General features: G+C 60.4%; 47 protein-coding genes and 2 tRNA genes (1 of these 49 running past the window's edge). 23 read left to right on the forward strand and 26 right to left on the reverse strand.

The features are described 5' to 3' along the window. The first annotated feature begins 385 nt into the window (after window positions 1–385). Both CI603_RS03635 and CI603_RS03640 read left to right on the forward strand, forming a co-directional pair. Entirely contained in the window at window positions 386–805 is a 420-nt protein-coding gene (locus CI603_RS03635; protein WP_121913082.1) for a helix-turn-helix domain-containing protein, read from the forward strand. A 3-nt stretch (window positions 806–808) separates the two neighbouring features. After that, a complete protein-coding gene (locus CI603_RS03640) occupies window positions 809–1,165 on the forward strand; it encodes a hypothetical protein (RefSeq protein ID WP_121913083.1) in 357 nt (118 codons plus the stop codon). Between the two features lie 527 nt (window positions 1,166–1,692). On the opposite strand, the gene CI603_RS09005 is transcribed toward CI603_RS03640, so the two are convergent. Continuing rightward, the gene (locus tag CI603_RS09005; RefSeq protein WP_183122232.1) at window positions 1,693–1,863 is read right to left on the reverse strand and encodes a hypothetical protein; all 171 of its coding nucleotides are present in this window, start codon (window positions 1,861–1,863) and stop codon (window positions 1,693–1,695) included. 639 nt (window positions 1,864–2,502) lie between these two features. Between CI603_RS09005 and CI603_RS03645 the strand changes: the two genes are divergently transcribed. The 6 genes from CI603_RS03645 (at window position 2,503) to CI603_RS03675 (ending at window position 10,607) form a co-directional block, all read left to right on the forward strand. Continuing rightward, window positions 2,503–2,826: a hypothetical protein gene (locus CI603_RS03645; protein WP_220702254.1), complete on the forward strand. Its 324-nt coding sequence runs from the start codon at window positions 2,503–2,505 to the stop codon at window positions 2,824–2,826. A gap of 96 nt (window positions 2,827–2,922) precedes the next feature. Continuing rightward, complete coding sequence (locus tag CI603_RS03650) at window positions 2,923–3,135, forward strand: hypothetical protein (RefSeq protein WP_259465466.1); 213 nt, start codon at window positions 2,923–2,925, stop codon at window positions 3,133–3,135. A 3-nt stretch (window positions 3,136–3,138) separates the two neighbouring features. Further along, window positions 3,139–3,342 (forward strand): hypothetical protein, encoded by a 204-nt coding sequence (locus CI603_RS03655; RefSeq protein ID WP_121913085.1) that lies wholly within the window; start codon window positions 3,139–3,141, stop codon window positions 3,340–3,342. Between the two features lie 639 nt (window positions 3,343–3,981). Beyond that, window positions 3,982–5,901: a tetracycline resistance ribosomal protection protein Tet(W) gene (gene tet(W), locus CI603_RS03665; protein WP_087193190.1), complete on the forward strand. Its 1,920-nt coding sequence runs from the start codon at window positions 3,982–3,984 to the stop codon at window positions 5,899–5,901. Between the two features lie 224 nt (window positions 5,902–6,125). Continuing rightward, entirely contained in the window at window positions 6,126–7,094 is a 969-nt protein-coding gene (locus CI603_RS03670) for an IS1595 family transposase (protein WP_072415811.1), read from the forward strand. Window positions 7,095–7,223: 129 nt separating this feature from the next. Then, the gene (locus CI603_RS03675) at window positions 7,224–10,607 is read left to right on the forward strand and encodes a DEAD/DEAH box helicase (RefSeq protein WP_121913086.1); all 3,384 of its coding nucleotides are present in this window, start codon (window positions 7,224–7,226) and stop codon (window positions 10,605–10,607) included. Between the two features lie 498 nt (window positions 10,608–11,105). On the opposite strand, the gene guaA is transcribed toward CI603_RS03675, so the two are convergent. Continuing rightward, a complete protein-coding gene (gene guaA / locus CI603_RS03680; RefSeq protein WP_121913087.1) occupies window positions 11,106–12,668 on the reverse strand; it encodes a glutamine-hydrolyzing GMP synthase in 1,563 nt (520 codons plus the stop codon). Window positions 12,669–13,005: 337 nt separating this feature from the next. On the opposite strand from guaA, the gene CI603_RS03685 reads away from it, so the two are divergent. From CI603_RS03685 to CI603_RS03695, 3 genes are all read left to right on the forward strand, one after another. Further along, window positions 13,006–15,480, forward strand: coding sequence for a phosphoketolase (locus tag CI603_RS03685; RefSeq protein WP_121913088.1), 2,475 nt, complete (start codon window positions 13,006–13,008; stop codon window positions 15,478–15,480). A 166-nt stretch (window positions 15,481–15,646) separates the two neighbouring features. Next, complete coding sequence (pta, locus tag CI603_RS03690; RefSeq protein WP_121913089.1) at window positions 15,647–17,335, forward strand: phosphate acetyltransferase; 1,689 nt, start codon at window positions 15,647–15,649, stop codon at window positions 17,333–17,335. 190 nt (window positions 17,336–17,525) lie between these two features. Further along, window positions 17,526–18,752: an acetate/propionate family kinase gene (locus CI603_RS03695; protein WP_121913090.1), complete on the forward strand. Its 1,227-nt coding sequence runs from the start codon at window positions 17,526–17,528 to the stop codon at window positions 18,750–18,752. A gap of 148 nt (window positions 18,753–18,900) precedes the next feature. Here CI603_RS03695 and hisN read toward each other — a convergent pair whose 3' ends face one another. Together hisN and aroA are read right to left on the reverse strand one after the other, a co-directional pair. Further along, window positions 18,901–19,701: a histidinol-phosphatase gene (gene hisN / locus CI603_RS03700; RefSeq protein ID WP_121913091.1), complete on the reverse strand. Its 801-nt coding sequence runs from the start codon at window positions 19,699–19,701 to the stop codon at window positions 18,901–18,903. Between the two features lie 32 nt (window positions 19,702–19,733). Further along, window positions 19,734–21,092, reverse strand: coding sequence for a 3-phosphoshikimate 1-carboxyvinyltransferase (gene aroA / locus CI603_RS03705; RefSeq protein ID WP_121913092.1), 1,359 nt, complete (start codon window positions 21,090–21,092; stop codon window positions 19,734–19,736). A gap of 115 nt (window positions 21,093–21,207) precedes the next feature. Between aroA and CI603_RS03710 the strand changes: the two genes are divergently transcribed. Further along, a tRNA-Pro gene (locus CI603_RS03710) sits at window positions 21,208–21,281 on the forward strand. Here CI603_RS03710 and CI603_RS03715 read toward each other — a convergent pair. The 9 genes from CI603_RS03715 to CI603_RS03755 all read right to left on the reverse strand — a co-directional run bounded on the left by CI603_RS03715 (window position 21,273) and on the right by CI603_RS03755 (window position 30,318). Next, on the reverse strand, window positions 21,273–22,559 hold the full coding sequence (locus CI603_RS03715) for an MFS transporter (RefSeq protein WP_121913093.1): 1,287 nt from the start codon (window positions 22,557–22,559) through the stop codon (window positions 21,273–21,275). The two genes, CI603_RS03710 and CI603_RS03715, sit on opposite strands and share 9 nt — an antisense overlap. 13 nt (window positions 22,560–22,572) lie before the next feature. Beyond that, entirely contained in the window at window positions 22,573–23,268 is a 696-nt protein-coding gene (locus CI603_RS03720; protein WP_183122233.1) for an ABC transporter permease, read from the reverse strand. 1 nt (window position 23,269) lies between these two features. After that, window positions 23,270–24,001 carry an ABC transporter ATP-binding protein gene (locus CI603_RS03725; protein ID WP_121913095.1) on the reverse strand — a complete coding sequence of 244 codons (732 nt, stop codon included), beginning with the start codon at window positions 23,999–24,001 and terminating at the stop codon, window positions 23,270–23,272. A 99-nt stretch (window positions 24,002–24,100) separates the two neighbouring features. After that, window positions 24,101–24,832: a TetR/AcrR family transcriptional regulator gene (locus tag CI603_RS03730; protein ID WP_121913096.1), complete on the reverse strand. Its 732-nt coding sequence runs from the start codon at window positions 24,830–24,832 to the stop codon at window positions 24,101–24,103. Window positions 24,833–24,958: 126 nt separating this feature from the next. Then, window positions 24,959–25,642, reverse strand: a complete 684-nt coding sequence (locus tag CI603_RS03735) for an NUDIX hydrolase (protein ID WP_121913097.1) — start codon at window positions 25,640–25,642, stop codon at window positions 24,959–24,961. A gap of 36 nt (window positions 25,643–25,678) precedes the next feature. Beyond that, window positions 25,679–26,596 carry a Nif3-like dinuclear metal center hexameric protein gene (locus CI603_RS03740; protein WP_121913098.1) on the reverse strand — a complete coding sequence of 306 codons (918 nt, stop codon included), beginning with the start codon at window positions 26,594–26,596 and terminating at the stop codon, window positions 25,679–25,681. Between the two features lie 48 nt (window positions 26,597–26,644). Further along, a complete protein-coding gene (gene polA / locus CI603_RS03745) occupies window positions 26,645–29,539 on the reverse strand; it encodes a DNA polymerase I (RefSeq protein WP_121913099.1) in 2,895 nt (964 codons plus the stop codon). An 8-nt stretch (window positions 29,540–29,547) separates the two neighbouring features. After that, entirely contained in the window at window positions 29,548–30,195 is a 648-nt protein-coding gene (locus CI603_RS03750) for an ANTAR domain-containing response regulator (protein ID WP_015021953.1), read from the reverse strand. A 49-nt stretch (window positions 30,196–30,244) separates the two neighbouring features. After that, window positions 30,245–30,318, reverse strand: a tRNA-Leu gene (locus tag CI603_RS03755). 121 nt (window positions 30,319–30,439) lie between these two features. Here CI603_RS03755 and CI603_RS03760 point away from each other — a divergent pair. Beyond that, window positions 30,440–31,033: an NUDIX hydrolase gene (locus CI603_RS03760; RefSeq protein WP_121913130.1), complete on the forward strand. Its 594-nt coding sequence runs from the start codon at window positions 30,440–30,442 to the stop codon at window positions 31,031–31,033. Window positions 31,034–31,241: 208 nt separating this feature from the next. Here the strand turns inward: CI603_RS03760 and pyk are convergent, their stop codons facing one another. From pyk to CI603_RS03790, 6 genes are all read right to left on the reverse strand, one after another. Next, entirely contained in the window at window positions 31,242–32,684 is a 1,443-nt protein-coding gene (gene pyk / locus CI603_RS03765; RefSeq protein WP_121913100.1) for a pyruvate kinase, read from the reverse strand. 114 nt (window positions 32,685–32,798) lie between these two features. Continuing rightward, window positions 32,799–33,797, reverse strand: coding sequence for a TerC family protein (locus CI603_RS03770; protein WP_121913101.1), 999 nt, complete (start codon window positions 33,795–33,797; stop codon window positions 32,799–32,801). 174 nt (window positions 33,798–33,971) lie between these two features. Further along, window positions 33,972–36,083, reverse strand: coding sequence for an excinuclease ABC subunit UvrB (uvrB, locus tag CI603_RS03775; RefSeq protein ID WP_046323013.1), 2,112 nt, complete (start codon window positions 36,081–36,083; stop codon window positions 33,972–33,974). Between the two features lie 38 nt (window positions 36,084–36,121). Next, window positions 36,122–36,778, reverse strand: a complete 657-nt coding sequence (gene coaE, locus CI603_RS03780) for a dephospho-CoA kinase (RefSeq protein ID WP_259465467.1) — start codon at window positions 36,776–36,778, stop codon at window positions 36,122–36,124. A gap of 62 nt (window positions 36,779–36,840) precedes the next feature. Continuing rightward, complete coding sequence (gene rpsA / locus CI603_RS03785; RefSeq protein WP_046323014.1) at window positions 36,841–38,346, reverse strand: 30S ribosomal protein S1; 1,506 nt, start codon at window positions 38,344–38,346, stop codon at window positions 36,841–36,843. Window positions 38,347–38,450: 104 nt separating this feature from the next. Further along, a complete protein-coding gene (locus CI603_RS03790; RefSeq protein WP_121913102.1) occupies window positions 38,451–39,371 on the reverse strand; it encodes a bifunctional methylenetetrahydrofolate dehydrogenase/methenyltetrahydrofolate cyclohydrolase in 921 nt (306 codons plus the stop codon). 211 nt (window positions 39,372–39,582) lie between these two features. Here CI603_RS03790 and CI603_RS03795 point away from each other — a divergent pair, with 211 nt between their 5' ends. After that, window positions 39,583–40,458, forward strand: a complete 876-nt coding sequence (locus CI603_RS03795; protein ID WP_121913132.1) for an ABC transporter ATP-binding protein — start codon at window positions 39,583–39,585, stop codon at window positions 40,456–40,458. Continuing rightward, window positions 40,455–41,282 carry a metal ABC transporter permease gene (locus CI603_RS03800; RefSeq protein ID WP_110425339.1) on the forward strand — a complete coding sequence of 276 codons (828 nt, stop codon included), beginning with the start codon at window positions 40,455–40,457 and terminating at the stop codon, window positions 41,280–41,282. Before CI603_RS03795 ends, CI603_RS03800 begins: the two co-directional genes overlap by 4 nt. A gap of 6 nt (window positions 41,283–41,288) precedes the next feature. On the opposite strand, the gene CI603_RS03805 is transcribed toward CI603_RS03800, so the two are convergent. Next, window positions 41,289–41,768, reverse strand: a complete 480-nt coding sequence (locus tag CI603_RS03805; RefSeq protein ID WP_121913103.1) for a 2-C-methyl-D-erythritol 2,4-cyclodiphosphate synthase — start codon at window positions 41,766–41,768, stop codon at window positions 41,289–41,291. A gap of 14 nt (window positions 41,769–41,782) precedes the next feature. Further along, window positions 41,783–42,403, reverse strand: a complete 621-nt coding sequence (locus tag CI603_RS03810) for a CarD family transcriptional regulator (protein ID WP_046323018.1) — start codon at window positions 42,401–42,403, stop codon at window positions 41,783–41,785. Window positions 42,404–42,627: 224 nt separating this feature from the next. Here CI603_RS03810 and CI603_RS03815 point away from each other — a divergent pair, with 224 nt between their 5' ends. The 4 genes from CI603_RS03815 (at window position 42,628) to CI603_RS03830 (ending at window position 46,551) form a co-directional block, all read left to right on the forward strand. Further along, on the forward strand, window positions 42,628–43,365 hold the full coding sequence (locus CI603_RS03815; RefSeq protein WP_046323019.1) for a response regulator transcription factor: 738 nt from the start codon (window positions 42,628–42,630) through the stop codon (window positions 43,363–43,365). An 18-nt stretch (window positions 43,366–43,383) separates the two neighbouring features. Then, entirely contained in the window at window positions 43,384–44,496 is a 1,113-nt protein-coding gene (locus CI603_RS03820; RefSeq protein ID WP_110425639.1) for a cell wall metabolism sensor histidine kinase WalK, read from the forward strand. An 88-nt stretch (window positions 44,497–44,584) separates the two neighbouring features. Beyond that, window positions 44,585–45,202 carry a LexA family transcriptional regulator gene (locus CI603_RS03825; RefSeq protein ID WP_121913133.1) on the forward strand — a complete coding sequence of 206 codons (618 nt, stop codon included), beginning with the start codon at window positions 44,585–44,587 and terminating at the stop codon, window positions 45,200–45,202. Then, entirely contained in the window at window positions 45,199–46,551 is a 1,353-nt protein-coding gene (locus CI603_RS03830) for a Y-family DNA polymerase (RefSeq protein WP_121913104.1), read from the forward strand. Before CI603_RS03825 ends, CI603_RS03830 begins: the two co-directional genes overlap by 4 nt. Here CI603_RS03830 and CI603_RS03835 read toward each other — a convergent pair. After that, a complete protein-coding gene (locus CI603_RS03835; RefSeq protein WP_052733326.1) occupies window positions 46,548–47,303 on the reverse strand; it encodes a ComF family protein in 756 nt (251 codons plus the stop codon). The two genes, CI603_RS03830 and CI603_RS03835, sit on opposite strands and share 4 nt — an antisense overlap. A gap of 136 nt (window positions 47,304–47,439) precedes the next feature. Beyond that, complete coding sequence (locus CI603_RS03840) at window positions 47,440–48,279, reverse strand: HAD-IIB family hydrolase (RefSeq protein WP_395947965.1); 840 nt, start codon at window positions 48,277–48,279, stop codon at window positions 47,440–47,442. Window positions 48,280–48,344: 65 nt separating this feature from the next. Here CI603_RS03840 and CI603_RS03845 point away from each other — a divergent pair, with 65 nt between their 5' ends. Continuing rightward, window positions 48,345–48,779: a metallopeptidase family protein gene (locus tag CI603_RS03845; protein WP_183122234.1), complete on the forward strand. Its 435-nt coding sequence runs from the start codon at window positions 48,345–48,347 to the stop codon at window positions 48,777–48,779. A gap of 10 nt (window positions 48,780–48,789) precedes the next feature. Here the strand turns inward: CI603_RS03845 and CI603_RS03850 are convergent, their stop codons facing one another. Genes CI603_RS03850 through CI603_RS03860 form a run of 3 tightly spaced genes read right to left on the reverse strand, consistent with a single transcriptional unit; the run spans window position 48,790 to window position 53,766 of the window. After that, entirely contained in the window at window positions 48,790–50,313 is a 1,524-nt protein-coding gene (locus tag CI603_RS03850; protein WP_121913106.1) for a DUF5719 family protein, read from the reverse strand. Beyond that, a complete protein-coding gene (locus tag CI603_RS03855; protein WP_046323022.1) occupies window positions 50,310–53,450 on the reverse strand; it encodes a glycosyltransferase family 2 protein in 3,141 nt (1,046 codons plus the stop codon). The genes CI603_RS03850 and CI603_RS03855 overlap by 4 nt, the downstream gene beginning before the upstream one ends. 58 nt (window positions 53,451–53,508) lie before the next feature. Then, window positions 53,509–53,766, reverse strand: a complete 258-nt coding sequence (locus CI603_RS03860) for a WhiB family transcriptional regulator (RefSeq protein WP_046323023.1) — start codon at window positions 53,764–53,766, stop codon at window positions 53,509–53,511. 305 nt (window positions 53,767–54,071) lie between these two features. Between CI603_RS03860 and CI603_RS03865 the strand changes: the two genes are divergently transcribed. The 3 genes from CI603_RS03865 to CI603_RS03875 form a co-directional block, all read left to right on the forward strand. After that, window positions 54,072–55,526, forward strand: coding sequence for an LCP family protein (locus CI603_RS03865; RefSeq protein ID WP_052733328.1), 1,455 nt, complete (start codon window positions 54,072–54,074; stop codon window positions 55,524–55,526). Window positions 55,527–55,889: 363 nt separating this feature from the next. Beyond that, window positions 55,890–56,861 (forward strand): LCP family protein, encoded by a 972-nt coding sequence (locus CI603_RS03870; RefSeq protein WP_232346966.1) that lies wholly within the window; start codon window positions 55,890–55,892, stop codon window positions 56,859–56,861. A gap of 90 nt (window positions 56,862–56,951) precedes the next feature. Continuing rightward, on the forward strand, window positions 56,952–57,671 hold the start of the coding sequence (locus CI603_RS03875) for an FtsK/SpoIIIE domain-containing protein (RefSeq protein WP_121913108.1). 1,251 nt of this gene lie beyond the right edge of the window; only the first 720 of its 1,971 coding nucleotides appear in the window; its start codon is at window positions 56,952–56,954; the stop codon falls past the right edge of the window.

Consider the following 57,671-nt stretch of genomic DNA (forward strand, 5'->3'; position numbering starts at 1 on the left):
GTGGTATTTACACCGAGAACTTTCTGGTTGTAACCGTTTTTCAAAAACTGCGTATACAAGTTTAACAATTCACGTGGCTACCCAGCTGATACTTGTATTCCTTATACATTCAATCAAAAAAAAAAGATCGTGGACAGTCCTTAATGGCAAGTGGTGCCAGTTGACATACATAGCTATTACGCTGGTTATTACTCCTCCTATCGCAATTTTATGCTCGGATGGAGGCCATCCTCATGGTCTTAATCCTTGCGTTCATTGCTGGCAGTTTAGCCAGCAAATCACTATTCCTAGCATCTACAGCTTTCAAAAAGAAGGAACGATAGTGATGGACAAAAACCGTTTATCATTCTTGACTGTTTAATCAAATAATGCTATCTTGGCGAGCATGGGTCGCAAGAGAAGCTTCGATGATGATGAGGTGCTTTCCCATGCACGCGAGGTTTTCTTGGAGCATGGCTATGAGGGCACGTCAATCGATGCTCTCGTCAAGGCCACGGGTCTGCTCCGAGGTAGTCTCTACGGTGCGTTCGGCAGCAAGCGTGGCATGTTCGTAGCTGCGCTACATGATGCAACGGATTCGGAGTCGAGGGATTCAAAAGTGCTCAATCTGATATTGGTGGCACTCATGGAGCTGTCAGATCATGATTTGGAGGTTCGTGGGCTGGTCAGGGATTACCTTGTGAGGCTGTCCAGATCGGGATCTGACGATACCAATGCTGTGACCGTTGATGTCGCCTCGCTCCTTGGTGAGACGCTGCTGCAGCGTGCACATATTCGGTTGCAGTCTGATGATGAAAGAAGATAAGTCATGAAAAACAAAGTGGCAATTGTCGGACAAACGCTGGAGATTGAACCGCAAGGCTTGGATAAGATATGGTCGTTCAAGGGGAAAATGGTGGTGCCGCTTGAGCATGTTCTCGGCGCGAGTGAGGATCCGGGCATTCTTGATGATGCCAAGGGGCTGCGTTCGCCCGGCCTTCATGTTCCCGGTAAATGGGCCGGCACCTACATTGAGCATGGAGAGAAGACATTCTGGAATGTCACCAGACCGGAAAGTCCCATCGTCATTCAACTCAAAGGCGAGCGCTATGACCGACTGGTGCTCGGGGTGGAGCAACCCCGCGAGCTGGTCAACCGGATCAACGCGGCCATCACTAAGCAATAAACGAAGATTTGCAGCAACTGAGTTTTTCTATCGACTATCGACGTTCGAATGTTTAGAAGACAGCCCAATGGACCGACATTCTAGTTACACCCAGTTTCCCGCGCTATCTGAAGCGCGTGCTGCCTAGTGACGCGACATCGCATTTCACTGGCTCGGGGACAAAACCTGAATTAGTTTCAAAACTTTTTGAAAATAAGAGCGTTAGTTTTCGTTTTTTGCTAGAAGGCTCGCAGACGGTCTTTCATGGCTCGATAGCGCTGAAAACGCCCGTTTTGAGACTCAACCGCTCTTTTGTGACCATGCCACGGGCTGCGACCGCAAGTGAATCAGCGCGGACAGCTTGCGAGCGGTTCGCAAAAACACAGGTCGCAGGTCATCGTCTTCTATGGGCGAGGTGAGTAGTCTCTAGTGGGTTGCCCTTGAGTTGGCGTTTTGGACGAAAGCCAGCCCACTCATCGGCTCTCGAATCAGAGAAACCAGTTAGAACAGAAGCCAATTTGAAACATCGAATGGACGAGCATCGAGGTTCAGATACAGGCCAACTTCACGAAAAACCCGATTCCGGCCCATTTCATAAAAGAGTCTCCTCTTTGCTTGCCGGAAACCCGCTTCGGCCAGTCGGGCGAATACTTGTCGCTGTACTCGTCAATCTTTGAGGTCTCTTTCGAAAGCAGCTCGAGGGCTTCGTCGAGATCCACGGCAAGTCCGTCCCTTCGAACCCGACTTTGAAAAGATGCATCTCATCATGCTGCTTGAATGCCGATTTGTCCTGCAGCAGGTAGAATCTCTCGCCGTTCACCTCGTTTGCCAGAACGGTCCTATCGAGCAGTTGATGCCCGCTCATCCGCACCAGCTTGCCCAGACGGCCCTCCCGCAATGTCCATGCCCCAGCCAATGGGCACCATTCCCTGGGTGCACCTGGGGTAATGGGCCGACAGGCCCATGGAAGGTCGCGCGCAGAACACAACAGCAAGCACGACAGAAGAAGTGAACGACAGGTGCCGAACCCCGGACGACAGTACCGCGGAAGACGAGTATTCCGACCAAAACCGAACAATTCTGGCAACTAGGCAGGCGCCCGTATGGGCACCTTTTACTTTTCAGGGACTTAGCTGCTAACTAAGGTATGCGGCTCATGACCGTTTCGTGAAGGCCCGACCAGCTCGACCCGACCCCGCTCCCGCCGGGTGCGCCACACGCTATCTGGCGGTTCAATCATCGCACAGACAAAAAGGCACAAGGTGCCGTGCGGTGTGGCTCGCGCGGTGCTGCGCCACACGTCCGTTGAGAGAAGGGGGCGAGCCGATGTTGGACTATGAAGAGAAGATGAAGAGAAGATGGAGCGTCGTGAGCTGCCTGACGCAGTGGCAGATGCTGGAAGGCTGGCGAGGGGCCTAGATCAGCTGCTCGAGTCCATGGCGCAGGCCGATCAACCTGACTCGCTCGAAGCCGAGGGAATCCTGGCCCTGATGTCGATAAGCGAGAGGTGTGTCGAGCGTATCAAGAACACCGTGGGCATCCTGGAGGCCCAGAACGAAATTCTTTACGCCGAGCAGCGGGCAACATCAAACCCCGCGAAAACCGAGGAGCGCGGCTCGGGTGGACACTACTCTGAATCCAATCGGGAGCTCCCTCCGCCGCCCGCCCTGCATAGAGCCTAGACATCGGCTATCCCTCTATTCCTAATGCCGCTCCGCACGGCTGCATTATAATGTTGAAAACACATTTATAGTGCATTCCGAGCGATGGGGGCGCAAATGTCGGACGGCTACAAAGAACTCATCAAGAGCAACCCCGACGAAACTGAGATCAGAATCTTCCTAGTGGACGGCGACCAGATCCCCGCGACCCTACGCATCCCCGACACCTTGCGTGACACAGCCAAGGAGGTGGCGGCCCTCCAGGACATGAGCTTCTCGGCATTCGCGCGCACGTGCATGCTCGAAGAGCTCGCGAAGAAGGGACAGTAGCCCGTGACCGAGCCAGTCCGTGACATGTCTGTCGAAGGCTTCATAGAGTCCTTCAACAACCAATACCCGACTTTCATTCTTGAGACATTACTGTGCGACCGCACTACGGGGCGCAACATCATATGGGCCGACAACGAATACGAGGCTCTGGGCGACGGCTACATGGGCGACGACGAGATAACCGTCGAGAATGCTCATGTACGGTAAGGAAGCAAGCAACCGAAAACAAGAGATAGACCGCCAGCACTACACTATTCCGAACCAAAGACCAAAAGATAAGCATTGTGGGAAAATCTAAACTTTTGGATTTTCCTACAATGCCAACTACGGCGGAATCCCTCCCACTCCTTATATCTTTCTGTATACATTGAATTTGTATTTAGTAAAATGCAGACAACACCACGGATCGGCTTTTGGTTGGACAATTCCAACCAAACACCACAGCAGACAGCAGAAAACATTCTGAACGCTAGGAAGCCGGTATGATTGTTACATATAAGGGGAAGAAAAATTTCTTTTAGGTACTTGCTTTCCTAAAACTGATGTGATACAATGATTTAAACCAGAAAAGGAGTAAAAAATATGCGGCAAGGTATTCTTAAATAAAACTATAATCAAATAGTGGGAACAAAGGATTATGATAGTCCCTTTTGTAGGGGCTTAGTTTTTTGTACCCAATTTAAGAATACTTTTGCCTTATCAATTTTGACATATCCCCAAAAACAGCACTCACAAACAGGTGTATGCTGTATATGTGTATGTCCGCAATTATCATCCCCAGTGGTAAAAGTATTTTACTGCTGGGGATTTTTATGCCCTTCGGGGCAGTAAAGGGAGGACAATCACATGAAAATAATCAATATTGGAATTCTTGCCCATGTAGACGCTGGAAAGACGACCTTGACGGAGAGCCTGCTATATGCCAGCGGAGCCATTTCAGAACCGGGGAGCGTCGAAAAAGGGACAACGAGGACGGACACCATGTTTTTGGAGCGGCAGCGTGGGATTACCATTCAAGCGGCAGTCACTTCCTTCCAGTGGCACAGATGTAAAGTCAACATTGTGGATACGCCCGGCCACATGGATTTTTTGGCGGAGGTGTACCGCTCTTTGGCTGTTTTAGATGGGGCCATCTTGGTGATCTCCGCTAAAGATGGCGTGCAGGCCCAGACCCGTATTCTGTTCCATGCCCTGCGGAAAATGAACATTCCCACCGTTATCTTTATCAACAAGATCGACCAGGCTGGCGTTGATTTGCAGAGCGTGGTTCAGTCTGTTCGGGATAAGCTCTCCGCCGATATTATCATCAAGCAGACGGTGTCGCTGTCCCCGGAAATAGTCCTGGAGGAAAATACCGACATAGAAGCATGGGATGCGGTCATCGAAAATAACGATAAATTATTGGAAAAGTATATCGCAGGAGAACCAATCAGCCGGGAAAAACTTGTGCGGGAGGAACAGCGGCGGGTTCAAGACGCCTCCCTGTTCCCGGTCTATTATGGCAGCGCCAAAAAGGGCCTTGGCATTCAACCGTTGATGGATGCGGTGACAGGGCTGTTCCAACCGATTGGGGAACAGGGGAGCGCCGCCCTATGCGGCAGCGTTTTCAAGGTGGAGTATACAGATTGCGGCCAGCGGCGTGTCTATCTACGGCTATACAGCGGAACGCTGCGCCTGCGGGATACGGTGGCCCTGGCCGGGAGAGAAAAGCTGAAAATCACAGAGATGCGTATTCCATCCAAAGGGGAAATTGTTCGGACAGACACCGCTTATCCGGGTGAAATTGTTATCCTTCCCAGCGACAGCGTGAGGTTAAACGATGTATTAGGGGACCCAACCCGGCTCCCTCGTAAAAGGTGGCGTGAGGACCCCCTCCCCATGCTGCGGACGTCGATTGCGCCGAAAACGGCAGCGCAAAGAGAACGGCTGCTGGACGCTCTTACGCAACTTGCGGATACTGACCCGCTTTTGCGCTGCGAGGTGGATTCCATCACCCATGAGATCATTCTTTCTTTTTTGGGCCGGGTGCAGTTGGAGGTTGTTTCCGCTTTGCTGTCGGAAAAATACAAGCTTGAAACAGTGGTAAAGGAACCCACCGTCATTTATATGGAGCGGCCGCTCAAAGCAGCCAGCCACACCATCCATATCGAGGTGCCGCCCAACCCGTTTTGGGCATCCATCGGACTGTCTGTTACACCACTCCCGCTTGGCTCCGGTGTACAATACGAGAGCCGGGTTTCGCTGGGATACTTGAACCAGAGTTTTCAAAACGCTGTCAGGGATGGTATCCGTTACGGGCTGGAGCAGGGCTTGTTCGGCTGGAACGTAACGGACTGTAAGATTTGCTTTGAATACGGGCTTTATTACAGTCCGGTCAGCACGCCGGCGGACTTCCGCTCATTGGCCCCGATTGTATTGGAACAGGCATTGAAGGAATCAGGGACGCAACTGCTGGAACCTTATCTCTCCTTCACCCTCTATGCGCCCCGGGAATATCTTTCCAGGGCTTATCATGATGCACCGAAATACTGTGCCACCATCGAAACGGTCCAGGTAAAAAAGGATGAAGTTGTCTTTACTGGCGAGATTCCCGCCCGCTGTATACAGGCATACCGTACTGATCTGGCCTTTTACACCAACGGGCGGAGCGTATGCCTTACAGAGCTGAAAGGATATCAGGCCGCTGTCGGTCAGCCGGTCATCCAGCCCCGCCGTCCAAACAGCCGCCTGGACAAGGTGCGCCATATGTTTCAGAAGGTAATGTAAAGATACATAATCGTCAAGACGGCAACAATCAGAAGTTATGGAGGGTAACAATGGAATATCCGAGAGTAGCGAATCGTGCGGGTCGCGGTAACCTCCCCGCACCCGCCTGACACCACTCGGGGTACCATGGGGATGCCAAACATAGATTTGCCCAAGCGGCCACCCGGTCCTATGTTTGGCGACATTCCTGGCTGGGTGGCCGCTTGGGCGGATAGGAATTCGCCATGGTCGCAAACCCCTACGGGGGCCTTGTCTCGTCGCTCGACGCCGACGGGTTCGAGGCCCTCTGCTCCGCAGTCGCCGAGAGAAGGTGCAGGGCCCTGATCGGAGCCGGGACCCTCGCCGAGGCCGCCGAGCTCTGGCGCCCGAGCCCGCCCTGCCCGTCGTGCGGCTTCCCCGACTGCTCGAGGGACGGCAAGACGCCCGCCGGGCGGCAGAGGTGGCGGTGCCCGAGGTGCGGGGAGGCCTTCTCGGCGCTGACGGGGACGGTGCTCGAGTCGAGCAACAAGGAGCTCCCCGTGTGGGAGCGCTTCATCACCTGCATGTGCTACAACGCGCCGGTCGACCTGGCTGCGGAGGTGTGCGGCATCGCCCATACCACGGCCTTCGAGTGGCGCCACCGCGTCTTCGCCACCGTGGACGGCTACCAGGACCGCCTGGTGCTGAGGGGGCGCGTCTGGATCGACGAGCTCTACCTCACCGACTCCGACATCGTCCGCAGCGCGGACTACGTGCCCAAGAGGGGCCTGTCGAAGAACAAGATCTGCATCGCGGTGGCCATCGACGCCTACAAGAACGCCGTCGTGGCCATATGCGGCCACGGCAAGCCCTCCTCAAGGCGCATCAGGGACGCGCTGCTGTCGCACATAGCGCCCGGTTCCGTCATCGTCCACGACATGGAGAAGGCCCACATGAGCCTCGTGAGGGCCGCCAAGTGCACCGACGAGGCGTACAAGGCAGACGTGAAGGACCCTGTGTACCTGGAGGCGATGGAGCTCGTGAACAACCTGTGCTCGTGGCTCAGGCGCTACCTATTCCGCTTCCCCGGGATGAAGAAGGGCAACCTGCAGTCCTACCTGAACTGGTTCGTGTACCTGTTCCGCGTCCGACGCGACGAGGAGAAATGGCCCAAAACGGCAAGGGTCATGCGCCATTTGCTTATGACCGATGCGCATTACCGCAGCTCAAGGTAGGTATAGGACCCGCACGATTCGCTACTCTCGGATTATTTCTGAGTTGGTAAAGGAGCGCTGATTTGACATGCAGATTATTGAAGGCTCTTATGGAAGTCCACATATGCTAACAAGGGAGATGAACTAGCCATGGCGGGCATCGACATCTCCCAAATCATCGAAACCACCGCTCCCGCGGTGCCGCAGATCTACGCCTACACTACGCCCGAGATCGCCCGTCATGATGGATGGACTAAGATCGGCTACACCGAGCAGGACGTGCGCGAGCGCATCAAGCAGCAGGCGCACACCGCTGACGTGCAGTGGCACCTGGAGTGGAGCGGCAACGCCACGTGGGAGCACCGCGCGGGCACGTTCCACGACACCGACTTCCATGCCTACCTCGAGAAGCAGGGCGTCGAGCGCGAACCCAAGAAGGAATGGTTCAAGATCAGCGGCGAGGAGTCTCACCAGCAGTTCTACCGGTTCCGCGACACCGACGGCGTGCTGGACGCACCCGGCGCCGCCTCCTACACCCTGCGCGACGAGCAGCAGCGCTCCGTGGAGCAAACGGGAGCCTTCGCCCGCGCCCATTGGGACGAGGGCGGCGCGCACGGCGGCGAGTTCCTGTGGAACGCAAAGCCGCGCTTCGGCAAGACGCTCACCGCATACGACCTGTGCCGCGACATCGGCGCGCAGAAGGTGCTCATCGTCACCAACCGCCCCGCCATCGCCAACTCCTGGTACGACGACTACGTGAAGTTCGTCGGAGTGGAGGGCGGCTACCGCTTCATCAGCGGCGTGGACGCCCTGGCCGGCAAGCCCTACTGCCTCAGCCGTGAGGAGTACCTGCGTGCCATCCGCAACGACCCGGAAGGCCCCAAGGGGTTCATCGAGTTCGTGAGCCTTCAGGACCTCAAGGGCTCCATCCGCTTCGGCGGCGTGTACCAGAAGCTCGACGAGGTGGCCGACCTCACCTGGGACGTGCTCATCATCGATGAGGCGCACGAGGGCGTGGACACCTTCAAGACCGACGTAGCGTTCGACCATATCAAGCGCCGCTTCACGCTGCACCTCTCCGGCACGCCCTTCAAGGCTATCGCAAACGAGAAGTTCGCCGACGACGCTATCTACAACTGGACCTATGCCGATGAGCAACAGGCCAAGCGCGACTGGCCTGCCGATTCCGAGCAGCCGAACCCCTACGCCAACCTCCCCAAGCTCAACCTGCTCACCTACCAGATGAGCGACATCGTCGAGCAGGAGGCCCGCGGCGGCATGGAGATTGACGGCGAGCAGACCGAGTTCGCCTTCGACCTCAACGAGTTCTTCTCGACCAAGCACAACGGCGGCTTCGTGCATGACGCCGACGTGGATAAGTTCCTCGACGCGCTCACCACGCAGGAGAAGTTCCCGTTCTCGACACCCGGGCTGCGCGACGAGCTGCGTCACACGTTCTGGATGCTCAACCGCGTCGACTCCGCCCGCGCGCTCGCCAAGAAGCTGAAGACGCACCCCATCTTCGGGGACTACGAGGTGGTGCTTGCCGCCGGCGACGGCAAGATCGACGCCGACGACGAGAACGAGAAGTCGCTCGACAAGGTGCGCCGCGCGATCAAGGACCACGACAGGACCATCACCCTTTCGGTCGGCCAGCTGACCACGGGCGTGACCGTGCCGGAGTGGACCGCCGTGCTCATGCTCTCGAACATGGCGAGCCCCGCACTGTACATGCAGGCGGCCTTCCGCAGCCAGAACCCGTGCCTGTTCGACCTGGGCGGCGGCAACTACGCACGCAAGGAGAACGCCTACGTCTTCGACTTCGACCCGGCGCGCACGCTCACCATCTTCGAGCAGTTCGCCAACGACCTGTACGGCGAGACCGCGCGCGGCGGCGGCGACGTGGAGACGCGCGAGCGCCATATCCGTCAGCTGCTGAACTTCTTCCCCGTCTATGGCGAGGACGATGAGGGCCAGATGGTCGAGCTCGATGCCGAGCAGGTGCTCAGCGTGCCGAGGCGCATCCACGCCCGCGAGGTGGTCAGGCGCGGCTTCATGAGCAACTTCCTGTTCCAGAATATCGCGAGCGTCTTCCGCGCGCCGGCAGAGGTCGTGGAGATCATCCAGCGCTTCGACCCCTACGAGCAGGGCAAGGCACAGAACGCCGAGAAGAACAAGGTCGAGATCGATGAGGGCACGGCACGCGATCTCTCCATCAACGACGAGGGCGAGGTGGAGATTCCCGACGAGCAGGTCGTAGGCAAGGCGGCGGACATCTTCGGGCCGAAGGTCTACGGCGATGTCGTCGTTGAGTTCTCGGGCCAGGTCCAAGATATCGCGAAGGCACACGCAGCCGATGACGACGACAGGGCGATGCTCGACAACCTCAAGGAGGCCTTCAAGCAGAGCGTGACCGCGCCTCTGGTTCAGGCCGCCAAGGAGAGCTACGGCAGCGGGCTCAAACCGCGCCAGCAGCAGCAGATCGAGCGCAAGGTCCAGGCGGACGCCGACATCCAACTCAACCGCCAGGTCGGCGACTACCAGATCCAGGCGCGCCGCATCGAGCAGTCGCGCAAGGACGAACTCAAGACTGCAACCAACGCAACCGAGCGCACCGAGGTGAACCAGCAGCATGACGAGCAGAAGGCTGAGGCGTTCCAGGCGCTCGCCCGGAAGCTCGAGGACTCCCGCGAGGAGCTCGTGCAGAGCGCCGGCGAGACCGTGGTGCGCGAGGTGGAGACGGCAAAGAAGGAAGACGAGAAGCAGGGCATCGAAGACAAGGTGCGCGCGCACCTGCGCGGCTTCTCGCGCACTATCCCGTCGTTCCTGATGGCGTACGGCGAGGAAGGCACGACGCTCGCGAACTTCGACACCGTGATTCCCTCCGACGTTTTCCAGGACGTCACGAGCATCACCGTGGACGAGTTCCGTTTCCTGCGCGACGGCGGTGACTACACCGACGCCGAGACCGGCGAGACGAGGCACTTCGTCGGGCACCTCTTCGACGAGGTAGTGTTCAACGACTCCGTGAGCGAGTTCATCAAGCTGCGCGAACGCCTGGCCAACTACTTCGACGAGACCCAGACGGAGGACATCTTCGACTACGTGCCGCCCCAGAAGACCAACCAGATCTTCACGCCGCGCAACGTCGTGGTCGAGATGGTGGACCTTTTCGAGAAGGAGAACCCGGGCTGTTTCGACGACCCGAGCCACACCTTCGCCGACCTATACATGAAGTCTGGCCTGTACATCGCTGAGATCATCAAGCGGCTGTATCGAAGCAACGGCATGAAGGCCGCTTTCCCGGATGACCGCGAGCGACTGGACCATATCCTGGAGCGCCAGGTGTTCGGTATCGCGCCCACCAAGATCATCTACGAGATCGCCACACACTTCATCCTGGGCTTCCACGACGAGGTCGGCCAGGGATGCGACTCGAACTTCGAGCTCGTGGACTCCGCGGAGCTTGCCAAGGAGGGCACGCTGGACGCCTACGTTGCACGCGTCTTTGGGCCCAAGCTGAGCGAGGCGTAAAGCGCGTGACGGACATAGTCGACAGCCTTCAGGACGGGCGTGCGGAGGCAGCGCGTGCAGCGGGGCTTACACATCGGCATGTGGCGGCACTTCGCGGCATTTCCCCTGGCTACCCCCGCTTTTCTTAAGACAGTGAGATTCTTCACTCCCCATTGACCACATTAATCGCCTGGAAAAACACCATATGGAGACCTCTGAAAAGCTCATTGAGTTCGATTTGAGTTTTACAGGCCCAGAAACGACCCTGTTTCGCCTCGGAGACAAAAACCGCGCTTCTACCCACTCGGGATAAATCTTTACCCCAATTCCTCCGAATACCGCCCAGTGCTTTGCTGTCTTGAGGGACGTGGAATATTGAATGAAATCGCAGATGAGGGGGGGGGGGGGTAAAGGCGATGGAAAAGCCTTCGTACCCACACAGGAACGGAGGCTTGATTAATAGAGTTTACTCAACGGCACTGTGCGGCACTCAAAAGTGCAGGTCAAAGCCCTGTCAGTCTACTCCCACTCGATGGTTGCCGGAGGCTTGGAGGTGCAGTCCAGGACCACACGATTGATGCCCGGGCACTCGTTGGTTATGCGTGTGGAAATAGTGGCCAGCACATCATAGGGCAGACGCGTCCAGTCAGCGGTCATGGCGTCCTCGGAAGAGACCGGACGCAGCACGATCGGAGAACCATAGGTACGCTCGTCGCCCTGCACACCTACTGAATGCACATTGGCCAGCAGCACCACCGGGCACTGCCAGATCTGCCGATCCAGCCCAGCCTTGGACAACTCTTCGCGGGCGATGGCATCGGCTTCGCGCAGGGTCTCCAAACGTTCGCAGGTGATCTCGCCGATGATGCGGATGCCCAGACCGGGGCCCGGGAAAGGCTGACGCCAGACGATCTGGTCAGGCAGGCCCAGTTCGGTGCCGATGGCCCGGACCTCGTCTTTGAAGAGGGTGCGCAGGGGCTCGATCAGCTGGAACTTGACGTCCTTGGGCAGACCGCCCACGTTGTGGTGGGATTTGATATTGGCCGCTCCGTCTCCACCGCCCGATTCGACCACGTCGGGGTAGAGCGTGCCCTGCACCAGGAACTTGACCTCCTTGCCGGTCTTGCCGGCCTCCTCGATCACCTGCCGCTGAGCCTTTTCAAAGGTGCGGATGAACTTCTCTCCAATGATCTTGCGCTTGCGCTCAGGCTCGGAAACGCCCTTGAGCGCGCTCAGGAAGTCCTGCGAAGCATCCACGGCAATCAGTTTGATGCCAGTGGCCGCCACGAAATCATGCTTGACCTGTTCGGCCTCCCCCTTGCGCAAGAGCCCATGATCAACAAAGACACAGGTCAGCTGGTCACCGACGGCCCTGTGGACCAGAGCGGCCGCCACGGCTGAATCGACGCCGCCCGACAGGCCGCAGATGACCTGGTCGTCACCCACCGTGCGACGGATCTTCTCAACCTGTTGCTCGATGATGCCTGAGGCGTTCCAGTCCGACGGCAGTCCGGCGCACTGATGCAGGAAGCGGTCGATCAGGTCCTGCCCCAGAGGAGTGTTGGTCACCTCGGGATGCCACTGGACCCCGTACAGCCCCCGGGAAGGATCCTGCATGGCGGCCACCGGAGCACCCTCGGTATGCGCCAGAACCTCAAATCCTTCAGGCGCACGGTTGACGGCGACACCGTGGCTCATCCATACATCCTGCCGTGCGGGTGAATCTTGCAGTATCCCCCTGGCACTGTCAATAAAGGCCTCGGTCTTGCCATACTCCCCCAGGGCCGCCTTGTCCACCTCGCCGCCCAGCTCATGAGCCATGACCTGGAAGCCATAGCAGATGCCCAGCACAGGCACCCCCGACTCGAAAATCCTCTTATCAATGGTAGGCGCCCCATCCACGTAGACGGAGGCCGGGCCGCCGGAGAGGATGACCGCCTTAGGATCCTTAGCCAACATCTGCTCCAGGCTCATCGAATGAGGCACCAGCTCGGAGTAGACCCCTGCCTCCCTGACTCGACGAGCGATCAGCTGAGCGTACTGCGCACCGAAATCGACCACCAGGACGGGACCCTGTGCCATATGACTCCTTATATATAGGTATGTTGTATCTGCCATGGATGTCCGGGAGCGGCGAACCAACGTCTGCGGACAAGTCCAGTATGGTTGCAGTTTTCGACAATGCTACCGTGATTGAGCCCTCATCGGCACCCCCGGTGGAAATTCATGTCTGTAAGCAGACAATTCCCTCGCATTTTCTCACAAGAGCGAACACACACTGCAAGAAAACGTTCAGAAAAGTCTGCTCGTTCACGTACGATGTAGGCATTGGGTACGAACCCGACGGATGCCTGAAATGACACCGTACGAGCCCGTAACCGAAGTAAATAAACAATCGCACTAAAGTGCAGGAGTACACATGACGAATCCTGTTATCGGCACCCCTTGGGCGAAGCTGGAGACCCCAATCGCCGAGGAGACCCTCGAGGCCGTCGACAAGTATTGGCGGGCGGCCAACTATCTTTCCATCGGACAGATTTATCTTCGCAGCAACCCCCTGATGAAGGAGCCCTTCACTCGGGAGGATGTCAAGCATCGTCTGGTCGGCCACTGGGGTACCACCCCCGGCCTGAACTTCCTGCTGGGCCATATCAACCGTCTGATCGCCGACCATCAGCAGAACACCGTTATCATCATGGGTCCCGGCCACGGCGGCCCCGCAGGCACCTCGCAGTCCTACCTGGATGGCACCTACAGCGAGTACTACCCCAAGATCACCAACGATGAAGCTGGCCTGCAGAAGTTCTTCCGTCAATTCTCTTACCCGGGAGGCATCCCCTCCCACTTCGCGCCTGAGACCCCCGGATCCATTCACGAGGGCGGCGAGCTGGGCTATGCCCTCTCCCACGCCTACGGCGCCATTATGAACAACCCCAGCCTCTTCGTGCCCTGCATCGTAGGCGACGGCGAGGCCGAAACCGGCCCGCTGGCCACCGGCTGGCAGTCCAACAAGCTGGTCAACCCTCGCACCGACGGCATCGTCCTGCCCATCCTGCACCTGAACGGCTACAAGATTGCCAACCCGACCATCCTTTCGCGCATCTCCGACGAGGAGCTGCATGAGTACTTCCATGGCATGGGCTATGAGCCCTTCGAGTTCGTTGCAGGGTTTGACGATGAGGACCATCTGTCCATCCACCGTCGCTTCGCCGACATGCTGGAGACCGTCTTCGACAAGATCTGCGATATCAAGGCCCGGGCCGAAACCGACGACATGACCCGTCCCTTCTACCCCATGATCATCTTCCGCACACCCAAGGGCTGGACCTGCCCCAAGTTCATCGACGGCAAGAAGACCGAGGGATCCTGGCGCGCCCACCAGGTGCCGCTGACCTCCGCCCGCGACACCGAGGCCCACTTCCAGATCCTCAAGAACTGGCTGGCCTCCTACAAGCCCCAGGAGCTTTTCGACGAAAAGGGCGCCCTGCGTCCCGAGGTCACCAGCTTCATGCCCAAGGGTGACCTGCGCATCGGTGAGAACCCCAACGCCAACGGCGGTCGGCTGCTCAAGCCGCTGGAGCTGCCTGACATCCACGACTACGAGATCGACATTAAGAAGCACGGCCACGGCTGGGGCGCCACCGAGGCCACCCGCGTCCTGGGCTACTACACCCGCGACGTGCTGGCCAAGAACCCCACCGACTTCCGCATCTTCGGGCCCGATGAGACGGCTTCGAACCGCCTGGCCGCCGCCTACGAAGTGACCAACAAGCAGTGGGATGCCGACTACCTGTCGGAGCTGACCGACGAGCATATGGCTCATACCGGCCAGGTCATTGAGCAGCTCTCCGAGCACCAGATGGAAGGCTTCCTGGAGGGCTATCTGCTGACCGGACGCCACGGCATCTGGAGCTCCTACGAGTCCTTCGTGCACGTCATCGACTCCATGATCAACCAGCACGCCAAGTGGCTGGAGGCCACCGTCCGCGAAATCCCGTGGCGCAAGCCTATCGCCGGACTGAACCTCCTGGTCACCTCGCACGTCTGGCGTCAGGACCACAACGGATTCTCCCACCAGGATCCAGGCTTCGTCGACATCCTGCTGAACAAGAACTTCAACAACGATCACGTGGTCAACATTTACTTCCCCGCCGACGCCAACATGCTGCTGAACGTGGGCGAGCGTTGCTACAAGTCGACCAACTGCATCAATGCCATCTTTGCCGGCAAGCAGCCCGCCGCCACCTACCAGAGCGTGGACGAGGCCGCTGCCGAGCTGGAGAAGGGTGCCGCCCGCTGGGATTGGGCCTCCAATGCCAAGGATGCCGAGGATGCTGATGTGGTCATCGCCACTGCAGGTGACATCCCCACCCAGGAGGCACTGGCCGCAGACGACATGTTGCAGAAGCTGGGCCTCAAGGTCCAGTTCGTCAACGTGGTCGACCTGCTGAAGATTCAGGACACCGAGGAGAACGATCAGGCCCTGTCCGACGAGGAGTTCACCGAGCTCTTCAGCAAGGACAAGCCGGTCCTGTTCGCCTTCCACGCCTACCCCGGCTCCATCTACCGCCTGATTCACGGACGTCCCAACCACGACAACTTCTCCGTGCACGGCTACGAGGAGCAGGGCTCCACCACCACGCCGTTCGACATGGTGCGCGTCAACGACATGGATCGCTGGTGCTTGGCCGCCTCCGCCCTGAAGTTGGTGGACGCCGGCAAGTACGCCGACCAGATCGACAAGTGGACCAAGTTCCGCGACGAGGCCTTCCAGTTCGCCGTGGACAAGGGCTACGACCACCCCGATTACACCGATTGGGTCTGGCCCGATGCCAACCGCGCCGGCCAGGAGACCATCTCCGCCACCGCCGCGACCGCCGGAGATAACGAGTAATACACTGATCCGACCCTGGAACCGCCCGTCATGCGTAACCCGCGTGGCGGGCGGTTCCTCTATTACGGCTTTTTACGGCCTGGAAAATCACTGATGGCCCTATACTGGACAAGGTTGTGAACAAAGCAGTCATCGAGACAGCCACGTCCGGACAGGAGAAGACACCGTGAGTCTTGCAAGCATCACCATCATTAGCCCAGAAGCCGCCAACGGCCGCAATGTTGTGGCCTACGGCCTGACCAAGGCTTTGAGCGCCAAAGCCAAAACGGCCGTATTCAGGCCAATCGCCTGCAGGAAGCACCAGCTGACCCCGGAACTGGTTGCAGCCAGCTCATTCCCTGACACGGACCCTGAAATCTGCCGTGGCAAGTGCCCTGGGCACGCCACTGAGGACCCCATGCAGACCCGGGCCGATGTCCTTAACGCTTATGACGGGCTGGTGGAGGCCACCCATCCCGAGCGCGTTCTAATCGTAGGCAGCGATGCTTCAAAGTTCTTCGATCCTGGCTTGTTTGCTCTGAATGCGCAGATTGCTGCCGACCTGAGGTCTCCGGTCATGTTGGCCGTCTGCACCATCGGCAGGGAACCCCGTCAGGTGATGAAGACCGTGGCTGCCTGCCGCAGAACCATCGAGGCGCAGGGAGCAGTGCTGGCAGGAGTCTTCATCACCGGATGCCAGCCTGAGCAGAAGGCGCCTCTCAACCAGGCCTTCCAGGAGTACGATCTACCGACCTGGACCGTCACCAAGATGGACTTCGACACGGATCCGTCCGCCGACCAGGCCCGCCAGGCCACCAGCCAAACATTCCAGCAGGAGGTGGACATCGACCAGGTGCTGAAGGCCGCCCAAGCCGCCAGCCCCAAGGCCACCACGCCTGTGGCCTTCCAGAACGATCTGCTGGCCAAAGCCAAGGCCGACAAGAAGACCATAGTCCTGCCTGAGGGCGGCGAGGACCGCATCATCAAGGCCGCCGACTACCTGCTGGCGCGCAACATAGTCGATCTGATCATCGTGGGCGACAAGGATTCCATTCTCGCGCGTGGCAAGGAGCTTGGCCTCAACAACCTGGACAAGGCCGCTTTCCAGCCCATGGACGACGAGCAAGTGCTGGCCCCCATGGTCGATCGCCTCTGCCAGCTGCGCGCCAAGAAAGGCATGACTCCGGAGCAGGCGCGCAAGCAACTTGCCGATCCTTCCTACTTCGGCACCATGCTGGTGGTGCTGGGCAAGGCCGACGGCCTGGTGTCCGGCTCCATCAACTCCACAGCCAACACTGTCCGCCCCGCCCTGCAGGTGATCAAGACCAAGCCGGGCGCATCTCTGGTATCCGGAGCCTTCCTCATGTGCTTCCCCGACCATGTGGCGGTCTTTGCCGACTGCGCCATCAACCTCAACCCATCGTCCGAGCAACTGGCCGACATCGCCATCCAGTCGGCCCAAACCGCTCGCTCCTTCGGTGTGGACCCGCGCGTAGGCATGCTTTCCTACTCCACCCTGGGATCAGGCAAGGGCCCGGATGTCGACCTGGTTGAAGAGGCAACCCGCCTAGCCAAGGAGAAGGCGCCGGACCTGCCCATCGTGGGCCCCATCCAGTTCGACGCGGCTTGGTCCCCCACTGTGGCAGCCACCAAGGCCAAGGGTGATCCGGTTGCCGGAAAGGTCAATGTTTTCGTCTTCCCCAGTCTCAGCGCCGGCAACATCGGCTACAAGGCCGTACAGCGCACCTCGGGCGCTCTGGCCATCGGACCGGTCCTACAGGGTCTGAATAAGCCGGTAAACGACCTTTCACGCGGTGCATTGGTTGCCGACATCATCAACACCGTAGCCCTGACCGCCGTCGAGGCCCAGGACTGATCGCCGTCCCTGTAACGTCTCCATAAACCTCTGGGGCTGCCACTGGATCCTACCTCCAAAACGGATCCAGAAGCAGCCCCAAAATCATGTCAGCCCGGCAATATACCGCTCCTTGTAAGGGCCGACGAGTAATCTTGAAGACTGATTGAAGAGCGCAGGCTCTATACAAGCACATCAGGAGGATGCCCCAATGGCGAAAACCGTCCTAGTCATCAATTCGGGTTCAAGCTCGATCAAGTACCAGCTGGTCGATCTGGAGACCAGCCAGAGCCTGGCCTCGGGTCTGGTCGAGAAGATCGGCGAGCCCACCGACGGCCATTACAAGCATGAGGTCAACGGCGAAAAGCACGAGCTTGAGGAGCCCATCCACGACCATGAGGTCGGGCTCAAGCGTGTCCTGGGCTTCTTCAAGGAGTATGGACCTGATCTGGACAAGGCCGGCATCATCGCCGTTGGCCACCGTGTCGTCCAGGGTGGAGCCATCTTCCCCAAGCCTGCACTCCTGACCAAGAAGACCCTGAGTCAGGTTAAGGATCTGGCTGTGCTGGCCCCTCTGCACAACGGACCAGAGGCAGAGGGCGCCGAAGTCATGAGCCGGCTGATGCCCCAGACCCCGCAGGTCTTCGTCTTCGATTCCTCCTTCTTCTTCGAGCTGCCCAAGAAGGCCTCCACCTACGCTCTCAACAAGGACATTGCCAAGCAGTACCACATCCGTCGTTACGGCGCCCACGGAACCAGCCACCAGTATGTGGGCCAGCTGGTTCCCGGTCTGCTGGGCAAGCCTGCAGAAGGCCTGCGGCAGATCGTCCTGCACATCGGCAACGGTGCTTCCGCTTCGGCGCAGGTCTCCGGGCATCCCGTCGAGACCTCCATGGGTCTGACCCCACTGGAGGGCCTGGTCATGGGCGGCCGCACCGGCGACATCGATCCTGCTGTTGTCTTCCACCTGATCCGCAACGCCCACATGAGCGTGGATGAGCTGGACACCCTCTTCAACAAGCGCTCCGGCATGACCGGCCTGACCGGCCATGGCGACATGCGCGAGGTCCACAAGCTGATCGCCGAGGGCGATGAGGATGCCAAGCTGGCCCTTGACATCTATATCCACCGCATCGTCGGCTACATCGGCAACTACACGGCCCAGATGGGCGGCCTGGATGCCATCACCTTCACAGCCGGCGTGGGCGAGAACGATGAGATCGTGCGTCGCCGGGTCGTCGAACAGCTGGAGCCCTTCGGCGTGAAGCTGGACCAGGAGAAGAACGACCAGCGGTCCAAGGAGGCCCGGATCATCTCCACCCCCGACAGCACGGTCGCCGTCTGCGTCATCCCCACCAACGAGGAGCTCTCCATCGCCCGCCAGGCAGAGGTCGTCGCCAGCCAGGGCGATGCCTACGGCAACAAGTTCCGGGCCTGACCTTTGACCGGACTTGTCCTCTCAATCTCACTAATTGGTTGAAGGATAGATGATTGTGATTGAGTCTTGGTTCTAAGAACTTGGTCTTAAGAACGAAGAAGGTCGGTGACCACAGTAATGTATGTGGTCACCGACCTTCTTGTATATGTCAATCCCCCAGGGCCGCCAAGGCCTCCTCGTGCAGAAGACCATTGCTGGCAAGGCCATTGCCACCCCAAGGACCCGGGTTGCCTGCCAAGTCAGTGAAGCTGCCCCCTGCCTCGGTCACGATGGGGACCAACGCACCCATGTCATAGAGGTCAAGCTCCGGCTCTGCCGCCAGATCGATAGCCCCCTGAGCCAAGAGCATGTATTGCCAGAAGTCGCCGAAACCACGCAGGCGCCAGATCCGATCGGTCAAGTCAAGAAGCCGCTCCCGACGTCCTATGGCTTTCCACCCAGTCAGCGACGATATGGACATGGAGGCGTCTTCCATCCGGTTCACATTTGATACGTGGATGGCCCTGGGGGCTTCGCCCTGACGCGCCATGTAGGCTCCCTGACCCCGTGCAGCGTACCAGCAGGTGCCCAGCATGGGGGCCGATACCGTGCCGACCACCATCTGATGGTCTACCTCCAAGCCAATCAGAGTCGCCCAGACGGGGACTCCGCGCACATAGTTCTTGGTCCCGTCAATCGGATCGACGATCCACCGTCTGCCGTTGGACTCCTGCTTTCCCAGCTCCTCGGCATAGATGCTATCGTTCGGCCTTGTTCGGGCCAAAACGCGACGAATCACCGCCTCCGCCTCTTTGTCAGCCTGGGTGACCGGGGTATTGTCCGCCTTGCGTTCCACCTTAAGATCTGGCGACTTGAAGTAGCCCACGGTGACCTGATCGGCCTGATCGGCCATGGCGATGGCCAGATCCAGATCCTCCTGCCAGGTCTGCCTTTCATCCTCGATGCTCATAACACGGCTCCTTTCGCCTGAATCGCTCTGGTTCAGCCTTGACCCTCGTTTGCCAGCATCCGCTTCCACATACCCGGGAAGTCAGGCATGGTCTTGGCCGTGGTGCCGATGTTGCGCACCCGGATGCCATGTATCTTAAGACCAATCATTGCGGCGAAAGTAGCCATACGATGGTCGGCATAGGTCTCCATGACGGCCCCGTGCATACGCTGAGCCGGAACGGGCTCAATGGCCAGGCCATCATCCAGTTCGCGGGCTTGGCCTCCTATTTTGGTGATTTCCGTGGCCAGCGCCTTCAGCCGGTTGGTCTCATGACCACGCAGGTGGCCGATGCCGTGCAGGCGACTGGGCCCGTCTGCGAAAACCAGGATGGCTGCAATAGAGGGCACGATCTCCCCTGCCGGAGACAGATCGAAGTCGCCGAGCCCATGGATGGCTTCCCCTCCGGTCACCCTGCAGGTGGCGCTACCCTGTCCGTCGGGAACCATGTCTACCTTCGCACCCATGGTCTCCAGATATCCGGGCAACAACCCGCCTGGCTGCGTGGTATCGTCTGGCCAGTTGGGCACACTGACTTGTCCGCCACCTATCAGAGCCGCTCCCAGGAAGGGGGCCGCATTCGACAGGTCGGGCTCCACCTGGACCTGATCAGGCAGCTGCGTCCCAGCAAATCCCCTGCCTTCAACGCTCCACCTGCAACGGTCGGGATTGGCCTGAACCTGGACTCCGGCCTGACGAAGGTCCTCAACAGTCATGGCGATGTGTGGAAGGCTGGGAAGATGCTGGCCAGAGTGGACGATGGTCATAGTGCCATCAGCCCTAGAAGCCAGGAGCAGGAGGCCGGAAATGAACTGCGAGGATGCCGATGAGTCTACGGTCACCTCCTTGCCTACCAGGCGATCCGGCGGTGTGAGCACAAAGGGCAAGAAGCCTTCCTGGCCCAGGTACTCGATCCTGGCTCCCAACTGGGTCAGGCCGTCCAACAGGGGCCTCATAGGTCGCCGATAGGCCTGCTGGTCCCCGTCGAAGTGTGTGGGGCCATCAGCCAGCATGGCCAGACCCGGCACGAAACGCATAACAGTTCCAGCCAGTCCGCATTCTACCCGGGCGCCGCCACGGAAACGTCCGCCTGCCGGTGGAACAACTGTCACTTCTGTGGGACTGTTCGGGTCAACCCGACAGCCCACGCCAAGGGCCTCCAGAGCCTGAATCATCAGGTCCGTATCACGTGACCTGAGTAGACCAGTCAACCTGACAGGGCAACTTCCCAGGGCCGCCAAAATCAGATACCTGTTCGAAAGGGACTTGCTCCCCGGTATGGTCACCGTTGCATCCAAGGGGCCACCCGCCTGCGGCGCCGCCCATGTCTCTTCCACTGTCATGGTCACCATGGTAACCGTAGGCGCAGAGCTGTTTCCGCTCCCTGCTCACCCCTAGAGGTCCAGTGGGGACCCGACCCTGTGCTATATTGATACATTGTGCCCATACGGTGATACTGATGGGCGCCGGGCTATAGCGCAGCTTGGTAGCGCGCCTGCTTTGGGTGCAGGATGTCGCCGGTTCAAATCCGGCTAGCCCGACTTTTGCTTTTGTCCCATGTCGGGAGTCGTATCATTGGCATTCATGCCCAGCAATCCTGTAAGGAGAATCGTCAGAGCCAGAAGGCCCGTCAGACTCGCATAAATCGACATGGTGATGGCGATGCCGACCAGATTTCCCAGCGTTAGAAAAATCATTTGCCCCAGAGGCGCCCCTACCATCATGACAGTCTGTACCACTCCCATAGTTGCAGCCAGGTGGTCCTCGCCCACTGTGCTGATGAGCATGGTCATGAACCGAGGGTTGATCTTGCCCAAAAGATAGTTCATGACCAGGAGCGGGAGGAACAGCAGGGCAGGAATGTGCAGCCAGACCAGGTTGACCCCCACCATGGCGGCTGCGGCCATGACTCCGGTCAGCAAATGGGCCATGGGCAGCCGCCTGAGCGGATCTGCGGCAAGGAGTGCGCCAAGGATTAGTCCAAGCGAGGAGATGCCGTTGATTACGGCTATGGTTGTGCCGTAGCTTCCCCACCAGACCTCGGGCATGGAAATCAGCCCCAGATTGAGCAGGGGCTGCAGAGCCGTCCCCAGAAGGTTGACCAGACACCCGAAGCCCACCATCAGGACCAGGAATGTAGAGCTGCGGAACTCCCCCAAGGCCATACGGAGGCTGGAGGACAGGCCCACATGCTTGCCCACAGGTGAACCATTGCCTGTGACCTCCGCCCTGGCGAATGCCTTATAGCCAATGGCCACCAAAATTCCCGCCAGCAGAAAGGTGGCAGCATTGATCAGCGCGAATACAGCGAATCTGTTGCCCAGGATAGCGATCAACACCGCACCTCCGCCTGCACTGATGACAGCCGCGACATTGGATGCAGCGGAGGTGATTGAGGTCGCCTGATGGAGCTGGCCTGGCTGGACCAGGTGTTTGAGGACCGGCATCCACAGACTGCCTGCATATCCCTCCAACATGGAAGATGTCATGTCCATGGCTACCAGCAGCAGAAAGACGGGCAAACTCTTGGACCTGCCGATTGTCATGGCCATAGCCAGGTAAATACACACCTGAATCAGCTTGATCACCACTTGCATCCGTGTCTTGTGCGCGGTCCTGTCGGCCAAGTATCCGGTCAGAATGGCCGTCAGCGTTGGCGCCACCCAGGCCATTGAAGCTATGGAGACGGCTAGTCCGGCAAAGGGCATGGTCTGGGCATAGACGATGAAGACGATGTTGAAAAGCTCGCCTCCGACCGTATTAAACAGACTGGCCAGAACCATGGTCACGAAAGGCTTGTTCTTCAGAAGTTCCTGCATGGTCGGCAGCCGTTCAGGGCAGTTCGATCTTCATGAGAGTCCGGCGAAGCAACCACCAGGCCGGCAGGGAGGCCAGAAAGATGATAGGAAGTACAAGCGCGGACAGCAGTGGGGAAAGGGAGAGCAGGTTGCCCACCAGAGCGTCCAGCAGGAGCAGGACCCCAAACATGATGGGCAGCGAGCGTTTCCAGAAGCCCAAGGAAAGGGCAATGCCGACCAGCCCTGCCAGTCCCGCGAGACTGGTGACCAGCATGAAGAGAACCTGTCCGAACAGGCTGCCTGGCGAACCCTTTCCGAGTGAACCCACAAGACGGTCGACCAGCAGCAAGACGGTCAGGGTAACGGCCGTCCCCGCCAGATAGGACAGGGCCGTGAAGAAGCCGACGAACACCAGTTTGGCCAGCAGAATTCGTTCCCGCGAGATGGGGCACGACAGGGTGAGTGTCAGATTCCTCCCTGTATAGGGTTCGATGAAGACCAGGTTGCAGAGGGCAGCGGCCACCAAAGAGAAACCTACCAGAAGGATGACCATGGCCATCTGCAACACGAAAGCCAGACTGGACAGCCGAGGATCAGACCGCCCGCTCGTGTGGCCAATGGCCAGGAACATGCCTCCCAGGGCCAAGGATGCGGCCACCACTGCCAGTCCTGCGAAAATGCAGGGCCATAGTCTCGTCTTTTTCAGCTCCAATTGCAGCAGCGTCTTCATATCAGCCCTCCATAGCATTGATCAGGGTCTGTTCGGCGGCCTCTTGGCCCTTATTGAGGAGCTCAGAGACGCTGGCCCGCAGACTTACCCTGCCGTCCGCCACCACCATCACACGGTCGGCAGTGTGCAGCACCTCGGAGAGGATGTGGCTGGAAAAGAGGACCGCACTGCCTTGGGCAGCCAGACTTCGCAGGCTGTTTCGCAACTGTCCGATGGCCACAGGATCCAATCCGTTGAGCGGCTCGTCCAGTAGGTAAAGGTCAGGATGATGGCCCATGCATCTTGCCAGGGCCAGCCTCTGCCTCATGCCCATGGAATATCTGCCAACAGGCGTGGTTGAATCGGCAGTCAATCCGACGTTCTCCAAGAGTTGGCTGATTCCGGCAAGATCAACGGCTCTATGCTCCCCGCTTGCCAACGCATGGTAGGACAGGTCGATCTCCAGGTTCTGCCTGGCACTGAAGGACTCATAAAATACGGGCTCGTTGATGGACACCCCCATCCTTGCCAAGCTGCCCGGGTAGCCTTCGCTGAGAGGTTTCTCCAGAAAACGGACCCGTCCGCCGGCAGGTCTTTGCATTCCAGTCAGAATCTTCAACAGCGTGGACTTGCCAGCCCCGTTGGCTCCCAACAGGCCCAGAATTTCGCCCTGCTCCAATGACAGGTCCAGCCCAGCCAGCACCTCCCTGCCTTCAAACACTTGGACGATACCGTCCGCCTCCAGAACTTTCATGAAACTCCTTTCAAAAATACCAATGGTATGTTTAGCGGAAACAAAACCATTCACCCGTTGAGTGCCCGAATCCTGCTAATCGCCAGAGCCCTCTCGGCCCTAAGAGATCTCTCGGCTCAGAGAGGCCTCGTGATCCTGATCCTGGTCACATTGCTCCTGAGTGGACTCCCCACCACGGGCAGTCAGTGGATTGCTCTTCAGATGCGCATGCAAGTGCACGGCTGCGCGAATGACCCGATCATCTATGACCGGTGCCCCGATCCCCTTGAGCATATCGGCCAACAGAGTGAACTTGGAAACCACTTGGTCCCGAGTCATGGTCGAGAACCGGATCCCTATCCACATGTTGAGCAGAATATAGAGCACCTGGGCCAGATCCTCGGGATAGCAGGGGGCAATGGAGCCGTCCTCCACGCCTTCTCGAACGTAGGGGGTGATCACGTCCACAATCCTGTCCATGGATTTCAAGTACATCTCCCCGACCATGCGGGGGCTCTTCAGCAGGGTTCTGGCTGAAAAGGTCACATCGAGACGCGAGTAAGCCGACAGGGAGGCAATCAGCTCGTTGCGCAGTTTGTCAAGGCCAGTTTTTCCGGGCCATTCCCCCAGCCAGTCCCCCTGGGATGAGGACGAAGCCATGCGCTCAGTGACCGCATGGAAAATGGCCGTCTTGGAAGGAAAATGGTAGTAGACAGCTCCCTTGGTCATCCCACCCAGACCATCGACAATGTCCTGAATGCTGGTTCCGTCGTAGCCCTTTTCCAGGAAGAGCCGCTCGGCTACATCAAGGATCTGATTGCGATGCCCTTCGGGATCCTTCGGCGTGCCCATGCGGTGCTCCCCTTCCTGTCAGTGCATCAATGCCTGACCATCCTGGTCTGACCATCTTGTCCGGCAAAATGCTATCATACCACTGGTATGTTCTGCTTGGCCGATCATGAACTTTATGCCTCGACATTAATCCTTCTGCAGACGACGAATGGCCTCGTGCTGAATGGCAACCACCGCCTTGGCATCGGCGACTCCAGCTGCGCACAGCTCCTGCCAGGAGACCCAGGCCGACTGTATGTGCTCGCCCGGGTCGAAGTCGGTTGGCCCCTGATGCCAGCGACGCAAATGCAGGACCACGATGTGTCCGAGCTCGTCGCTCATGCCCAGGGAGGAGTAGACATCGGGAGCTGCATCAATCCAGCCGTTGTCCGGATCCAGATGGCTTTCTGAGCCCGGAGCACCCTCAGGCCCGGGTACCAAACCGGTCTCCTCACGCAGCTCGCGCAGGACGGCCTTGACAGGGCTCTCGCCCGGGTCGATGAAGCCGGCTGGCAGGCCGAATACGTAGGCCTGGGCGCCCACCCGGTACTCGCGGGTCAGCAGATAGGCATCGGCAGTGCAGTCGTGCACCAGCATGACCACGCAGGGGGCATGACGGATGAGCTGTCTGTCGATGATCTCCTTAGAGCCGTCACGCCGGAACATGGCCACCTGCTGTTGGTCGATAACGAATATCGGACCGCGGAAGACCTCCCTATCATCCATCAGCTCGGGTACACGGGTCATATCGATGCCCTTGGCCCCCTGGGCATCCCGGTCGGCCAGTCTGGCGGCCAATCGTGCCTGCAGATCCTGTGCTTCATCGCTCATGCAATCATTCCTCCTCGATCATCAACCCCCCAGCCGTCAGCGCACCACCATGGTCCAAGGGTCGGTGACGATTGATGAGACCTCCACCTGTGGACGAACACCAGTAGCCATCTCCAGGGCCCTGGCAATGTCTCCCTTGGCGTATCGGAACCAGAGACTTTCGATGGCCGAGTGCGGGGTGTTGATCAGCATGGGTCTGGGCTGATTGGGACGACCCGCCATCCGGGCCTCATAAAGGGCCTGCTGGTAGGCATCCGTGGCAGGATGATGGCGCAAATCGCTGGTGATGTAGACATCTGCCCCCGTGGACCGGACCAGGTCGAACTCGGAGTCCCCCGAGCCGGGCAGCAGGGCGACCGTGGAAACCATGGCCTCGGGCACACCGACCGCCTGAACCCCCAGAGCCGTCCTGGGCAGGAGGCCCGCCACGGTATGGACCAAATCCTCAAATGGTGCGGGCTTAGGAAGTCGTCCCCAACGACCCAGGCCTACCTGAATCCCCTGATCAGCGTGCAAATCGCGTTTAGAGACCGACTGAGGCGCCAGTGGTCTCGCCTCCTGCAGGTCAAGAACATCGGCAGCGGCCTGGGCCACGCCACGGTAAGCAGCATCAGCGTTGGTATGCCCGACCCAGAGCCCACAACGGCCCTCAATCAGCCTGGTTATCATATCCCCGCGGAAATCCTGGCCGGAAACCTGGTGGACCGACCTGAAGAAGAGCGGATGGTGGGTGATCAGCAGGTCGGCCTTGTGGTCAAGAGCCTCCTGAACCACATCGGGCCGAGGGTCTACGGCGCACCAAATCCGCCTGACCGGCCAGGACGGATCCCCCGCCACCAGACCAGGATAATCCCAGTCCTCTGCGTATTCCAAGGGGTAAAGCCCCTCCAGCAGATTCACAACCTGGCCCAGGGACACCGAAGGCCTCTGAACCTCATCTTGCCCATCAGACATAACGATCCCTCCTCGGATCCTGCTGGGCCCAGACCACCCCATGTTAGTTCAGTGAGCGGCCAGCTCCCAATCCTGGCCAATGCCGGTGGACACATCCAGGGGCACGGCCAATTCAACGGCATGTTCCATGGAATCCTTGACCAGTTTGGTGGCCTTGTCGGTCTCTCCGGGAGCGATCTCCACCAGCAATTCATCGTGGATCTGCAGGGAGATTCGGCTCTTCAGCCCCTGATCGGACAAGGCACGGCTGGCCTTGATCATGGCGATTTTCATGATGTCGGCAGCTGACCCCTGGATGGGCGCGTTCAGAGCGGCCCTCTCGGCGGCTTCGCGGGTAGGACGACGCTTGGAACGCAACCCCGGGAAGTAGCGCCGCCGACCGAACATGGTCTCGGTGTAACCCTTCTCACGGGCATCGGCCACCAGGGACTCCAAGTACTCATGGACCTTGCCGAAGGTGGCGAAGTACTTGGCGCGCAGCACATCAGCCGCGGCCGGACTGATCTTGAGCTGCTGGGCCAGGCCATAGGTGCTCAGTCCATAGGCCAGCCCATAGCTCATGGCCTTCACATGGGAGCGCTGGTCCCCAGTGACATCCTCCATGGGGATGTCGTAGACCAGACTGGCCACGTACCGGTGGAAGTCAGCGCCAGACTTGAAGGCATCAATTAAGGCCTGGTCCCCGGAAAGATGGGCCATGATCCGCAGCTCCACCTGGGAGTAGTCCGAGGAAAGCAGCGCCTCGTACCCGCTGCCAGGCACGAAGGCCGAACGAATCTCACGCCCACGGGCATCCCGGTTGGGAATGTTCTGCAAGTTGGGATCAACCGAGCTCAACCGGCCAGTAGCGGCCACGGTCTGCTCGTAGGTGGTGTGCAGCCGTCCATCCCGGGGATTGACGGCCTCGCGGAGGGTCTGCACAATCTGCTTGAGCTTGTTGGTCTCCCTGTGCTTGAGGAGCGCGCCCAGGAAGTCGTTGGCCCGTTCGTTGTTGACCGATTTGATGTACAAGTCCTGCAGGACCGAGACGTTGGTGGAATAGGAACCGGTCTTAGTCCTATGGGTGGGCACCAGGCCCATGTCATCAAAGAGCACCTTGCTAAGCTGCTTGGGGCTCTGCAGGTTGACACGGCTGCCGGCTTTATCCCAAGCGATTTCCTGAGCCTGACGGGCCTCTGCGGCGAACCGGTCGTGCATCTCCTTCAGGCGGGCATCGTCCACCTTGGCGCCCTCGGTCTCCATCTGCGCCAGGACTGCGGAGGTGGGCAGCTCTATGGTGCGGAGCAGCCCGTACTGATAACGCTCGTCCATAAGTTCCTGCAGGCGCTCGGAAACCATCATGACGTACTGCGCCTGACGAAGAATCCGAGTCCCCCGTCGACGCTCGTCCTCATCCTCTCGCCCGTCCAGGGCCAGGGCCCCCTGTGTGGCTTCAGGCTCCTCCTCTACGGGGATGGCCAGGAAATGGGCTACGGCCTGTTCCAGATTGTCAGCATGGAAATCAGGCTCAGCCAGATAGCCTGCCAGCTTGGTATCGAACAGGGGCAGGGGCATGTGCAGTCCCTGGCTCTCCAAGAAGTGCAGATGCTCCTTGTAACCATGGACCACGCAGGTGCCAATCCGCTGGTCAATCAGCTCCTGGATGGCCTCACGCATGGCTTCGTCAATGTCTTCCGCCATAAGGACCAGGCCGTGGCCATCCATGGAGAGAACAGCCAGTTCCTCCAGGCCGTAGTCGCCGTGCTTGGCCCAGCCGATGGCGTGAAGAACCCAGTGCTCTTTCATGGCTTCACTGCAGCGCATGGCATTCTGGTCGGAGTCTCCGATGTCTTTAATTTGGTCCAGGGCATCGGCCATGGCCTTGACATGGTCTGCCGAGCGCCGGCAGAGGGCCTTATCCGGCAGATGCTTCTCGCACCAGTCCCGCAGCTGGTCGGCGGACTCCGCCTTATCACGCTCGGGCTGCGTGAACTCCTCTTGTTTGTTGCTGACATCCACCAGCGCTGAAGCTGGAGAGTAATCGTAATCGGCAACCGTGTTGAATCCGCGCAGGATCTTCTTGCGGGTTTGCGGGCCGAACTGAAGCTGCTCAAAGATGGGCAGAACCTGATCCGTATGGATGGTGCCGAAACGCAGATCCTCCACCTTCACACCCAGATCCAGGTCGCGCACCAGGGCATTGACTTTCCGGTTGAGCCGCACCTGGTCGGCATTCTCCGCCAATGCCTGGCCCTTCTTGCCGCCGATTTCGTCAGCGTGTTCCAGAATGGAATCCAACGATCCGTACTTGTTGATCCACTTGGCGGCATAGCCGTCGCCCACGCCCGGCACGCCAGGGATGTTGTCGGCCCCCTCGCCGCGCATGGCGGCCAGATCCGGATACTGCTCCGGGGTCACCTTGTAGCGATCCATGATGGCCTGGGGCGTCATATGCTTAAGGTTCTTGAAGTGGTGGCCTGGGTAGAGCACGGTGATGTCATCGTCCACTAGCTGGAAGGCATCCCTGTCCCCCGACAGGACCAGGGTCTTGAACCCGGCCTGCTCCCCCATGGTGGCCAGCGTGCCGATGATATCGTCGCCCTCGTAACCGGGCTTTTCGATATAAGTGATGCCCAGGCCCTTAAGCAGGTCTTGGATCAGAGGCAGCTGGCTCAGCAGTTCCTTGGGAGCGGCTTCACGGGTGCCTTTGTATTGGGGCAACATTGCGTTGCGGAAGGTGCCGCCCTTGACGTCAAAGGCCACGCCCATGTGAGTGGGCTTCTCCTTGGCCATGACATCCGCCAGCATGGTGGCAAAGCCCCATACCGCGTTGGTGGGTTGCCCCGTCGAGGTAGTGAAGCTCTCGACGGGAAGGGCATAGAAGGCCCGGAAGGCCAGCGAATGTCCATCGACGACCAGCAGGGTGTGGCCGTCCTTGTCCTGCTCCTTCGTCTGGTCTTCCATAAGAATGACTAACGATCGTTCTGATTGGCCACGTTGTTGATGACCACGTCGGCCACCTCCTGCATGGTCAGCCTGCGGTCCATGGAAGTCTTCTGGATCCAGCGGAAGGCCTCAGACTCAGTCATGCCCATGCTCTCCATGAGCAGGCCCTTGGCCCTGTCCACCCGCTTCCGGGCTTCGAAACGGGCCTTCATGTCGGTGACCTCGTCCTTCAGGGCGTTGATCTGATCGAAGCGTGAAATGGCCACCTCGAGGGCGGGCAGCAGCTTTTCCGGAGCAAAGGGCTTGACCACATAGGCCATAGCCCCAGCATCAGCCGCCTTCTCGACCAGACTCTGCTGAGAAAACGCCGTCAGCATAACCACCGGGGCCAGATTTTCCTTGCCGATCTCAGTGGCGGCGGTAATGCCGTCGGTGCCAGGCATCTTCACGTCCATAACGACTACATCGGGTCTCAGCTCACGAGTCAGATCAATGGCCTCCTGGCCGCTGGCCGCCTGGCCGACCACGTCATAGCCGGCATCCTCGAGAGCTTCGACAGTATCGAGCCTGATCAAAGCCTCATCTTCCGCCACAACCACGGTCCGCCCTTCGGGGGAATCGCTGCGGTTCTTACTCTCTGAAGCCACTTTCAACCTCGTTTCCTGAAAGTCCATCCTGGCTCCACCGAAAACCGATGAGTGACGGATGGGGTTCGCTTTATCGTGCCCCCGGTGAGACTCGAACTCACACTGCACGGATTTTGAGGCCGTTTCCTCTACCAATTGGGATACGGGGGCTTTTCGTTACCACAGAGAATTTACCATACTTTGGCGACGACGCAAGGTTATTCGTGTTGAATCTGCCTTAGAATGAAGACAGTTATGTATACAGGCACATCAGCAGTCGAAGGAGAGCATGATGACCACTCAGATCTATCGACGGTTCGATCCTTGGCGCACCTCCCCCGTCCAGGAAAAGGCCCGCAAGCAAATTATGGACAGCCATTACTTCAGCGTCGACAGGGTCACCTTTGAATCCAGTAACAATCAGACCTTCGATCGCAGCATCGTCAGCGAGAAGCATGGAGACACCATCGCCGTCCTAGCCATCACCGACGATGGAAGGATACCCCTTGTCGAGCAGTACCGTCTGCCCACCCATCGTTGGACCCTTGAGCTGCCGGCCGGCCATCCGCTCAACGACAAGGAAGCCCCCATCGATGTGGCTACCAGACGACTGCGCGAAGAGGCCGGATACAAGGCCGCCTCCTTTAATCAGTTCGCGAGGTTCATCAACACTCCAAGCTTCTCCACGCAACACACCACGCTCTTCTATGCCGAGGGCTTGACAGCGGTGCAACCCTCCAGCCTGGCACCAGAAACTCCCCACCAGGATGTGCGGCTCTTCACCGTGGACGAGGCCTATGACATGGTAATTGCAGGGACCATATTGGATGCTAAAACCACCATCGCCATTCTGCGAGCCAAAATCGGACTGTCCGACCTGCACTGAGGCTGTTCCTGCGACAATTGCCTGCTACCTATACGCCTTAGCAGCGAGCCGACTAGCACAGGAGCAATCACATAGCGAACCGGTGACCTCTCCCCCTACCTTGTTAGGCGGGGAAAGACCACCGGTTCTTTGCTGTGTCAGCATCGAATGACCCTAACGGTCCAGCTGTCTGGCTGACTCAGACGGCAGTCAGGCAGCAGTCCGGAGATCAGTCGTTGGCGCCAACTGTGTGGACGTAGATGCAGTCGGTGTTTCCCGGCTCATACTCGCCCTGGGCGCTACTGAGCACCACCAGGCAGTCGCCGTCGGAGACCTTGCCCTGCTTCTTCAAAGTGGCGTCCACGAAGGCCATGAGGCCTGCGCGGTTGAAGTCGTGGTAGTCCTGCTCACACATGAAGGCCTCGGTGCCCCAGCTCAGTGCCAGCCAATGATAAGTGTGCTCATCGGTGGTCAGCGCATAGATGGGGGCGGCCGGACGCTCGCGGGAGACGCGGTGCACGGTGTTGCCGGTCTGAGTGAAGGCCACGATGGCCTTGGCGTTGATCTTGTCAGCCAGGTCCACGGCAGCGGAAGAGACAGCACCCGAGTTCGACATGTCGAGGTTGTGCATATCCGGGATACGATCAAACCCGTGGGTGGTGGCGTATTCGGAGATCCGGGCCATTGTAGAGACCGTGGTGTCAGGGTAGTCGCCCACGGCGGTCTCGTTGGAGGTCATGGTGGCGTCGGCACCGTCAAGGACGGCATTGGCGCAGTCGGAGGCCTCGGCGCGGCTGGGGATGGGCGAATGAACCATGGATCCCAGAACCTCGGTAGCGACGATGACTGGCTTGGCGTACTGACGGGCCAACTCGATGCAGCGCTTGGTCACCAGGGGAACCTGCTCGAACGGCATCTCCACAGCCATGTCGCCGCGGGCTACCATGATGCCGTCGAAGGCTTTGACAATCTCCTCCAGGTTCTCAACCGCCTGGGGCTTTTCAATCTTGGCCACGATGGGGATGCGGCGACCCTCCTCGTCCATGATCTCATGGGCGCGGTCGATGTCGGTGGCGAAGCGGACGAAGGACATGGCAATGATGTCGGCGCCGGTGCGGATGCCCCAGCGCAAGTCCTCCTCGTCCTTGGGGGTCAATGCCGGTAGGCTCACGGCCACGCCGGGTAGGTTGATGCCCTTGTGGGAGGAGACCGGTCCAGCCACGACCACCTTGGTGTGAACCTGGTTGCCCTCGACCTTGGTGACCTCCAGACGGACCTTGCCGTCATCAATCAGAATGGGATCGCCGGGATGGCAGTCACCGGGCAGACCCTTGAAGGTGGTGGAGGTCATGTGTTCGTCACCCTCGACATCGTCGGTGGTGATGGTGAACTCCTGGCCCTCCTTGAGGAAGACCTTGTCTTCGCCCTGCTCGTTCTTCTTGAACCAGCCGCAACGAATCTTAGGACCCTGCAAATCAACCAGGGCCGCCACGTTGCGTCCAGTCTCCTTGCTGGCCTGACGCACGTTGTTGTAAACCTTGAGGTGATCTTCGGGGGTGCCGTGAGACCGGTTGAGCCTGGCCACATCCATGCCGGCCCTGACCAGCTTGGTGATGTTCTCCAGCGACTCCGAAGCCGGCCCGATGGTATCGACGATCTTGGCTTTGCGCATATGCTACCTGCCTGTTCTTTTTCTTACTTACCGTTCTATTGTACAGACTTAGGCTGTTGGGAACCAGTATTTACCGTTAGCGCTAACAATCCTTGTGGCTCAGGGGATTGCTAATTACTTTTCTCCCTGTGCGGCTGAATCAAAGGACTGATGGCGACTCTTAAGCACTGAGGCCAGTGCGGATATGCCGATGGCCAGGACGATGACCAGCAGGGATGCCCAGGTCGGTATCTCCGGCACGGCAGCCAAGGACCGCCCGCCGTTGATGAAAGGCAGCGTGTTGCCGTGCAGAGCCTCCATGATCAGCTTGACTCCGATGAAGGCCAGAACCACAGCCAGCCCAAGGGGCAGATACTCCAGCTTGTCCAGCAGGGATCCAAGCAGGAAGTAAAGCTGCTGCAGGCCCAGCAGGGCAAAGACGTTGGAGGTGAAAACGATGAAGGGATCCTTAGTCAGTCCGAAGATGGCCGGAATGGAATCGAAGGCGAACATGACATCTGTAGTGCCAATGGCCAGGAAAACCACCAGCATGGGCGTAAAGTAGCGCTTGCCCTCAAAGGTGGTCCGCAGATGCTCACCGTCATAGTGGCTGGTGATGGGGATGACCCGGCGCAGGATCCTGATCAGCCCGTTCTCGTGGTACTCCTCCTGCTTGCCGCGGCTGGAGACCATGTTCCAGGCGGTATAGAGCAGGAAGAAGCCAAAGATGAAGAATACCCAAGTGAAGCGGGTAATTAGTGCCGTTCCGGCCAGGATGAAGACGCCGCGCAGCAGTAGGGCGATAGTGATGCCGATGCTGAGCACATAGCGCTGAAGACGCAAGGGCACGGCAAAATTGCTCATGATGATGACGAAGACGAAGAGGTTATCGATGCTGAGCGAGTACTCGGTCAGCCAGCCCGAGTAGAACTCGATGGCCGGCTTGGACCCAGCCACCTTCCAGATCAGCGCACCAAAAATCAAGGCCATGACCACGAAGAAGGCAATGTGCCGCACGCACTCGCCGGTGGAAGGCACGTGTGGTCGCCGTCCGATCACCAGAAGATCGACCACGAAGAAGAGGGCCAGCACAACCAGGCTCACAACCATGAACGGCAGAGGTGTCTCGGACATATCACCTGACTCTAGCGGCAAGATATGACGTGCTCATCTCCCCGGCCCGCCCATCAGAACATCCTCGCAAGCGGTTTTCCGCAGGATCGTGCCTGTGATTCCCTCATTCATTGTCACAAGCTTGAAGCATGGCCTGGTCGGACCAAAAGCCATGTGCCAAGGCTAAGGCTGAACTTATTTTTTGGCCTCGGTCATCTGTCTCAGCTCCTTCTTCAGATCCTTGATTTCGTCGCGCAGACGGGCTGCAAGCTCGAACTGCAGCTGTTGCGCAGCCGTGTGCATCTGGTCGCTCAGCTGACGAATCAGGTCGGCAAGATCCTGCGCCGGCAGACCAGCCTGGAGAATCTCCTGGTGCCGCTTGTCGGCCTCCTCCTTGTCGTAGAGGGGAACGCCCAGGTGGGAGTTGCCGGCCTTGTTGGCGTTGCGGTAGCCTCCTGCCAGCAGGGTCTGGGTATCCACGTCCTCCTTGGCCAGCATGTCGTTGACATCGCTGATCTTCTTGATCAATGGCTTGGGATCCACGCCATGTTCCTTGTTGTAGGCGATCTGCTTGGCCCGACGACGATTGGTCTCGCTAATGGCCTTGTCCATGGAGTCGGTGACCTCGTCGGCGTACATGATGACCTTGCCGGACACGTTCCTGGCCGCACGGCCGATGGTCTGGATCAGTGAGCGGTATGAGCGCAGGAAGCCCTCCTTGTCCGCATCCAGAATGGCCACCAAGGAGACCTCAGGCAGGTCCAGCCCCTCGCGTAGGAGGTTGATGCCCACGATGACGTCGATCTTGCCCTCGCGCAGCTCCCGCAGGAGCTCCACCCGCCTGAGGGTGTCCACGTCAGAGTGCAAGTATTCCACTTTGATGTCGCGCTCAAGTAGGTAATCGGTCAGGTCCTCGGCCATTTTCTTGGTCAGCGTGGTTACCAGAACCCGCTCGTGGCGATCCACCCTCGTCTTGATTTCGTCCAGGAGATCATCCACCTGGCCCTTGACAGGCCTAACCTCCACCTCGGGATCCAGCAGGCCTGTGGGCCGTATGACCTGCTCTACCACCCCGTCGGACAGGCCCATCTCATAGTCGCCTGGCGTTGCCGACAGGTAGACGGTCTGGCCCACCTTGTCCAGAAACTCAGGCCACTTCAGCGGACGGTTGTCCATGGCCGAAGGCAGGCGGAAGCCGTGCTCCACCAGAGTCCGCTTGCGGCTGGCATCCCCCTCGTACATGGCTCCGATCTGGGGGACGGTCACATGCGACTCGTCGATGACCAGCAGGAAGTCGTCAGGGAAGAAGTCCAGCAAGGTGTGAGGCGGCGTCCCAGGTTCGCGCCCGTCGAAGTGACGGGAGTAGTTCTCCACTCCGGAGCAAGTGCCAATCTGGGTGAGCATCTCCAGGTCATAGGTGGTGCGCATAGTCAGCCTCTGGGCCTCCAGCTCCTTGCCCTGCTTGCGCAGTTGGCCCACACGCCAGTCCAGCTCCTCCTTGATGGTCTTCAGGGCGCGCTCCATCCGTTCGGGACCGGCCACATAGTGGGAAGCGGGGAAGATGTGCACTGAGGTCTCATGGGCGATTTCGTCCCCGGTCAGCGGGTGCAGGGTGGAGATGCGGTCGATCTCATCGCCAAAGAATTCGATGCGGACGGCCAGCTCCTCATAGACGGGGATGATCTCAACCGTGTCGCCGCGCACTCGGAAGGTGCCTCGGGTGAAGGCGATGTCGTTGCGCTTGTACTGCATGTCCACGAACTTGCGCAGCAGGTCGTCCCGGTTGATCCGGTCCCCCTCGTGCAGAAAGAGCATGCGGCCGGCGTACTCCTCGGGCGTGCCCAAGCCGTAGATGCAGGAGACGGTGGCCACCACCACGCAGTCGCGCCTAGTCAGCAAGTTGGCAGTGGCGGCGTGCCGGAGCCGCTCCACATCGTCGTTGATGTTGGAGTCCTTCTCGATGTAGGTGTCCGTCTGGGGAATGTAGGCCTCGGGCTGGTAGTAGTCGTAGTAGGAGACGAAGTAGGAGACCGCATTGTCGGGCATGAGCTCGCGGAACTCGGCGCATAGCTGGGCGGCCAGGGTCTTGTTGGGCTCCAGAATCAGAGTGGGCCGCTGCAGGCGCTCAATCAGCCAGGCCGTGGTCGCGGTCTTGCCGGTGCCGGTGGCGCCCATGAGCACCACATCGTTCTCGCCATTCTCAATCCGTGTAGCCAGCTCCTCGATAGCCTCTGGCTGGTCGCCGGAGGGCTTGTAGGGAGACTTGACCACGAAGGGCTTATCGGTCCGCTCTATGTTGAACCCCATGAAACTCCCTTCCAGGATGCGTCATTCGCCAAGGCCCGTCAGTTACTGTGCGAGGAACCCTGGGCCAAGGATTTCAGCTCTCCATATATCCTATCAACAGACTCGAACATTTGTTCGATAGGCTGTGACCCGTCCACCAGCAGGTCGGCCTGAGCGCGCCGCGCACTGCTGTTGGTCTGTGAGCCAATGCGCTCAACAGCCTGGCTTAGCGTCATATGCCGCTGATTCACCATGCGCGCAATCCTCACCTGACTGGGGGCTTCTACCAGCAGAACCTTGTCAAAGTGAAAAGGTATGGCTGAGCGCACCTCGGCCAGCAGGGGCACGTCGTGGACCACCACATCGGAACCCTCCAGCCAGGGCCGCTCGGCTTTGGCGGCCAGGTCATAGACCAGCGGATGGATGAGGTCGTCCAAATCCTTGCGGTCCCGGTCGGCCGTCGCTCCTCCGAAGACCCGCGCAGCCAAGGCTGACCTGTCCACTCCCCCATGGCCGTCCCCGCAGTCTGCTCCGAACCGCTCGAGGACCGGCCCTACCCCAGGTCCGCCCGGAGCGATGACCTCGTGGGAGAGCCTGTCGTAGTCGATGACCCTGGCCCCGTTCCGAGCCAGCCGAGCCGCCACCGTGCTCTTGCCGGCCGCAATCCCGCCGGTCAATCCCACACGTATCATCCAGACCTCCCAGGCAATGCTCATGGCAGCACATACAAATGGAGGGACCCGACCGAGGCCGGACCCCTCCATTCACTACTTAATGCTCACTTCTTTTCCTTGAGCAGCTGCTCGCGCAGGGCGGCCAGCTGATCGTCGGAGGCCAAAGTGCCCTCGGAGCTGGACTCCGAGCTGTAGTTTGTGGTCTCCTCGGAGCTCTGACGGTGGGAGTGGGAACCGGCGGCGGGCGCCTGGGAGGACCGGCTGTCCTCGGCGGCCGAAGCCTCGGCGTTCTCCAACTCCTTGGCCACGAAAGCCTTGTGCTGCTCCCAGAGGTCGTGGGCGGCCGCATACTGGGACTCCCACTCCTCCCGCTGCTTCTCGTAGCCGGCGATCCACTCGTTGCTCTCGGGATCGAAGCCCTCGGGGTACTTGTAGTTGCCGTCCTCGTCATATTCGGCAGGCATGCCGTAGATGGCCGGGTCGAAGTCCTCGGAAGTCGGGTCGACAGAGTCGTCTGCCTGCTTGAGGGACAGCGAGATGCGGCGGCGATCCAGATCGACGTCAATAACCTTGACGAAGATCTCCTCGCCCTGCTTGACCACGGTCTCTGGGTTCTCCACGTGGCGGTTGGCCAGCTCGGAGATGTGAACCAGGCCCTCGATGCCGTCCTCGACGGAAACGAAGACACCGAACTGCACAATCTTGGTGACCTTGCCCTTGACGATCTGTCCGGGCACATGGGTCCGGGCGAAGCGCTGCCAGGGGTCTTCCTGGGTGGCCTTGAGGGACAGCGAGATACGCTCACGGTCCATATCGACATCCAGCACCTCGACGGTGACCTTGTCGCCCACCTTGACGACCTCGCTGGGGTGATCGATGTGCTTCCAGGAGAGCTCGGAAACGTGAATCAGGCCGTCCACGCCGCCCAAGTCGACAAAGGCGCCGAAGTTGACGATGGAGCTGACCGTGCCCTCGCGGATCTGGCCCTTCTTGAGCTGGGCCATGAAGGTCTCGCGCACCTCGGACTGGGTCTCCTCCAGGTACTGGCGGCGGGAGAGGACCACATTGTTGCGGTTCTTGTCCAGCTCCAGGATTTTGGCCTTGATCTTCTGGCCGATGTAGGGAGACAGGTCGCGCACACGGCGCATCTCGACCAGGGATGCGGGCAGGAAGCCCCGCAGACCGATGTCGACGATGAGTCCGCCCTTGACGGCCTCGATGACGGTGCCCTCGACGACTCCGTCAGCATCCTTGATCTTCTCGATGTCGCCCCAGGCACGCTCGTACTGGGCGCGCTTCTTGGACAGGATCAGACGGCCTTCCTTGTCCTCCTTGGTGACGACCAGAGCCTCAATGGTGTCACCGACCTGGACCACATCGTCGGGATCGACATCCTTCTTGATGGAAAGCTCGCGGGAGGGAATCACGCCCTCGGTCTTGTAGCCGATGTCCAGCAGAACCTCGTCATGGTCGATCTTAACGACCGTCCCCTCGACCAGATCCCCATCGTCGAAGTTCTTGATGGTGGAATCGACTGCCTTGATGAAGTCTTCCTCGGATCCGATGTCATTGACCGCGACCTGAGGGACTTCCTTGTTGTTCTCTGCCATTAATTAAATTGTTTCTTGTATAGTTGGTGGATATTTTTACCGTTATTGAGTTATGCGTTCCCGCCGGCAGGCGTGAACATTCCCCATGATAGGAGACACCACGGTCATTGTCGCCGGGGAGCCTCGGGCGTGTCGCGCGCAGGGATTCCTGCGGCTCGCTCAGCGGAATCGACCACATTGGCCAAGAGCATAGCCCGGGTCATGGGCCCCACACCGCCGGGATTTGGCGTATAGGCAGCTGCAGACAGCCTGGCGGCCGGATCGATGTCGCCCTTGACCCGCCAGCGCTTCTCCTGCTGATTCCAAATCCGGGAGACGCCTACATCCACCAGGACGGTACCCTGGCGAACCTGGTCTGGGCCAACCAGCCCGGCTTGGCCCACGGCTGCAATGATCACATCAGCCCTGCGCAGATGGGCATCAATATCTTTGGTGCGGGTATGGCAGAGGGTCACGGTGGCATCCACCCCGCGGTTGGTCAGGAGCAGCCCGATGGTGCGACCCACAGTCAATCCTCGGCCCAGCACGCAGACCTCCTTGCCGGCCAGGTCAATCCCGTAATGGTCCAGCAGGTACAGGACCCCCCGCGGGGTGCAGGGCAGGGGGGTCCGCACCCGGCCGTCGGCATGCAGAACCAGCTGGCCCAGATTGTAGGGATGCATGCCGTCGGCGTCCTTGGCCGGATCGATGCGCTCGATGATCTCAGTGGGGTCCACTCCATCGGGTAGGGGCAGCTGGACGATATAGCCGGTGCAGTCAGGATCCTGGTTGAGCTGATCCACTGCAGCTAGAATCCGATCCTTGCCGGCATCGGCGGGCAGATCCATTCGGATGGACCTGATGCCCACCTGGTTGCAGTCCCGGTGCTTGCCCTCCACATACTTGAGCGAACCGGGATCCTCCCCTACCAGGATGGTCCCCAGGCCAGGAGTGCGTCCCATGGCCGTCAGCCTAGCCACGCGAGCGCGCAGGTCCTCCTTGAGTTCTGCAGCCGCCGCCTTTCCATCTAGTTTCACTGCCGTCAATAGGTCTCCATCATTCAAGCGGGCGCAAACCCTTGTCAAAGTTGTCTGAGCCAGCCTAGCGCAGATTCCTCCCCGACTGGAACCACTGTCCAATGGCCGGTCCGGGAGGACTTGGCTGACGAAGTTGCGCGCTGTCCCCTTCTCCACCATAATGAGAATCATGCTCAATAAGAGCAGGATCACCAATTTGGATGCCTGTGAGAAGGACGCCATGGATACGGACACAGATAGAACATCCACGCAGGCCTGCATCGTCTTCGACCATGCCGCCATCCGCCGATCCGGGCGGCTGATCTGGTCGGAAGGAACCTTCGCCATTCCATCGGGGACCGTAACCGCCATCGTGGGCACCAACGGCACCGGCAAAACCAGCATGATGCAGGCCGAGCTGGGCTTGCTCCCCCTGGATGCCGGCAGCCTGCAGGTCCTGGGACAGCCGGCCGGCCAAGCCAACGACCACATCGGCTACGTACCCCAGAGCTATACCTCGGATATCGACTCCAACCTGACGGCTGAGCAGTCCGTTCTGCTCGGGCTGACCGGCACCCGCTTCGGCATCCACCCCGTCACCCGGCAGGACCGCGAGCGCGCCAGAAAGGCCATGCGCTTCGTCGGTGTGGAGGACAGGGCCCACCTGCGCCTGTCACAGCTCTCCGGCGGCCTGCGCCAACGGGTGGCCATCGCCCAGGCCCTGGTCTGCGATCCTGATCTGCTCATGCTGGACGAGCCCCTGGCCAATCTGGATCTGGCCGGGCAGCGCGCCACCGTCCACCTTCTGGCACAGCTCAACAGCCGTCTGGGCATGACCATCCAAGTGGTGGCCCATGACCTGAACATGCTGCTGCCGGTACTGACCGGAGCGGTCTACCTGCTGGACGGGCACCCCCACTACGCCCGCATGGACGACGTGCTGGACTCGGACCTGCTCACCCACCTCTACGGCACCAAGGTGGAGGTGGTCACCACACCCCAGGGGGATATGTTCGTAGCCCCCGACATGGACGAGCCGATCGGACCCGTCCACAATCGCTATCAACCCAGCCAGGTGGCCCGCCTGCATGGAACGGACCGGGAAAGGACCTCATGACCACACAAGTCTTCGATCCCCATTGGATGGAGATCCTCGCCGCTCCCTTCATGCGCAACGCCATGGTGGCTGGCCTGTGCATCGCTGTGGCCGCTGGAGCCATGGGCTACTTCACCATCGCCAGACACTCCACCTTCGCCGCCCATGCCCTGGCCCATATCGGGTTGCCAGGCGCCACGGGGGCCGTCCTGCTTGGGCTGCCGGTCTCGGCTGGCATGGGCCTGTTCGCCCTGGGCGGGGCGCTGGTCATCGGCGCCCTGGGCAAGCGGGCCTCCCAGAGGGAAATCGCCACGGGCACGGTCCTGGCCTTCGCCACCGGCCTGGGGCTCTTCTTCGCCAGGATGTCCAGTTCGGCCTCCCAGCAGATGCAGGCCATCCTCTTCGGATCCATCCTGACCATCACCCGAGGGCAGGTCATCGGCTTCATAATCTTCGACGCAGTCCTGTTAATCCTGCTGGCTCTGATCTACCGGCCCCTGCTTTTCAGCTCCTTGGATGAGCAGGTGGCCCAGGCTCGCGGCGTGCCCATCGGGCTGATGAACCTGACCTTCATGGCCATCATGGCCGGGGTTATCACCATCGCCGTGCCAGCAGTGGGGACCCTGCTCATCTTCGCTCTGGTCGTCACCCCAGCGGCCACGGCCAACATCCTGGTGGCCTCTCCCCTGAGGGCCATGCTTCTGTCGGGACTGATCTGCCTGGCTTCCATCTGGGGAGGCCTGGTGATTTCGGCCATGGTGCCAGCCCCGCCAAGCTTCATCATCGTGACCCTATCCACCCTCTTTTGGGCTCTGGCCAAGGGATGGGCAGCCCTGCGTGCCTGATGCCAGTCAGCCCACCAGCGCGGTGGCCATGACGGCGATGCCCTCGTCGTGACCAGTAAAACCCATGCCATCAGTGGTGGTGGCGGTCAGCCGAACCGGTGCGCCAACTGCCTGGCTCATGGCCTGCTGCGCCAGGTGGCGACGAGAAGAAAGTCTGGGGCGCTGGCCGACGATAACCAGGGAAGCATTGAGCAGCCTGCGACCGTGCTCATGCAGGCAGGTCATGGTTTTCTCCAACATGGCTGCCCCATGCATGCCCGCTCCAGGAGCCTGTGCACCCAGGCCGAACAAGGTGCCTATATCGCCCAAGTCAGCAGCTGACAGGATGGCATCAATCAGGGCATGGGCAGCTGCATCACCGTCAGAATCGCCTAGCAGGCCAGGGGTTCCATCATTCCAGGACAGGCAGGCCAGCCAGAGGGGACGTTCACCAGTCGGATCGAAGCGATGGGCATCAAAACCCAGTCCGATGCTTGGATGATCCATGGCCGGCTCCGGCCTCAGCGCTTACCCTTGGTCTTACCCTTGCCCTTGGTCTTGGCAGCCTCCTGGGCCACCCGTGCCAGAGTCTTGGAAGCTGGCTCCTTGGGGGACTTGGTATGGTGCTTATCGTCACCGGGCATGGGCTCCGCATAGCCCAGATTGACGTCCAGCAGACGCTGGGCCTCATCCTCGTCCAGATTCTCGGACAGGGCGATCTCGGAGGTCAGGATCTTGCGGGCCTTGATCAGCATCCGCTTCTCGCCCGCCGACAGCCCGTGCTCGTCCACGTCGCGTTGGGAAAGGTCTCGCACTACCTCGGCGATCTTGTTGACCTCGCCGGTGGCGATCTTCTCTACGTTCAGCTTGTAGCGGCGGGACCAGTTCATCTCCTTCTCCTCGACCACCGGAGTGCGCAGAATCTCGAAGACCTTGGCCACCGCCTTGGCGTCGACGATGTCCCTGACGCCCACCTTGGCCGCGTTCTCGACGGGGACGTTGATGACCAGCCCATCCGAGGAGAGCACGGACAGCTGCAGGTACTTGCGGGTGACACCCTTGACAGTCCTTTCGGTGATGGCATCCACTCTGGCGGCCCCATGACGCGGATAGACGACCATGTCACCGACCTTGTAACCCATATGCCCTCCAGAACGAGTCGAGAAAATACCATATAATAATGCCATTGCGCATGGACTTGCCGACGGGGACTCGACGACGACGCGATTCTCTGCGAGCACACTTCCCCTGGAGGCTCTGAAGACTATTCTGGAAGAAACGACGGTGGTGGAACGAATGCCGACAAGGCTCCACCCCGCATGACGAGCATCGTTTTGCGGATCAGTGATCGAAGACAGAGGTAGGCATGATCAAAAACACAAGCCGCTACACTACACCCAGCACCATCCTGGTGGTTGAGGACGAACCCACCCTGGCCACCGCCATCGCCCAGCGCATCACCGCCGAAGGGTGGACGGCACGGGTGGCCTCGGACGGTGCCAGCGCCGTGCAGGCCGCATCCCAGATCAAACCCGACCTGGTCATCATGGATATCATGCTGCCCGTCATGGACGGACTGGAGGCCACCAAGAGGATCGTGGCCGAGCGGCCGGTACCGGTGCTGATTCTGACCGCCCGGGACGATGAGGCCGACAAGGTGACCGGTCTGGGCGCCGGTGCCGACGACTATATGACCAAGCCCTTCTCCATGCGCGAGCTGATCGCCCGCTGCAAGGCCCTCCTGCGCCGGGTGGAGCGGGCCAAGGTCATCGCCAAGAACTCCGAGAACGAGAAGGTGCTGGATTTTGGATCCCTGGTCATCGACCCGGCCCAGCGCATCGTGACCCTACGCGGGGAGCAGATCCATCTGACCCCCACCGAATTCGACCTGCTGGCCACGCTGGCCCGCCGACCCAAGTCCGTACTCACCCGCGAGAAGCTGCTGGAGGAGGTCTGGGACTGGGTGGATGCCTCGGGCACCAGGACGGTGGATTCCCACGTCAAGGCCCTGCGTCACAAGCTGGGCTCGCAGATGATCCGCACCGTGCATGGAGTGGGCTACGCCTTCGAGCCGCCCGAGGATCAGGACCAGGACCAGCGGTAACGGCCGCGGATGCATACCATGAGCAAGGACGGCAGGAGCCGGCGCAAGGGACCCAGTCTGAGTGCACGGGTGGACCGCGAACGGCCCATCGGATCCTTCGCCTCATTGAAGGTGGAGCTGAGCGTTCTGATCATCATCTCCACAGCCATCGCCTTCGTCATGGCCTGGTTCCTGCTGAAGATGGGCTGGAGCGGCTGGATTGCCATGCCGCTGACCCTGGTGGTGGCCTTGGGAATCACCTATTTCTTCTCCCGAGGACTCACCGCCCCCCTGCGGCAGATGCGGGATGCTGCCGAGGCCATGGCCGACGGGGACTACACGGTCCGGGTCCACGCCACCACGACCAGCCATGACGAGGTGGGGCTCCTGGCCCAGTCCTTCAACGAGATGGCCGAGGAGCTCCAGCACGCCGACCAGATGCGCCGGGACATGGTGGCCAATGTCAGCCACGAGCTGCGTACCCCGGTCTCGGCCCTGCAGGCCATGGTGGAGAACATGGCGGACGGGGTGACCGAGCCCACACCAGCCAACCTGGAGGGAATTCTGGAGCAGACCCATCGTCTGTCCGACCTGATCGCCTTCCTGTTGGACCTGTCGAGGATGGAGGCCGGGGCCGCCAGCCTGCAGATCGAGGACTTCGACTTCGGGGACTTCATCGACGAGACCCTTCAGCCCCTAGCCATAGCCGATGCCGGGCACGCCCACGACATCCAGGTGGACCTGGAGAAGGGCCTGAGAATGGAGGGCGACCAGGACCGGCTGCGCCAGCTCTTCACCAACGTCATCAGCAACGCCCTGAAGCACTCGGCCGACGGCACCACGGTGCTGATCCAAGCCCACGAGGACCGGCAGCAGGAGACCATAGTCACCAACGTGGTCAACTTCGGCTCGCAGATACCTCCCGAGGCCCGTACCGATATCTTCCGGCGTTTCGTCAAAGGCAAGGCCGGGCCGGGCACGGAGTCGGGCGGCACCGGGCTGGGACTGTCCATCGCGCGCTGGGCGGCCCAGCTGCATGGAGGTCAGGTGCAGGTGGTGGACGATCCGCGCGGAGCGGACTTCGAAATCACCCTGCCCAGATATCACCGCGACCTCGACGAGGACGAGGAGGGCGTGGGCCGTTCCGACTGATCCGACGCGCCGCATTGACTGGGAGGCGGACTTCGACTCATAATGAAATCGAACATTTGTTCGAATGTCATCGAGTTCGAGGTGTGCCATGGTCGCTACCATCCATGGGTCGCCAGAGGCGGCCCCTGCTTCTCTGCCGGAGTGCCGGGTCGATGCCCTGAGTCTCTTCCGAGGGCGCCCCAGTCCCGTTCCCCAGGCCTTGGAGGCCGTCCACGCCGGCTTTCCCTCAGTCGCTCAGGACTACTTCAGCGGCGACTTCAGCTTCGATCAGAACGTCATCGTCCACCCCGACGCCACCTTCATCATCCATGTGGCAGGCGATTCCATGACCGGCGCCGGCATCTTCGATGGGGATCTGCTGGTGGTCGACCGTTCCCTGGAGCCACGTGAGGGGGACATCGTCATCGCCATCCTGGACGACGAGCTGCTGGTCAAGCGGCTGGCCAGGTACAAGGGACGGACCATGTTGCGGGCCGAGAACCCCGCCTACCCCGACTTCATGCCCCAGGAGGGCGAGGAACTGGTCATCTGGGGGGTGGTCATCGGCAACTACCACTGGCAGCGGGTAGATACCAAGGGCGAATCCCGGAGCGGCTCTCCCCTGCCTCAGGTCACCTATCCCGGACACACCCTGCATGAACGCAGGCGTACGGGAAGCCAGGGCCGAAAACCCACCTATCCTTCCACGGGCTGGGGGTCGGCATGATCGCGCCAAAACCGGCCGATCCTGCACCCGGGACCGCTCTGACAGGCCGAGTAGTCCTGGCTGATGCCAATTCTTTCTTTGCCTCCTGCGAGGCCGTCTTCGACCCGTCCCTGGCTGACCGCCCGGTGGTCGTGCTGTCCAACAATGACGGCTGCGTAGTGGCCCGCAACCGCCCGGCCAAGGCCCTGGGCATCACCAACGGCACACCCTGGTTCACCATTCGTGAACGGGCCCTGCAGGACGGGGTGGTAGCCCGCAGTTCCAACTATGAGCTCTACGCCAGCCTCTCCCGGCGCATGATGGCCATCATGGCCCATTTCCTGCCCAACCAGGAGGTCTATTCCATCGACGAGTGCTTCATGGACAGCATCTGGAACGACAAGCGCACTGTCGAGATCTGCCGGGAGCTGCGTGCTGCAGTCCTGCGGTCCACCGGCATTCCCGTCAGCGTGGGGGTGGCGCCTACCAAGACCCTGGCCAAGGTGGCCAACCACTGGGCCAAGGACCATCCCTCGACCGAGGGAATCACCCTCTGGAGCCAGGTGGAAGCCCAGCATGGCGACCAGGCTCTGGCATCAGTGCCCGTCGACCAGGTTTGGGGGGTGGGCCGACGGCTGACAGGCAGGCTCATGGGCATGGGCATCACCACCGCTCTGGATCTGCGCAATGCCGATCCCTCGCTGATCCGTCACCGGTTCTCCGTCATGCTGCAACGCACTGTCCTGGAATTGAGGGGACGGCCCTGCATCGAACCCGAGGCGGATGCCGCCAGGGGTGTGCGCACCGATCAGATTCTGTGCTCGCGCATGTTCTCCCACCCTATCGAGGGCTACACCACTCTGGCCCAGGCGCTGAGCATCTATGCCCAGAAGGCCTGCCGCCGTCTGCGTCGACAGCACGGCCTGTGCGGCAAGGTGCGGGTCTTCTGCTCCACCAGTCCCTATGCGCCCCAGCAGTTCTGCGCAGTCGGCCGGACTGTCGTCCTGGAGGATCCCAGCGACGACCCCCTGGTCATCGCCGGCGCAGCCAGCCGGGCGCTCAAGGGTCGAGTGGATCCGCACGCCCGCTGGATCCGAGCCGGGGTGGTTCTGTTGGACCTGACTGATGCCGACCACTTCCACACCCTGGAAGGCCTGGACGCAGCCCGGGACACCCATGGTCTGGGGGATGTCCTAGAGGATGCCACCCGTCGTTTCGGCCCCTTCCGGGTAGGCGTAGGCTACGGAGGCATCCGCGGCAAGGGCCGAGGCGACGAAGATACAGGGGCCGACTGGGCCATGAACCGGGGCATGCTCTCCCCCCGGTCCACCACCCGCTGGGATGAGATGGCCGTGGTCCAGGCCCGCTAGAGATCCTCATGGCCTGGAGAAACGGCCGCTAGAGCTAAGGCAGCCAACGGCAGGGCACCTGCGGTTTCCAGGGCACAAGCGCACTGGCGGATGGTGGATCCTGTGGTGATGATGTCGTCCACCACCAGGACGGGATGGCCAGCCAGGCGTGGAGGATCCGCAATTGCGATCCGGTCCGCCAGCCGACGTGAACGGTTCCGACGGCCGCCCGCCTGGACGGACTTGGTTCTGACGGAGTTCATGATCAGCGCCGGTTCCACACGGGCAGTCAGGCCCTGCTGCTGCAGGGCCTGGACCAGAGACAGAAGGATCGGTTGAAGATGAACCCTCCCCCGCCTGCGCAGGGATGCGGACGAGGATGGAGCGGGAACCACCAGGATCGCCTTCGCAGGCTTGGACCGGAGCAGAGGATCGATCAGTCTGGCCAGGACTGGAGCAAGATCGGCCATGACCTGGCCCAAGGGTGCGTCCAAGGGCCGGTTGTCGTGGTCCTTCCAAGCTAGAATGATCCGCCTGACAGGTCCTCGATATGGAGCACAGGCCAGAGCCAGGCCCATGGCATAGGCGGGCGCAGGCACCGACAGGGGCCGGAAGAGCAGGGATCTGCAAGTGGGGCATAGCAGAAGATCGGGGCGATCACAGCCGGCGCAGGATCGAGGAGCCAGCAAGTCCAGCGCCGAGCTAGCCAAGGCTGAGGCGACAGTACAAGCGGCCTGTCGGAACCGGCCGGATGCCAATGAAAGGTTGCACATAACGCCTAGTCAACCCTCAAACATTGAGGATAGGAAAGCAGGACAGAGCCATGTGCATGAACAGACCATCCGTTCACAGACCATCCGCTCACAGACCATCCGTTCACAGGATTGTCTGCAGACAGGTTCAGCAGGTTCAGACCAGATCTGCCTCAAGAGCCCGGATCAGGTCCAGGGCATCGGCCGGATTATGCACACGCAGAGCCATGGCCCCAGCCATAGCAGCTGGATAATCGTTGCCGTCGGGATCCATCCGGTCGCCCACGAAAGCGATCTGACCGACATCTACGCCCAGTATCTTGGCCAAGGAGGTCATGGCATAGGCCTTGTCGATGCCCTTGGCTGAGATGTCCACGCTGGTGGAGCCGCCGGATCGCACCTGCAGGTGGGGCAGGTCTGCGGCCACGGCCCGGGCTAGGGCATCCTTGCGGCTGTTGTCCGGATCCCAGGCCTCCTTGGCTTGGACGGGGGCCTGCTGACCCAGGGCGGAGAAGGTTATCTGGCTGCCGCGATCCTCGATGCGCGGCCCCCAGACCTGCTCCTCCCAGTCTCCCAGCTGCTTGGCCCTGCGCTCCAGGCTGGCCTCGGCTGCCTGCCGGTCCTGGGTGCTCAGATCGTGGGCATAAACGCAATCCCAGTTCCCATCCTGCCAGCGGTAGTAGCGGGTGCCGCTGGTGGGCATCAGATGCAGCTGATTGAAACAGGTATCCTCAGGCAGGGCATCCAACACCTGGTCGCGGAACTGGCTGAACCGCCCGCCAGAGACGATGGCCACGGGCCGGAACCGGGTGAGGGCAGCGAAATGGACAGCCATGGTCTGGTCCATGCGGGTCTTGGACAGCGCCAGGGTGTTGTCCAGATCGAAGGCCAGCACCCGTGCCCGTGCGCAGATGGACCTTATGTCTTGGCTGCCCCACCAGGCCACGTTCACCGCACCATCCTCCGCCATGATTGCTCCCATCCGCTTGTCGATCATCGCTCCATGCTACAAGACACCCTGAATCGAAAAATGCCTCCGGGTTGGGGGCTATGGTGAGTGTCATGATCAACGATCAGCCGCCTTGGTCCCGTAGCGTCTACCGGAACAGTCATGGCCGGGGGATTCGTCGGCCCACCTTCGGCACCCGCCTGCCCCGCTATCGCACCAGATGCGGGATCTTCGACGATCTGACCGCAGCCCAGATTCGGCGGTTGGGCTCCGGCTGGCCACAACTGGTCAAGCCCGTCCAATTCGCGGTCGAGGATGTACCGCCCTCCGACCCCACCCCATGGGAGGACCAGTCAGACCTCTTCTCACGCAGTTTTCCGGCAGGCCGCGGCATCCCCGCCAGGATCGTTCTCTACCGAATGCCCATCCAGAGCAAGACCCGAGACCGCACGGAGCTGGAGCTGATCATCCGCGACGAGCTTGTCCTGCAGCTGGCTGACCTGTACGGGCGTGACCCCGAAGAGATCGACCCCATGTGGGGACGCTGAGGGCCGAATCTTAGGGCAGGACAGTGGAGTCTGGGCCGGAGCGGATCACGGTAGTCGTGGGCATGAGCCCGTCAGGAGTCATGATCGCCAGACCAGCCAAGCCAGCCTGTTTGACCGCGTCCACACTCAGGCGTGCGTTCCAGATCAACCGGGAGGAGCCATGCTCGGAAGCCTCATTCAGCCGCACGGCGGCCACATGGTCGCCCAAATCGTGGGTTGAAAGCTCATGGGCACGACCTGCTTCTATGGTCAGCGAGCGCTCCCCCAGCTTGTTGCCCTTCTCGTCGAATCCAACCAGTTCGGCCTTGATCTGATTCGTTGATGGGTTGACCAGCGTCAGCGCGGCCTGGGCAGGCTGGGATATAGTCAGGGCCGAGGAGGCAGCAGCAGTCCCCGCGGGAATCAGAGCCAGGTCGGACTGTGACTGGTCCTGGCTGCCCTGGCCTGTCACCTGCAGGACTGCACGGACGGGCCGGTCGGCATGCACCTGCAGAGCCAGCTTGCCATCGGGCACACCACCCAGATTCACCGCCGTGGCCTGAGAGCCCCGCAGATCCACCCGCCGCAAGGATTGCTGACCGCCTTCATCCACCCAGAACAGGTCCACCGCCGTGGCATGGGATCCCTGTAGAAGCAGAGTGGCCTGGTCAGCCCCGCGCAGGCCGGGAATGACCAGATCACGGCCGGGAGCCGCCAATGTAGTCACCTGATCAGACCCGCGTGGATCGAGCCCGGCCATGACATTGACGGAGACCGACATGGCTACCGGAGCCTGTGAGCTGCGAGCCCGGACGTAGATGGCCTGCTGACCAGGAGCCGCCGCAGACAGATCATATGAGGCATGGCCGCCAGGAGCCACGGTCATGGTCTTGCCTGTCTCCAGGGGCAGCCTACCTGAGGAGTGCGAACCCTGGACCTCGAGACTGATCACCGTGGCCTTGGATGACGGGTTGTAGACCACCAACCGCTGGGTATTCCCTCTGCTGGTGGCGGGCAACAGGAAGTCGGCATCCATGACGGCCCGGGGGCAGGCCAGCGCCTGGATTCCTCTAAGATCACCCTTCGTGGCCCAGGAGACCATACCGGCAGCAGCCCCCGTACCCGGCTGGGACTTGAGCATCCGGGAATCGAAGGCAGTGGCCGAAGCGCCGGGGTCGAGCGAAGCGGCCATGACTTTCTGCCCGTCCAAGAGATCGGGATCAGTCAACGTGGTGTGTCGCCCACTTCCCATTGGGGTCAGGCTGGAACTGCCAATGGATCCGAAGGCGGCGGCCGTGACGCGGGAGCTCAGATCGCCCTCCGATGCCTTGAACTGGTCATCGCCGACCTTATCCTCGTCCGCTACCGTCATTCGAGCCGGGCAGTAGGCCGCTACCTCTCGCTGACTGACCCGGCTGGAAACGGCTGTAGATCCTCGGGCACCATCAGCCAATGAGGCCGGAGGTGCCCAGATCAGCAGAGCGGCAATCAGGACCGCCACCAGAGGCGCCGTGACCAGAGCGGCCACCAGGGATCCCTTGCTTCGTGCACTCATAGCTGCTCCCCTCCAAAGTAGCCCGGACGCGGCAGAGCCACCAGGCAGTATCCCAGCAGGACCAGGCACAGGGTCCACAGCCAGACCCGCCTCCAAGTGCTGGCCTCTGCTCGTGTGACACCAGTCATGTCAACGCCCACGTCCTTGCCGGACTGTGAGTTCAAACGGAAATAGGTTCCCTGTGCATTGGCCACCACCTGCTGGGCACCTTCGCTGGCGGTGATATTGGACACCAGGTCATCGTTGGGCGTGGACCCCAATCCCGCTGCTCCGGAACGATCAACTGGCACGTAGATACCGCCGAAGCCTAGGTCGGCCACCGCAGCTACGGCTTGTGAGTCGGCTTTGGCCATCAGAGCAGCTGCTGAATGCGAGAGGACACCCTCGCCAGCCAGCTGATTGCCATTCACTCTCTGGACGCGCAGGGCAGGCGAGGCATCTACCAGCTCTCCTCGTGAGGTGTGCAAACCGGTGTAGGCCACGCGACCATGGGAGGGCGATGTCAGCACCAGCACCCGATGGGATGGATCCTTCTCCAGGTAGTCCACCGCCACAGCCGGAAGCTGTCGGCCGTCCGCAGACAGGGGCCCACCGACAGGCGCCACCAGACCGATCACTGCTACACCCACAGTGACTAGGGCCAGGACCAGGACCAGCAAGAGCCTGAAAACACGTCCGCCACCATTAACTGCAATTGCAGAGGTTGAAGAGGATTGCGCAGGAGGCAGGGGCGGACGATCGGCATCGTTGTCAAGGGCCTGATCATGCCCAGAAGCAAGGGGCGAGAAGGGACGGACGGCCCTGCCAGCCAGCAGACCCAGGCAGGCCAGAAGACCCATAAATGCCATCATCATGCCAGGCAGGACTGAACCGGCCACTGGACCGGTCTCGTCCAGGCCAGTGCAGACCGCCTGTGAGACCAGCGCCAGGACCAGGCCCAACAGGACCGTGATCCAAAGAATCCTGGCCGCCTTGAGCACCCGAGGCACAATCAAGGTAACAAAGGCCAGGAGGACCACCGCCAGCAGACAGCAGGCCAGCGTGGCAGGACGCCAGAGTTCAGGTCGCCACCTGGTGGGCCATAGGGCCGAAGCATCCAGGCCCAACAGGCGGGCCAGCAGTTCCCCCAGGCTCCCGGTTCGAGGCTGACCGGTCAGATCCACCGAGGGCACCATCAGATCTGCGAAAAGCTGCCTCCAAAGCCCGTCCTTGGCATGATGCAGGGAGTTGACCAGGGTTGGCGCCAGGGCCAGCACCGAAGGCAGGGGCATCAGCAACAGCATTATCCGATGGGATGACACCAGGCAGATTGCCATGATGAAGAGCGGAATCATGGCCAATATGAGCTGAGGTTCGGCTACCAGGACCGGCAGGAAGCAGATGGAGGCCAGAGCCGCCTGCTGCACCGAAGCCTTGGGGTGCACGGGAGCCTCGGTCTGATACAGCCCCACGGCCTTGAAAACGAAGGCAAAGGCGGCAGGCATGAAGGCCATGACCGTCAGCATGGGCAACTGCAGACCATCCACGATGCCTAGGGCGAATGCCAGACAAGTCCAGAGCAGCCCCAGCAGGAAGCGGATGGGATTGGACCTGGTGACCACGCCGGCCAGGGCCCAGAAAGACAGAGCGGCCAGCCCCGTTTCAGCCAGGAGCATCAAGGCCATGGCCTGGGCCACATGACCGCCAGTCAACAGGGCGAAGGGTAGGAGCACCAAGAGGAAGGGGGCAGGAACTGCAGGCTGTCCCACGCCCCCGGCCCAGGACCAGGAGGTGGTGGCCGCCGCCAGCAGGCGGGACCAGTCGGCTCCTGACGAGGGCAGGAAGGGCGCGTGGATGGCACCTCCTGAGAAAATGGCTCGGCAGAGGGGCCAGTGAGTGGCAACCAGAGCCACCAAGACTGCTATGGTCATCCCCGATGCCCAGGCCAGGCGACGCAGGAACTGCTGGCGCAGATGAGCCAGGGCCAGGTGGCTGAGCATGGGATGTTCCTGCTGATCGCGGAAGGCTTGCCTACGCTGCCGCCACTGCCGGATCTGCTGACTGTTGGCCTGAAGAATGTTCAATCGGCGTGGACTACCATGGCAGGCGGAAGTCAGACGGCGACGCATGGTCAGCAAGGCCGCAGGACGGGTCAGAATCCGCCAGGGCGCACACAGACGGCACAGGGCCCTGTAAGGCCGTTTGCCGATGAGATCAAGGGCCATGAACCACAGTGCCGCCAGAACTCGCCAGAGCCAGACCAGCGGCCACCAGGGAAGGGCAAAGTCAGTCAGCAGGTAACGCTCCCGAGCCAGTATGGGCCCCATGGAGGCATCCAAGGGACGGTCAGGCTGCGCCGGCCGCCCATTCCGGTCGCGCAATCCGCTCATCCGTGCGCTGGCATGGGCCATCCGGACACTGGGCACCACTACCACACGCCCCCCTGACAGGCAGATGCGGCGGCAAAGGTCGTCGGCTTGGCCGAAAGTTCCAGCCCAGGCACCTGGTCCACCCAGATCCTTCATAGTCTGCATGGGCACCAGAGCACCAGCCAGACTCACCGCAAAAACATCCTGACGTGCGTCATACTGCTCCTGGTCGGGCTCGCTGTCCACTACCAGGCTCACCGTTCGGTGATGGTAGGCATACCGACCCACATCCCGCAGTCCCTCGCCCTGCCAGTCATACTGCTTGGCGCCCAACAGGGAAGCAGTGGGATTGCTGTGCCAGGTGTCCACCAGCCTGTCTAGGCAATGCTCATCCATTGGACGGCAGTCGTCGTGCAGAAGCCAAAGGGCACGGATTCGACCAGGCAGACGGGCATAGCCAAGTGCCTTGTCCACGGCATCGCCGAAGGAAGAGGCGCCTTTGGCGCGAACCACCTGCACTTCCACCCGCGCTGGCCCGTCCACCGGGAACTGCGCATAGAGAGGCTCCACAGTGATCCCCGAACAGTCCGCAATAACTATGACCCTAGGCAAGAGGCTCTGTCGCAAGAGGGCACGCAGGGTATCAGACAGGTAGGTCAGGTCATGCTCGACCGTGATTACCGCCGCCACAGCATCCTCCACATGAGGACTGGCAGCAGGCGAACATGCGTTCATAACTGCAGAGAGAACCTGCCGGACATCCTGGGCTTGAGGCGCGACGAAACTCATGCGTTCCAGTCTACGCAATCCAGGTCACCGGATGCCTCGCTCGGGCACCTGCGGCGATTCAGACCTGATGCTGCGCGCGCATCCTCTTCTTGTAACGGCGGCGCTCCCGTTCACTCATGCCGCCCCAGATGCCAAAGCGTTCGTCGTGTTCGACCGCCCAGTCCAAGCACTGCTTTCGGACGGTGCAGTCGGCGCAGACCCGCTTGGCTTCCTGAGTGGAGCCTCCCTTGCCTGGGAAGAATGCTTCCGGGTCTGTCTGTGCACAGAGCGCCTCGCTCCGCCAGGATGGTCCGATGTTGACTTCGAACCATTGCATCAGCGGCGTCAGCCTGTTTTTAGTTGTACTGCTGTATCGAGTGTCTATAAAACCACTCATAGCGACCCCCCAGTCCCTAGTGTGTTTACACACTTTTATTACAGCCGCTACGGAGGTCTTCTGTCAACCCCTACATGCCTGCAAGCGCAACTGAGCAACACGTGGAGGAGACCATATCGCCCGAAGAGGAGCTGCGGATGAGGGTCAGACTATACTATGACTGGTTCAAGCACGCTTTACCGTCATCCCGGTTCTTCCCGCCGGAATGACCCCTACAGCGACAGCCGATGAGGAAGGCATAACCATTGACGTCCCCAACCAGAAAGATGGGTCTGCCCAACATCAAGGCGGGCAGGAACGGCAAGCCCCAGCACAGCGGTGGGTTTCGCAACAGCCACCGTCTGCGCACGGGCATCTGTCTGGCCCTTACCTTCATTCTTTGTTTCGTAGCCTCGACAGTGGCGGCCTTCTGGACCGACATCAACGGTCACATGCACGTGCTGGAGCCCGTCACCCTTGCTCAAAGCCACAAGGCCCCGGAAGACATCTACAAAGGCAAAACCCTGAACGTCCTGGTCCTGGGACAGGACACCCGGGACGGCAAGGGCAATGCCGATGTGGGCGGCAGCGGCGACGGCCTAGAGGAGAATCACCAGTCGGACACGGCCATGGTGGTCCAGATCGCCGCAGACCGTTCCTACGTGAACGTGGTCTCCATTCCCAGGGACTCCATCGTGAACGCCCCGGCCTGCACCACCAGCAAGGGGGAAACCATTCCGGCCCGCCGCCAGGTCATGTTCAACTCCATCTTCGCCGAAGGCTACAGCCAGGGCGGCGATGTGAATTCGGCCGCCAGCTGCTCCCTGGCTGCGGTCCGCTCACTGACCGGCTTGGACATTCAACAGTTCGCGGTGGCTGACTTCAACGGTTTCAAGTCCATCATCGACGCCCTGGGCGGGGTCGACGTGTGCATCCCCAAGGATACCTGGGACGGCTATACCGGCATCAACCTGAAGCGCGGCCTGCGGCATCTGGACGGAACCCAAGCCACCGAGTACGCTCGCATGCGCCATGGAACCGCCGCCGACGGGTCGGACATTATGCGAACCACCCGCCAGCAGTATCTGATCAAGAGTCTGGTCAACGAAGCCAAGGCCGTCAATATCTATTCCGACCTGCCCAAGGCCTACCGTCTGGCCACCACCTCCATGTCCACCCTGCAGCTGAGCGAGGGCCTGGGCAACTTCCAGACCCTGCTGGGTCTGGGTAATTCGCTCAAGCACATAGACACCAAACATATCTACGCCCGTACCATACCTGTCGAGGAATGGTCCCAGGACAATTACCGAGTGGTATGGACGGATGAGGCCGACACTATCTGGCAACTGCTCCGAGAAGGGAAGCCTTTGACCCAGGCCAATGAGGCTGCAGAGTCAACATCTTCATCAGACAAGCAGGCCAGCAATGATCAGGATGCCCAGAGTGTCCAAAACACACAGGGTGCTACTCAGACAGCGGGCAACGGCTCTGACACAGAGGACGGCACCCAATCCCCATCTGCGTCCGCCGCTACTCTACCCAAACCCAATCCCCGCACCGGACTGATCACCATGCCTGACAAGACCCTGATAGATCCGAACACGGGCGGAATTGTCGATCCGGACGACGGAACCATCAGGGATGCAAACACCGGACAGTACATCGGTATGGCGGACCGCTACCTGTTCGCTACGGTCTGTGCGGTTCCGGCGCAGAGATAGCCGATTAAGCCGCTGGGTCGTTCAGGCATGCTATTGCTTACCTAGTCGGTCAAAGCTACGGAGGTTAAGGGTATGCGGACTGGATCAGACCAAGGCGGACAGGGACAGGAGCCTCCTAGCTTCATGCCCTCCGGTCATCACCGTCCGGCTGCCGACCTCGGAACCCCAGGTACCGAGGCGAGACACAGCCGTAGCCAGACGCCTCCCAGCTTTTCCCCCTCCTCCGGGACTGGGCATCAGCCGGGGCAGACCAGCGGGGCTCGGAAGGCCAGACGCACCAGCGGATCATCGAAGACCACACCCCAGCCAAGGGCCACGGCTGCACCTGTTGGAAACGACTGGAGCAACAGAAGCAATCGAAGCATGCGCAATGGCACTGCCCTCGTCCGCAGACACCCCTTGCGCAGATTCATAACCATTCTGCTTTTGGTCCTGCTGCTGGCACTGGTCGTACTGGCGGGTGGAGGATGGTTCTGGATCAATGGCAAGCTCACCCGCGACAAAATGCTGACCGATGCCCCTGGTTCAGAGGCCACCACATGGCTCCTTCTGGGATCGGACCAGCGCGACGGTTCTCCGGGGGCCGGACAGGATGCCAGCATCACCGGCTTCCGCACCGACACCATCCTGGTACTGACCAAGCCCCGGCACGGAGCCGCCTCCTTGATTTCAGTCCCCCGGGATTCCCTGGTCAAGCAGGACGGGGATTACATGAAAATCAACGCCGTGGCCTACACATCGGGCTACCGGGCCCTGACCGGCCAGATTGAGGACATCACCGGCCATAAGGTCGATCACGTGGCCTTGATCCGGTTTGGAGGCCTCAGTAAGGTGGTCGACGCTCTGGGCGGTGTCAGGCTTTGCTACGATGCAGACGTCAACGACCCCAACTCAGGCATGGTCTGGTCCCGCGGCTGTCATCAGGCTGACGGCGGCATGGCCCTGGCCTTCACCCGCATGCGCTACTCGGATCCCAAGGGGGACTTCGGGCGTGCCGAACGCCAGCGTCAGGCCATCTCAGCCATCACTGCCAAGGCGCTCCAGCCCTCGGTCATGCTCAACCCGTCGACGGCCGGAAAGGTCCTTTCGGCGGGTCTGGATGCCTTGGTGGTGGATGAGCGGACCAACCCCATAGACCTTGTGCGCATGGTCCTGGCCTTCCGCAGTGCCAGCAGCAGCAAAGGCATCACCGGAAGCGTCTACTGGGCGGATCCTGACTACTATCCGGGCTGGGGTCTCGGTTCCACCGTTCTGCTGGATCAAGCCCGCAACACCGACCTGTTCAACAAGCTTGCGCAGGGCAGTCATGCCCCCGGAACCGTCGGCGGCATGTAGCACCGTCCGCCAATCCCAGCCAGATTCCACATTCGACCACATGCCAGATTTGCCCTGGAACTCCCCAGCCGGGCCCTTCATGCTGAAGACATGATAAAGGCCAATTCATCAGCAGCTGCATTTCCGATATCAGCAACCGGGCCGAAAGTCTTTAACCAGGTTGCAGGCGATTGGCACTCTGCCAGCGTCAAAGAGCGAACGGCCAAAAAGGGAAGGATCCAGGTCATTCTGACCCTGGTCGCCCAAACGGCTCCGGCCCTAGCCCAGGCGGGCATGATCTGGTACGCAGTCGGCCAGGGACGCTGGATGTTGCTCCTCCTCTTGTTGCCCAGCCTGACAGGTACCCTGGCCATGCTGCTTTTGAGCCTGCTGCGAGCGCATCAACAGCCACCGTCATCTCTCCCCGCCCACGCACAATTGGAATACGGCATAGCATCGAATCGTGCTTCCCTATCGACAAGCACAGAGGACCAGACACGGCAGGACTTGGCTCAGCTGGCCTCCGACCCGGGCCCGCGGCTGGAGTCCCGTCTGTTGGGATCAGGGGCTTCGGAAGCACATGGTCTGCTCTGGCAGAGCATCGTTCATGCCTGGCTTGCCGCATCGGGGAAGACAGCACCGGCAATCATCGGTGCCCGTCCTGATCACAGACCGCTGGTCATCGATCTGCCGCGTGACGGACCCCACGCCCTGGTGGCAGGTACAACGGGATCAGGCAAGTCGGTTTTTCTGCAGACCTGGTGTCTGGCCCTGGCCGCCAGTCAGCCTCCAGACCGGCTCAATCTGGTCCTGCTGGACTTCAAGGGCGGT

Origin of the sequence: Bifidobacterium sp. wkB338 (genome assembly GCF_003688325.1) — a bacterium.
Classification (GTDB): domain Bacteria; phylum Actinomycetota; class Actinomycetes; order Actinomycetales; family Bifidobacteriaceae; genus Bombiscardovia; species Bombiscardovia polysaccharolytica.

What these genes read in the sequence shown, in the direction of transcription:
- CI603_RS03635 (WP_121913082.1), top strand. Translation starts at nt 386, where the DNA reads ATGGGTCGCAAGAGAAGCTTCGATGATGATGAGGTGCTTTCCCATGCA.
- CI603_RS03640 (WP_121913083.1), top strand. Translation starts at nt 809, where the DNA reads ATGAAAAACAAAGTGGCAATTGTCGGACAAACGCTGGAGATTGAACCG.
- CI603_RS03645 (WP_220702254.1), top strand. Translation starts at nt 2,503, where the DNA reads ATGGAGCGTCGTGAGCTGCCTGACGCAGTGGCAGATGCTGGAAGGCTG.
- CI603_RS03650 (WP_259465466.1), top strand. Translation starts at nt 2,923, where the DNA reads ATGTCGGACGGCTACAAAGAACTCATCAAGAGCAACCCCGACGAAACT.
- CI603_RS03670 (WP_072415811.1), top strand. Translation starts at nt 6,126, where the DNA reads ATGGTCGCAAACCCCTACGGGGGCCTTGTCTCGTCGCTCGACGCCGAC.
- CI603_RS03675 (WP_121913086.1), top strand. Translation starts at nt 7,224, where the DNA reads ATGGCGGGCATCGACATCTCCCAAATCATCGAAACCACCGCTCCCGCG.
- guaA (WP_121913087.1), bottom strand. Translation starts at nt 12,668, where the DNA reads ATGGCACAGGGTCCCGTCCTGGTGGTCGATTTCGGTGCGCAGTACGCT.
- CI603_RS03685 (WP_121913088.1), top strand. Translation starts at nt 13,006, where the DNA reads ATGACGAATCCTGTTATCGGCACCCCTTGGGCGAAGCTGGAGACCCCA.
- CI603_RS03695 (WP_121913090.1), top strand. Translation starts at nt 17,526, where the DNA reads ATGGCGAAAACCGTCCTAGTCATCAATTCGGGTTCAAGCTCGATCAAG.
- hisN (WP_121913091.1), bottom strand. Translation starts at nt 19,701, where the DNA reads ATGAGCATCGAGGATGAAAGGCAGACCTGGCAGGAGGATCTGGATCTG.
- aroA (WP_121913092.1), bottom strand. Translation starts at nt 21,092, where the DNA reads ATGGTGACCATGACAGTGGAAGAGACATGGGCGGCGCCGCAGGCGGGT.
- CI603_RS03715 (WP_121913093.1), bottom strand. Translation starts at nt 22,559, where the DNA reads ATGCAGGAACTTCTGAAGAACAAGCCTTTCGTGACCATGGTTCTGGCC.
- CI603_RS03720 (WP_183122233.1), bottom strand. Translation starts at nt 23,268, where the DNA reads ATGAAGACGCTGCTGCAATTGGAGCTGAAAAAGACGAGACTATGGCCC.
- CI603_RS03725 (WP_121913095.1), bottom strand. Translation starts at nt 24,001, where the DNA reads ATGAAAGTTCTGGAGGCGGACGGTATCGTCCAAGTGTTTGAAGGCAGG.
- CI603_RS03730 (WP_121913096.1), bottom strand. Translation starts at nt 24,832, where the DNA reads ATGGGCACGCCGAAGGATCCCGAAGGGCATCGCAATCAGATCCTTGAT.
- CI603_RS03735 (WP_121913097.1), bottom strand. Translation starts at nt 25,642, where the DNA reads ATGAGCGATGAAGCACAGGATCTGCAGGCACGATTGGCCGCCAGACTG.
- CI603_RS03740 (WP_121913098.1), bottom strand. Translation starts at nt 26,596, where the DNA reads ATGTCTGATGGGCAAGATGAGGTTCAGAGGCCTTCGGTGTCCCTGGGC.
- polA (WP_121913099.1), bottom strand. Translation starts at nt 29,539, where the DNA reads ATGGAAGACCAGACGAAGGAGCAGGACAAGGACGGCCACACCCTGCTG.
- CI603_RS03750 (WP_015021953.1), bottom strand. Translation starts at nt 30,195, where the DNA reads ATGGACTTTCAGGAAACGAGGTTGAAAGTGGCTTCAGAGAGTAAGAAC.
- CI603_RS03760 (WP_121913130.1), top strand. Translation starts at nt 30,440, where the DNA reads ATGACCACTCAGATCTATCGACGGTTCGATCCTTGGCGCACCTCCCCC.
- pyk (WP_121913100.1), bottom strand. Translation starts at nt 32,684, where the DNA reads ATGCGCAAAGCCAAGATCGTCGATACCATCGGGCCGGCTTCGGAGTCG.
- CI603_RS03770 (WP_121913101.1), bottom strand. Translation starts at nt 33,797, where the DNA reads ATGTCCGAGACACCTCTGCCGTTCATGGTTGTGAGCCTGGTTGTGCTG.
- uvrB (WP_046323013.1), bottom strand. Translation starts at nt 36,083, where the DNA reads ATGGGGTTCAACATAGAGCGGACCGATAAGCCCTTCGTGGTCAAGTCT.
- coaE (WP_259465467.1), bottom strand. Translation starts at nt 36,778, where the DNA reads ATGAGCATTGCCTGGGAGGTCTGGATGATACGTGTGGGATTGACCGGC.
- rpsA (WP_046323014.1), bottom strand. Translation starts at nt 38,346, where the DNA reads ATGGCAGAGAACAACAAGGAAGTCCCTCAGGTCGCGGTCAATGACATC.
- CI603_RS03795 (WP_121913132.1), top strand. Translation starts at nt 39,583, where the DNA reads ATGGATACGGACACAGATAGAACATCCACGCAGGCCTGCATCGTCTTC.
- CI603_RS03800 (WP_110425339.1), top strand. Translation starts at nt 40,455, where the DNA reads ATGACCACACAAGTCTTCGATCCCCATTGGATGGAGATCCTCGCCGCT.
- CI603_RS03805 (WP_121913103.1), bottom strand. Translation starts at nt 41,768, where the DNA reads ATGGATCATCCAAGCATCGGACTGGGTTTTGATGCCCATCGCTTCGAT.
- CI603_RS03810 (WP_046323018.1), bottom strand. Translation starts at nt 42,403, where the DNA reads ATGGGTTACAAGGTCGGTGACATGGTCGTCTATCCGCGTCATGGGGCC.
- CI603_RS03815 (WP_046323019.1), top strand. Translation starts at nt 42,628, where the DNA reads ATGATCAAAAACACAAGCCGCTACACTACACCCAGCACCATCCTGGTG.
- CI603_RS03820 (WP_110425639.1), top strand. Translation starts at nt 43,384, where the DNA reads ATGAGCAAGGACGGCAGGAGCCGGCGCAAGGGACCCAGTCTGAGTGCA.
- CI603_RS03825 (WP_121913133.1), top strand. Translation starts at nt 44,585, where the DNA reads ATGGTCGCTACCATCCATGGGTCGCCAGAGGCGGCCCCTGCTTCTCTG.
- CI603_RS03830 (WP_121913104.1), top strand. Translation starts at nt 45,199, where the DNA reads ATGATCGCGCCAAAACCGGCCGATCCTGCACCCGGGACCGCTCTGACA.
- CI603_RS03835 (WP_052733326.1), bottom strand. Translation starts at nt 47,303, where the DNA reads ATGTGCAACCTTTCATTGGCATCCGGCCGGTTCCGACAGGCCGCTTGT.
- CI603_RS03840 (WP_395947965.1), bottom strand. Translation starts at nt 48,279, where the DNA reads ATGATCGACAAGCGGATGGGAGCAATCATGGCGGAGGATGGTGCGGTG.
- CI603_RS03845 (WP_183122234.1), top strand. Translation starts at nt 48,345, where the DNA reads ATGATCAACGATCAGCCGCCTTGGTCCCGTAGCGTCTACCGGAACAGT.
- CI603_RS03850 (WP_121913106.1), bottom strand. Translation starts at nt 50,313, where the DNA reads ATGAGTGCACGAAGCAAGGGATCCCTGGTGGCCGCTCTGGTCACGGCG.
- CI603_RS03855 (WP_046323022.1), bottom strand. Translation starts at nt 53,450, where the DNA reads ATGAGTTTCGTCGCGCCTCAAGCCCAGGATGTCCGGCAGGTTCTCTCT.
- CI603_RS03860 (WP_046323023.1), bottom strand. Translation starts at nt 53,766, where the DNA reads ATGCAATGGTTCGAAGTCAACATCGGACCATCCTGGCGGAGCGAGGCG.
- CI603_RS03870 (WP_232346966.1), top strand. Translation starts at nt 55,890, where the DNA reads ATGCGCAATGGCACTGCCCTCGTCCGCAGACACCCCTTGCGCAGATTC.